We start from the raw sequence: 57,671 nt of genomic DNA, 5'->3' as shown, positions 1-57,671 counted from the left end.
GCGCTCGTAGTTACGGCTGCGCTGATCAATTTGCATATACTGCTCACGGTGCAAATCTTGAATATCACGACTGAGGGCATTGATTTGCTCTTTGGTAGGGCGAGCAAGATAGCCGTAAATTAACCAAAGTAATAAGTGCAATAACATAGTGCCGATGACAAATGGCCATTGCATGGCGATAATTTCACCTTTGCTAATGTCCTTTAATGTCAGTGCCACACTACCAATCACAGCATCGCCGTTGGTGGCAATTTGACGAATCGTATCACCTTGCTGCATAGGCGCATTGCCGACTGGCACCAAGATATCGTCGTTATTGTCTGTGATCAATATCTTCGTCACGTCTTGCTCGCTGGTATAGCGATTGGCAATCACGCTTAGACTGACACGGTCTTTATTCTCTAAAGACAACCTTGCCTCATCAATCAGCTGAGCAACCATCTGCTCGCCTTTTAACGCACGACTGTTGCTCAACTGTTGATCGGTGCTGATAACCAACAATAGAGTCTGCAAACAAAAACTAACCAGAAGAATAATGGCAAACAACCCTTGCCGCGGCGCTAAATACGTCATGATATGTTAAACTTTTTTGGATAAAAGAAATTAAAAAACAAGGCTATTGCTCATTTTTTGGCTATTTTTAAAAAACGGTAATGCAGGCATCTTTTTGTAACGCGTGTCTTTATAACGTATATCTGGGTAAACCATCACTTATAGTCGATTCAATTTAAAAGAAGTACGAGGCAACCGAGTGTAGATGTATATGCGATACTTCAATCGAGGTTAACGCTGTCATACTTTTATAGTGGAAGGACTATAGGATAAACGACCGCACATGAGACTTGTTATGACTAAACACATTATCATAAATACAACTCGCTTATGCTATCTACTATATCACCATAATAAACCTTATAGCGTTAGCAGCTTTATAAATTTGTCATAATAATAACATTCAATTTCAAACGCTTTTCTGTCTGGTACAGCCCTTTTTAGTTAACCATGATACTTTGCATGTCATCTATAGGCGCTGCCAAGGAAAGCTGCTATTATTCCCAATCTTATACGAGCATACAAGGGACAATTAAGCCATGCCAAACAATACATCTTATTCGTTACCAAAAGACAGCAAAGCATGGCAACAAGCCGTTGACTCTATTGCCTCGCTCTTACCTGATGGTACTGATCTACAGGATTTTGACGCGCTACAGTCCCTACCCGTTTTTGCACTAATTGTGGTGCTACCTACTAAAGTATCAACCCTTGATATTCATCAATATGTGCAGTCTTGGGTCGATGAGCAGCCGAACTGGCATCTGGTCACTGTCGCTGAAGATACCGATGCAAGTTTTGTGAATATCACTGTCTCTGATACAGAGCCAACAGACGGAAATGCACAGCGACTGCCCTTTACTCAGGCACAGGTATTCCGCTATCTGCTGGTACCGGTCACCGATACGCTCATGCACCCCGCCAAAAAAACCGCTGCCGCTCACATCATTGATGACCAGCTGACCAGACGCTTGCGTCATGATTTGGCTGAAGCGTATAAGAGTACGAGCAGTGCTGACAGTACGGATAATTTGAATGTCGTTGATTGCCATATCTTATCTGTTGGTCATATGCTACGTACCCACAAGCTTGCCTGCTTCGATATGGACTCCACCTTAATCGAGCAAGAAGTCATCGTTGAGCTGGCCAAAACAGCAGGTATCGGTGAAGAAGTTGCCGCCATCACTGAATCGGCGATGCGCGGTGAGATCGATTTTGACGAATCTTTTGCCAAACGTGTGGCACTATTAAAAGACATTCCAATTGACGTACTGGATGATATTTGTAGCCGCTTAACCTTATCGGTAGGCGCACGCACCACGATCAGTGCGCTCAAAGCATTGGGTTATCACACCGTATTGGTATCAGGCGGATTTACCTATTTTGCTCGCTATATCGCAGAGCAGTTGGGTATTGACGAAGTTCATGCCAACTTTTTAGATATTGACGAAGGCATGGTGACGGGCCACGTGCAATTACCTATCGTCAATGGTGCCAAAAAAGCCGCAATCGTTGAACACACAGCAGAGCGCTTAGGCATTGATATGTCACAAGTGGTCTGTATTGGCGACGGTGCTAATGACTTGCCAATGATGGCCATTGCTGATCTAGGCGTTGCTTATCACGCAAAACCTATCGTCCAAGCACGTGCCGATGCCGCGGTAAATGTGACTGGTCTTGAAGGCACGCTTTATGCACTTGGCTATCCAGCGCTTGCTCCTACTAAATAAGTGCTAAATGCTCGCAATCGTACGAAAAGCTAGGTTGATGTTTTATCATTAATCTGGCTTTTATCTTTCTAGCTTTTATACTTCGTTGCCACTTGGTCATGATGCTATTTTAATAGAACCATTTAAATATTACTGCCTGGGCATTACTTTGGTCTAACTATACTTTAGTCTAACTGTTGTCACTCACCTTCAACGCTCATCTTAAATCAAGGACTGTCCATGACGGCACCCCAATCCCCCAAACCAAGCGAGTCGTCAGCACCGCAACCATTAGATACCAGTGTTACTACGGACAACCCAAAACAGCTATTAGGTGTCTATATCAAAGGAATGGCCATGGGTGCAGCCGATATCGTACCTGGCGTCTCTGGCGGTACTATTGCGCTGATTGCTGGTATTTATGAGCGATTGATTAATGCGCTTGGCAGTATTGGCCCCAAACTTTGGCAGACATTCCGAAAGGAAGGTGGAATCAAAGGTTTGCTTGCTGTGTGGCGACAGGTCGATGCGACATTTTTATTAGTTCTATTATTAGGTATCGCTACCAGTTTTGCTACTTTGGCTGGCATGATTAAGTACTTGCTGGACAATCAACCACTGCTGATTTGGTCGTTCTTTTTTGGATTGGTCGTTGCCACCATATTTATATTATTAACTGAAATCAAACGTTGGAATATAGGACGTATTGCCTTGTTTGGCATCGGTCTCGTTAGTGCAATGGTTATCAGTAGTTTGCCACTACTCACCGGCACACCAAGCTTGCCTTATTTGTTTTTTGCAGGGGCAATCGCGATTTGCGCCATGATATTGCCGGGTATATCAGGTTCCTTTATCCTATTATTATTGGGCGCTTATGACACGGTATTAGAAGCCGTGCATACCCTTAATTTCACGGTTATTTTGACGCTTATGGCTGGTATGGTCACTGGACTTTTACTGTTCACCCACGCACTAAAATGGCTATTGGCTCGCTACTATCAAGCAACGCTAGCATTGCTCACCGGATTTATCGCTGGCTCTTTGATGAAGATATGGCCGTGGAAAGTAGATATCTTAAACACTCTAGATAACGAGGCAATAAACAACGTCATGCCGTGGCACTACCCTACTGGTCCACACTGGCTCAGCACACTGGGGTTAATGCTATTAGGTGCTGTGTTGGTGTCGTTACTATCGTGGTGGGGCAAGCGTAATAACCATCATTAACAACAACGTTTAGTTGTTATTGATTAGTAAAACTATTATTTCCCTCTAAAAATAAGCGCCTACCCTTACGGCGCTTACTCTCCAAATCTGCAATAGAAAACCATCAAAATATACTAAAAAACCAAACGTCATCGGTTGTCGCAAACTCGCCTGTACCCTCTTTAGCTTTGCCTCACAAACTTTCATAATGGTCTTATTGGAATTCACCTTATGAATAGCGAGATGAATGATGTTACTAACTATATTTTCTTTTATCGACATAGCGGCATGGAGCAATGCGGCTTTACTTGGTTACGGCTTATTGGCAGTGATAATAGCGGCGCTCGCCTTCTCGTCTCAGCGCTGGCTGCTCTTATATCTATTTGGCGGTATGGCGTATTGGCTGAGCGTGGAAGTCATTCACAGTATATTATCGAGTCGTCTGATGCTGTCAGAGTTATCAGACTTGCACAGCTATATCATCGCCATGGGCATCAGCTGGTTGCCTTTAGCGGCTTGGGTGTTGTATCGGGCGCTACGTTACGAAGATGTCAGTCAATCGGTTCAGCTGCAGCGTGAATTAGAGGCCGCACGCTATATCGAGCATACGCCCGTCTACGATGATGATTACCAACCGCGCTTTCACTAATGCAGTCAACCCTGTATCAATCATGCTGACGTCATCGAATGTTACAAGATACTTAACGCTCTCTACGTAACTCCTAAAGAATAACAACCCATCCATCGTTTATAATGTAATTATATATTTGTCGCAAAAATTGTTATAAAGTACGTATTATTTTGCGTCTCATTTTTTAGGAGTTCGATTATGTTTACTATTCCTGTTCTAGATATTAAGTCTGATCCTTTAGACGTGTTATTGGCTGTGATCGGTTATCGTTTATCTATGCTAGCTGATAGCGACGATGAAGCTGTCAAAAAGCTATTCGCTGATCGTAATGTTACGATTGAACTTGCTAGCACTGAAGCGGACATCGCTCGTTATTTTGTCTTTGATAATGGTAGCTTTAGCCAGTCTAGTGGTCATGCAAAATCAGCAGACCTCACTATCAACTTCAAAGATTCTATGACTGGTGTTAAGCTTTTGACCAAAGGTAACCTTCCAGCATTTATGACAGCGGTTCAAGAAGGCAATTTAAGCATCGAAGGCGACTATAGCCTCATGATGTGGTTTAATAAGCTTGCAAAGCATATCGTTCCAGCGGTGCCAGAAGAGTGCAAACCTTATCTGGACAAAGCCAAGCCTTACGCTTATAAAGCACAGAACTTTGCAAACCATTGGATTGGTGTTGCCAAGCATAAACTGGGCAAATAGCCAGATACAAATAATTAGACCGTTAAATAGCAAACTGAATAGCAAACTGAACAGCAAATAGTTACTATTGACCTACTTTATTGTATTCAATATAAATACTATTTAATAGCACTCTGATTTTCTAAAAAGGTTACGGTATACTATATCGCAGCCTTTTTTATTATTTTAAGAACACAAAAACATTCAGATATACCCAATACCGTTATAAAAGGATTTATCTCATGGCAGGATTACTTAACATCTCAGAACCCAATGCCGATAGCCACACTGAGACACTCAATCATCAAAACAGTAGCGATGATTTTTTGGCCAGTTTAGCCACCGATGCCAACCAACCAACTCCACATAAGCATAGCCGCGAAGAAATCGCTGCACTGTTTGATTTGCCTTTGATGGATTTGTTGTTGCAAGCACAAACGATACATCGGGCGAATTTTACTGCCAATGAAGTACAAATCAGCACCTTGTTGTCGATTAAAACAGGTAACTGCCCTGAAGATTGCGGTTACTGCTCGCAATCAGGTCATCATCGCGATACCACCAAACTACAAGCAGAAAAACGCATAGAAGTGGACAAAGTCATTGCCGCTGCCAAACGTGCCAAAAACAGTGGCTCGTCACGCTTCTGTATGGGTGCTGCATGGAAGCATCCAAGCGCCAAAGACATGCCTTACGTGGTTGAGCTAATTAAAGAAGTCAAGGCATTGGGGCTTGAGACCTGTATGACGCTTGGTATGTTAGATACCAATCAAGCGACGCAATTAGCGGATGCCGGATTGGACTATTACAATCATAATCTAGATACCTCACGCAGCTATTATGAACAAGTTGTCAGCACGCGCAGCTATGATGAACGTCTGGATACGATAGACAATGTGCGCAACTCAGGCATCAATGTCTGCAGCGGCAATATCGTCGGTATGGGTGAAAGCCGTGATGACCGCATCGATTGGGTACACGAACTGCTAAAAATGCCAAAAGCGCCAGAATCTATTCCAGTCAACTTGCTCGTCCCTATTGCAGGAACTCCTATCGGCGACAAAGTATTGGCCGAAGGTCAATTGTCTGTGCTTGAGTGGATTCGTACCATTGCCGTGTCGCGTATTTGCTGCCCAACTAGCTATGTGCGTCTATCTGCTGGCCGCGAAAGCCTATCTGACTCTGAGCAAGCCTTAGCCTTTATGGCGGGGGCCAACTCGTTCTTTTATGGCGACAAGTTATTGACGACCGGAAACTCTAGTCAATCAGGCGATGACAGACTCATGCGTGAGCTTGGCTTAACCAAGCAATTTGCTGCACCAAGAGCTCCTAAAGTATTGCCTGTATTAGACGCTATGAATGGTCATCAAACACAAGTGGTATTGGCTGACTAATTTGACTGTGTGCAGTTAGTATTCATCAATAATCTGCATTGCACTTGCGTTTGGGCTGTGTCGTAAATTAGCCCTTATAACAAGCATATGAAAATAAGCCTAATATTAAAGAGCTAGTATTAAATGGCTGATAACAAGAGATTAAGTAATGGCAGACTATTTTAACTGGATTAAAGCAGCACATATTATTTCTATGGTTTGCTGGTTTGCGGCGATTTTTTACTTGCCGCGTCTGTTTGTTTATCATGCGATGAGTGATGACACCATTAGCCAAGAGCGCTTTACCATTATGGAGCGTAAGCTGTATCGCGGCATCATGACCCCATCGATGATAGCGACATGGGTATTTGGTCTATGGATGTTGGGGCTGGGCTGGGATGTCTATAAAACTCAAGGTTGGCTACACGTCAAGCTCTTATTAGTGGTATTACTATCCGGCTATCATGGTGCTTGCGGATTATATCGCAAAAAACTGATTGATAATCCACACTATAAATCTCATAAGTTTTGGCGTTGGTTTAATGAAATACCAGTTTTTGCTTTGGTGATTATCGTCATCTTAGTTGTGGTAAAACCTTTCTGAAATTAGCAAAATTACTAATGCCTACAAACCAAAAGCGTCCGCCACTTTATCAGTGACGGACGCTTTTTTTATCACACTATGTGATGTTGATAATACCTAGACGCTAGGGCGCATTATTTGATAGACGTTGCTCAAATCATAAACACGGTAACGAGCAGGTTCTCGGCGGTTTTCGCCAGCATAGCTTAATATTAATGCTTGCTTCGCGCGCTCATCGACCCAACCCACAAATAGCCCACTGTGTTCGACGCCATTATAGCCATGGTTGATATAGTAAAGCCAATCGCCTGCCTCAATCTCACTACTATTGGCATAAGGACCTTGCCCATACGTGCCTTTATGTATGGTATTGCGTGTCACCCCTGCCCGATTAAATACCGCATTTAAATAGTCCCAGCAGCCACCTTGAATGATGGTGCGCTCATTTAGCGCCATCTTGCGAGCAGTACTGACGACCTCACGGGCAGCGGGACTGCTTTGTATCTCCGCATTACTCAGTAACGGTAAGTATTCACTATCGATATTGTCATAATCACCGGATAAAAATGCAGGGAGTACTGTGCGCGCTTGACGAGATACGTCTGGATAGCGATAGGAAGTAGTTGTTGTTAATTGGGCAGATTTTTGAGCGATCAGTGTGCTCATACTATCTGCATGAGCTTGACCTATTAGGCTAACGGTAAATAATAGACTGCATGACGCTGTAATTGATGACATCAATGTAGGCAAACGCAACATGACTGATTCCTTGTCTATAAGATATAAATAGTGACATAAGCAACAATAATAGACGCTTTTCAAGTTTACTTATAAACTATTTAGACATGAATCTGCAAGCACTATTCATTTTGAATAGATGGTAGAAGGTATTAAAATACAGATTGATGGTAGCGTTACAATGCGAATTTAGAAGGGATAAATCAAGATAGCACTAAAAGCTAGGCAGGTAATATATATGCTTTTAGAAAAATTTAATTTGGATAGGATATGAGAGACAGCTACTAATTATCACTCATTTTGATATTAACATGCCGCTTAGATAACGCTTGGCCTTGTAGGATAGCTTTAGCAGCAGTGGCTTCTTGGATACTTTCAAAGCCACTAATATGGTACTTACGTGTGTCACTGCTATCGACAATCTGTAACTGCTCGCCGATCAGCATTATCTTGTCACTATCGATCAAATGGATATGCTCGCGCTTACCCTGATTGTCATGTACCATCTCACCAGCACGCACCCACAGTGTGCCACCACTGATAGCGCCCACCATGGCTTTTTTATGTTTTTGGCGTTGTCGATTAAAAACAAAGCTGCCAATAATTAGCAACGCTAACGCACCGATAGCCAAGCGCTCAGGTAGCACACTCATGGCAAAGGCGACTGCAACTGCCCCGACCAATAAGGCAGAGCCAAACCAAAACATACCGTTATCAGTCGTTTGGGACTGACCTTGTAAGGTGATTTTGGCGCCATCGTCGGTCAGCTTAAGCATGCATTATTACCTGTTGCGAGATATCTGTGTGGCAACAGATAGTCGGCTATTAAAAGCCAACTATCTGTCAGAGGTCGTTGTAGTGTTAAAAAACTAGCACCGCTTATAATAGATCAGAAGCAGACTACCAACCTAAAGCGGTTTGCTGCATTTTGATCAATTCGGCAATGCCTTTTTCGGCAAGAATCAACATGTCATCAGCTTGAGCGCGAGTGAATGGTTTTTCTTCCGCAGTACCTTGTAGCTCGATAAACTCGCCTTTTTGAGTCATTACGACATTCAAATCGGTATCGCAACTAGAGTCTTCTTCGTAATTCAAATCTAGATATGCTTCACCATCTTTCATACCGACAGACACGGCAGCAACCAATCCAATCAATGGATCTGCTTTTAGTTTTTTGGCTTTTTGAACCGTCTCTAATGCGTCAATCAGTGCAATCGCTGCACCAGTTACACTAGCAGTACGAGTACCACCATCAGCTTGCAGTACATCACAGTCAAGATAAATGGTGTTTTCACCCAACTTGCTCAAGTCAATCATCGCACGTAAGCTACGGCCAATTAAACGCTGAATCTCTTGGGTACGACCTGACTGCTTACCGCGTGCCGCTTCACGTTGATTGCGGGTATTGGTCGCGCGTGGCAGCATACCGTATTCAGCTGTAATCCAACCTTTGCCTTTGCCTTTCAACCAGCGTGGTACGCCAGACTCAACACTAGCAGTACATAGTACTTTGGTATCGCCAAAGCTCACTAACACTGACCCTTCGGCATGCTTAGTATAATGGCGCTCAAAGCTGATAGAGCGAAGTTGGTCAAGCTCACGATTGTCATTACGCATAAAAATTCCTAGTACAATGTTTGAAAAGCAGGGTGATAAAAATGGCTATAAAATAAAATGTTGTCGCTACATGGCAGACCAGTCTTCATTAAGCTTATATTTATTCACGAAAATTGACATATACGAATATAACTCGAATACAAATAGCGACTGGGAGCCTTAGTAGACGCAAATATGGAGATATCCTAACGTGACAGCGGCGCAATAGCAAGATTCACCCACGCTATTACGCCGCTGTTTTAGTAAAGTGTGGTGTTGAATTTATTCTAAACCTTCCATCTTACGCAATTCTTTACGTAGGATTTTACCTACGTTTGACTTTGGTAATTCATCAACAAACTGGATGCTACGCGGACGTTTATAGCCGGTCAGTTGTTTTTTGCCAAAATCGAGTAGCTCTTGCTCTGTCACTTCACCTTTTTTGACCACAAATAACTTTGGCTCTTCACCGCGGTTTTCGTTAGGAACACCGATCGCACCGCACTCCACCACTGCTGGATGCTCACTCATAGCCTCTTCGATCTCATTCGGATAGACATTAAAGCCAGAAACCAAAATCATATCTTTTTTGCGATCAACGATTTTAATAAAGCCTTTTTCATCCATGATACCGATATCACCAGTTTTGAGATAACCATTCGCAGTAAAGGTTTCAGCTGTTTCGTCTGGACGGTTTTGATACCCAATCATCACTTGCGGACCTTTGACACAAATCTCGCCACGGTCACCCAAAGCAACTTCTTTTTCATCATCATCAATCAGTATCACATCTGTGCTAGAGGCGGGAATACCAATCTTGCCAGTGAATTCAGCAATGGTCATTGGGTTAAAAGCAACCACTGGTGAGGTTTCAGACAGACCATAACCCTCAACGATAGGCAAGCCTGTGATTTTATGCCACTCTTTTGCCACGCTTGGTAGTACCGACATACCACCGCCGATAGAGGCTTTTAGATTAGAAAAATCTAAATCCGCAAAGCTGTCTTTGTGTACCAAGCCATTGAATAACGTATTTACCGCAGGGATAAATGATGGTTTATATTTGCCCATCTCTTTGATCAGACCATCAAGATCACGTGGGTTCGGGATAAGCAAACCCGCATAGCCTTGGTACATGCCATACATACCACAAACCATAAATGAGAACACATGATAGAGCGGTAACGCCGTCAAGATAACCTCATCGGCATCAGCATCATCGTCAAATGCACTGTTCATCAACGCACTGATCTGTAGCATGTTGGCCACTAAGTTACCATGCGACAGCATTGCCCCTTTAGCCACACCCGTAGTACCACCGGTATATTGCAGCAACGCCACGTCGCCTAAATTCAAATCAGGACGTTTGTACTTACTAGCAGAAACAGCATTCAAGGCATACTTGAAGCTCACACTCTCTGGCAAACTATAAGCAGGAATCATTTTTTTGATATGGCGTGCAACGAGGTTGACCACGGCTCCTTTGATCGTGCCTAACATATCGCCAATCTTACAAACGATGACGTGCTCGACCTGACCTTTATCTTCTGCTTCTTGATACGTTTTTGCGAAATTCTCTACGATAAATAAAGCTTTTGTGCCACTATCATGCAGCTGATGTGATAACTCGCGGCTCGTATATAAAGGGTTGACGTTGACCAACACCATACCTGCGCGGATGATACCCAATGCAACCACTGGATACTGCAGGAGATTGGGCATCATTACCCCAACCTTATCACCCTTAGCCAATCCTAGCGACTGTAAGTAACTGGCAATTTGACGACTAAATAAATCTAATTGCTTAAAGGTAATCGATGCACCCATACAGATATAAGCAGGCTTTTGGCCATAGCGGCTAAAATTACGCTCAAACACCTCCAATAAAGAAGTACTATCATCCGGCATGTCGATAGTAGCCGCAATACCATAGCGCTCATAAGTACCTAACCATGGACTATCACTCGGTATCATCGGCATAGTAGGAAATCCGCTGTCGTTATTATTGGTCGCAGCATTATCGTTTGTGGTCTTTTTATTAGTACTGTCGGTCATAACTTTCCCTAAATGTTGCCGTTAAAAACGTAGAATAATCTAATGGAAACACCATTATTTTTTGTGGTTGATCAATGACAGCAAAAACCTGTGGATAAGAAACGATGATAAGACAGTAGCATTCGTTATTCACAAGACTTGTAAATCAAAGTGCAGTGTTAGACCCATAATAAATGGTTTAACAGCTCAACAAGAATAAATCAACAATCACATATACAAGGTTGATTTTATAAGAAATATAGAGCGAAAATCATATCCTGTTGTCGTTAAATATAACAATACGCTGATGCGCACTATAGCAGTTTTGCCAAAAATTCTCTATCTATACTAAAGCCTACCCTCAACTCAAGCGATGACTATCTAACTAGTCTAACGATGGTTAGGCTAATAGTGGCTAAGCTAATGATAGCTAGGTTTCGCCAAACCGTATCGCATAGCTGATGAATATCTCGATATTGTCGGCGTCATTGTTTTATTTTGACTTTAACATCTATTATTTGATTATTGCTTTTGAAATAAAGACTCGCCCTAACGACATCTTAAAGACAAAATAGACGCAAAAAAATGACAAGATAGCATATACGCAATCTTATCATTTTTAGTAAAGACCTTACCCTGTATTACGATTAGTTATGAGCGTTTAGTCTGTATGAGCACTGAGTCTTTGTAAGCACTCATAACTAGCTTTCGAGTATTGAGTATTGAGTATTGAGTATTGAGTATTGAGTATCAATCAATTAGCCATGGTTCTTTTCTTCAAGCAATCTCAAATCTTTGCGTAGAATTTTACCCACGTTAGATTTTGGCAATTCGTCGATAAACTCAACATGACGAGGACGTTTGTAACCAGTTAGGTTTTCTTTACCATAAGCCAGTACTTCTTCAGCGGTCAGGCTAGGATCGTTGCGCACGACATAAATCTTAGGAGTCTCGCCGCTCTTTTCGTCACTGATACCAATGACACCGCACTCTAGAATTTTAGGGTGACCGGCCATGACTTCTTCGACTTCGTTAGGATAAACGTTGAAACCAGACACCAAAATCATATCTTTTTTGCGGTCAACGATCGTCACGTAGCCATTGTCAGCCATGATACCAATGTCGCCTGTACGGAAGAATCCGTCTGCTGTCATCACTTCGGCAGTGGCATCTTCACGATTCCAATAGCCTTTCATAACCTGTGGGCCACGAACACTAATCTCGCCGCGCTCACCAAGCTCAACTTCATTACCAGCATCATCTAAGATAGCAACATCAGTCGCTGGCATCGGTACACCAATGGTACCTGTGAAGGTTTTACTATTGCTAGGGTTAGAAGTCGCTACCGGTGCTGTTTCAGACAATCCATAACCTTGGATAATGATATTACCCGTTACTTGGCGCCATTTTTCAGCGGTTGGGCTCAGTACTGCCATGCCGCCACCCATCGATTGACGCAGCTTGCTATGATCCATCGCGATAAATTCTTCGTTATTGGCAAGCGCATTGAACAACGTGTTGACCGCTGGGAAGAATGCTGGTGGATTGGCTTTATATGCTTTTAATAAGCTATCAAGATCGCGTGGGTTTGGTACTAGTAGCACTACACAACCGCGATATAAACCAAACATACCGCACACAGTAAATGAGAAAATATGATACATCGGCAATGCCGTCATAATGACAGGCTGCTCACCTCTTTGATCGAAATCATCAAAAGCAGTGCCCAAAAAGGTATTGGACTGAATTAAATTTGCGACTAAGTTTTTGTGCGTTAGCATCGCGCCTTTTGCCACGCCTGTCGTACCACCGGTATATTGTAAAACGGCGATGTCATCGAGCGTGATATTGCTTGGGCGTTTATATTTACTCGCAGCGCTATGACTCAGCACACTTTTGAAGGTGATGCTATTGCTAATGCTATAGGCGGGCACCATTTTTTTCACATGGCGAACGACCGTATTGACCATGAATCCTTTGAGCGTACCCATCAAGTCGCCCATACCTGTAATCACGACTTTGTCGACTAGACTACGGCCGATGTCTTGATAGGTTTTGGCGAAGTTTTCGACCATAATCAGCACTTTGGCGTCTGAATCGGTCAGTTGATGCTCAAGCTCTCTGGTGGTATATAACGGGTTGACGTTAACTAAGGTAAAACCTGCGCGAAGTACCGCAATGACAGAAATTGGTAATTGCAAAATATTGGGCATCATGACCGCAACTTTGTCACCTTTGACCAGTCCTAACGACTGTAGATAGGCAGCCATCTGGCGACTGTATAAATCCACTTCTTTAAAGCTTAATGATGAACCCATGCAAATATAGGCAGTCTTATCACTATTCTCAGCAAAGCTTTTCTCAAAAACATCAATGAGTGAGGTGTCGTCAGCTGGCATTTCAATGTTGTAATCCAGCCCAAGCTCTTCATACGTTTTTAGCCAAACTTTATCGTCACGACGGGTAAAATTTACTTGATTTTCCATAATCTTTTTTCTCCTAGTAATAGTACATTACCGTCAGCGTATACTAATCACAGTGTGATAAACATACGAAATGCCAAGCCTTTGCTGACCATTACGGTGGCAAGCAAGGCTATGGCGTAATCGTACAGTGCTGAGCAAACAATATAGCGGTAAATAGCCCTTTGTTTATTAACATACACACTTTGTACAAACTACTCAATATAAAAGATTGCTGCTTGAGTTCGCAAACAAGCTTGACGGAAAATAAAACCTTTTACATCAAATACTTAATAATAAATACCAATGAGTTTTTAGCATTCTATTGTCGAACTTTTATCTATAGAAATCTTATGGTTTGTTACCCGTTCATTACTTTGTGCTGTCAAGGGCGCTAGCCAGTTCTGTTAAGGTTACAAAATGACGGCGAGTACCATCTTTAGCACTGCTCGGCTGACGGGTAATACTAATTGTCGCTAGCTTTACCTGTTCTGTAAAAGCCATCAAGCAAAAGATGTTAAAGAAACCTAATGAAGCGCGTCACGACCTGTCGTCTATTCTGACTTATACCTTTTTAATTCTGCCAATTTCCTTTACGATAGCACTATCCTATTTGTACGCTTGCACCAATTATCTATACCTATTAAAACTGATAAGTGAATCCTATTTTATGTCTGATGTTATTGATAATACGATTACCCCAATCATTCCCACTGAACCGATGGATACTCGCTCAGTCGCAGAGTTCACTGAGCAAGCCTATCTCAACTATGCCATGTACGTCATCATGGATCGGGCACTGCCCAATATCGCTGATGGTTTAAAACCTGTACAGCGCCGCATCGTCTATGCCATGAGCGAGTTGGGGCTAAAATCTACTGCCAAGGCCAAAAAATCGGCACGTACCGTCGGTGACGTCTTGGGTAAATACCATCCACATGGCGATAGTGCTTGTTATGAAGCTATGGTACTGATGGCGCAGCCGTTCAGCTATCGCTATCCGCTCATCACAGGTCAAGGTAACTGGGGTAGCCCTGATGATCCCAAATCCTTTGCGGCGATGCGTTATACCGAAGCCAAAATGTCTGCTTATGCCAATACGTTGCTAGCAGAACTTGGACAAGGCACAGTCGATTGGCAAGACAACTTTGACGGTACGATGCAAGAGCCAACCACCCTACCTGCCCGCCTGCCCAATATCCTATTGAACGGCACAACAGGTATTGCAGTCGGTATGGCAACGGATATCCCGCCACATAATCTCAATGAAGTAGTACGCGCTGCCATTCGTCTGCTCAAAAATCCTGAACTGTCGGTCAAGCAGCTTACCCAATCAATACCAGCACCTGATCTGCCAACACCTGCTGAAATCATCACCAGTAAAAAAGACTTGCAAGCGATGTACGAGTCTGGACGCGGCAGCTATAAAATGCGTGCGACATTCCATGTTGACCCTAAAGAGAAAAACCTCGTCATCATTGATGCGCTGCCTTACCAAGTTTCAGGCAACAAAATCCAAGAGCAAATCGCCAAGCTCATGACCGATAAGAAACTGCCTTGGATTACCGATATTCACGATGAGTCAGATCACGAAAATGCCTGCCGTATCGTGCTTGAGCTAAAATCAACCCGAGTCGATGTCGCTCGCGTCATGAGCCATCTGTTTGCTAGTACGGAGCTTGAGAGTAATTACCGCGTCAATATGAATATGATTGGCCTAAACGGTAAGCCACAGGTCAAAAACCTAAAAGAAATATTAGAAGAGTGGCTAGTCTGTCGCCGCTCAGTGGTCACGCGCCGCTTGCAATATCGTCTTGATAAAATTGATAAACGCTTGCACATCTTGGCAGGCTTGCTGATTGCTTATCTCAATATTGATGAAGTGATTCGCATCATTCGTGAAGAGGAAGATCCGAAAGCGACGTTAATGCAGGACTATGACCTAACGGACATCCAAGCCAATGCTATCTTGGATATTCGTCTGCGCCAATTGGCGAAGTTAGAAGAGATTGAACTGCGCCGTGAGCAAGATGAACTGGCTGCCGAACGTGCGATTATTCAAGAATATTTAGACAATCCAGACAGTCTGACCAATCTGATGATTGACGAGCTGACAGCCGATATGAAAGAACATGGTAATGAGCGCGTATCACCACTGGCAGAGCGCGAAGAAGCGCAAGCATTAAAAGAGTCAGACCTCGTACCTAGCGAGCCTATCACCGCTATCCTATCAAAAGCGGGCTGGATTCGTGCTGCCAAAGGCCATGATGTCGATGCTGCCGGTATGAGTTACCGCTCAGGTGATAGCTATCAAGCGCACGTGCGCGGTAAATCCAATGAAAGGATTTACGTGCTCGACAGCACTGGACGCAGCTATAGTATTGACGCGCATAATTTAGCGTCTGCGCGTGGTCAAGGTGACCCACTGACCAGTGTGTTAAAGCCACCAGCAGGTGCTAGCTTTGAGCAGCTATTAACGGGTGCTGACGATCAGCGCATCATCCTCGCCAGCTCGGCAGGTTATGGCTTTATCAATACCATTGGCAATCTCGATAGCAATCAAAAAGCGGGTAAAAATGTTATTAACCTAGCAACTGATAGTCGACTGCTCCCTGTTGCACGTATCGATGCGCCAGTAGATGCGACTGCCAATACTGACGGTGAGAATAGCAATACAAGTGTGGCACCTGACCACGTCGCCGTCACGACCAATGCAGGATACCTATTGATATTTGCCCTTGATGATTTGCCGGAACAGGCTCGCGGTAAAGGTAATAAGCTTATCAAGCTAAAGGACGGCGAAGAAGTACTTACTATCACGCCACTTAGTCAGCAAGATAGCCTTGTCATTACCGCAGGCAAACGCCATGTGACACTCAAGCCAAATGATTTGGCTAACTATACAGGTGTGCGTGGTAATCGTGGTGGGCAGTTGCCAAGAGGCTTTCAGAATGTGACGAGTGTTGAGGTTGGATAGTTTGACTATTTAAATTTTGGAAATCCTAGTTCGGAATCTGGCTGATAAAATTAAACAGCTCCTATCAAAAAGCCGTCTATACGCAATGTATAGACGGCTTTTTTGCGCCAATCAGAATAGAGGAGCTATCTAAGGCTTATTGGATTCGGTATCCGCAAAGATCGCTTTCAAAAAACTTGTAATCTGAGTACTTTTCATTAGATAAGGATTAAAGTCAGCACCTGCTGAGAAGCTTTTTAGGGTATATTCTTCGTCTTCTACACTAGATGTCAAATATTTTAATAAAAACCCCTCCCACCTACGTTTCTCTATTTCCTCAATCTCACTGAGGTGCGGTACTAGGTAAGAATACTCATTGATCAGTTTTGCCAATATTTCATTGATAAGAGGTCTTGGACCTTCGATATTTTGAATGAAGTAATTATCATTAACGACAAGCGCCGAGGTTACACCACTTTTTTCATTATTCCTTCGCCACTGCTCAAGCAGACGAGCCAACTCTATTCCATTATTACTGTCACTATTTTTGCCAATATACGTTAGGCTGAGAATAATATGCTCACCCTGTCTTTTTCTATTTTCTGAAGGTGGGCTGGTAGCGATATGCATAAGAAACCTTATTTATAAAAATTTATCTAAATCAAAAAATACTTTATAGACGGCTTTTTTATGCTAGCTAGAATAAGTAAATATTCTAGAAAACAAATACTACTCACTTAAAATTTATCGGCTTCAGCATCTTCAAATATCGCTTTTAAAAAGCTTTCAAACTGAGTACTTTTCATTAGATAAGGATTGAAGTCAAAACCTGCTGAGAAGCTTTTCAAAGCATATTCCTCATCTTCGACACTTTCCGTCAGGTGTTTGGTTACAAACCCATCCCATCGAAGCGCTTCTATCTCTTCCACCTTGACAACATTAGGGAGGATTTTGAAGTGCTCATCAATTATCTTCGCCAGAGCAGCATTAACAGCTGGTCTTGAGCCTTGAATGTTTTGAATAAAGTAACCGTCATTGATCACAAGCGCTGCAACTAACCCACTCTCTTCAAAGTATCTTCGCCACTGCTCAAGAGCACGAGTCAATTCTATACCTGTTTTCATTTCGATGTTTTTACCGATATACGTTAGGCTAATCAGAACATGCTCGCCATGTCTTTTTCTATTTTCTGAAGTTCGACTTGTCGTTATGTGCATAAGAAAATCCATTTATATAATAGTTATATAAATTAATATACACTCTATTATAAGGTGTAATCAATAAAACTATTGGTAATTGACCAGTTTCTTATCGTCTACACCTTAAAATGATACGACAAAAATAGGAATAGCCAAAAAGCCGCCTACACACATATATATAGACGGCTTTTTTAGTATAGCTATAATAAGTGACGGTCCTAAGAGACAAATACTTAAGAAATAAATATATAGGAAATAAATGCAACGAATTTAAAATTTATTAGATTCAGCATCTTCAAATACTGCCTTCAAAAAGCTTTCAATCTGAGTGCTTTTCATTAGATAGGGATTGTAGTCAAAACCTGCTGAGAAGCTTTTTAGAGCATACTCTTCATCTTCAATGCTTGATGTTAAATGTTTGACTAAAAACCCATTCCATTGAAGCGATTCTATTTCCTCTATATTAACGATATTAGGAAAAATGGTAGAGTGCTCATCAAGTATTTTTTCTAAAGCAGTATTGATAGCAGGCCTTGTCCCTTCAAAACTTTGAACGAAATAACCTTCACTAATAACTAAAGCTGAAACTATATTATTTTCTTCAAAATATCTGCGCCAATACTCAAGTGCGCGAGTCAGCTCAATTCCCGAATCTAGGTCGACATTTTTGGCGATATATGTCATATGGATAAGAATATGCTCGCCATGTCTTTTTCTATTTTCTGAAGGTTGGCTTGTCGTTATATGCATAAGAAAATCCATTTATAAAAAATTAATCCAAATTGATAGATACTTTAAAATTAAATACAATCAATAATATTTTTAGCTTCCAATGACTCTTGACAATCTATCATGACTTTTTTCTGTGATGACATGGTTCTGTGATGACATGAGATTTTAGTGAGATAATATACCAGCATCTATCAGAGTACAATTGTACTATAAAACTAGACACAACCAGTGCAATATCATTATTCTAATAACTATAATGTCTAATCTATATTTTCCTATAGCCCTGCCTCTATCCTAACATACGACTGACCCACACTCATGGATTGCGTCAGATGTTGCAAGTATCAGGCCAATCTTCGCCTATTCACTAAGCTAGCACATCTTATAGATAGATGGCTCTTAGCTTACTACCATGAAAAAGCCGCCTACACACTACATAGACGGCTTTTTACGCTGACTAAAGTGCCCAATTGACTAATACCGACCCATCTCAATTGTCGTCTCAGCAGTAATCATATCGCCCTGCCATGACTGTACGTCTACCGTATACAAATGATCTTTACCGCCTGAACAGGGTGGCTTGTATGCGCCGCGGATATCGCCCTGACGGCTACGGTATTCAGCCACCATCTCTACACCGACTGGCACTTCATAAGTGTGACCGAACACGCGTGGCACCTCGACACTGGTTTTACCTTCTGACAATGCGTAGCTGATAATTCCATGCCCGCCCTTTTGCATGCGTTTGTTACTCACGTCGTTGTAGACAAAGACTAAGCTATCAGCTCCATCAGGAATGTTTGAGACCTTCATACTCGGCGTGGCTGGACTTTTGCCACCGTAATCTAGGCATTGTTGGCCTTCAGGTATTTGATCAGCATTCCACGTCTTATCATTGAACGTGACATCCATCGCAAAGGTACTAGTAGACAAAGCGAGTGCACTTAAGGCGACCACTTTTTTTAAGGTGAAAACTTTCATAAGCATTCCTTTAGACAGTTGGTGTATTAGCGCAGACAAGCGATGTCATTCTTTGATCAATCATAAAACTTGTAAAAGGTAATTAATGATAACTTTATAATAGATAATTATTGTTAAGTTGGTTGTATCTTTTAAAGAGTTTTGTTAATCCTTTGAATTAAAAAGAAATAAGATTCAGAATAGTAGACTTATCTCAGCTCACCAAGCAAGATCATCTATGGGTACGTTACCTTATAGCTATGGTCTTCCTTCACGTGGTTATAGTAGTATTTAAACCACTGACCCCTGAATAAAAAACAATAGGATCATCATGTTTGTTGAAGATAAAACTGCCACAGAGATTATGGCTCAGAGCACACCCATACCTATGCCCAAAATCATATTTTTTGATATCGATGATACGCTCAGCCGCAACGGTATTATCGCTGAGCATAACCAAGCGACGTTGAAGCAGCTTGCTGAGACTGATATCAAGCTGGTGATATCAACAGGACGATCCAAAGCAATATTGCCAGATGACATCTTAGCGTTGCTAGAGTCAAATGTGTTGGATGCCATTATTTGTATGAATGGACAATATAGCTTCGACAATAGTGGCCGAATTAGCCATTACCCGCTGTCCGCAGAACAAACGGATAAAATTGCAAACCTGTGCCTAAAGGGTGACTTTATCCATAAATTTGATTCAGCGACTCATATCGCTTGGTCAGGTGAAAACGAGCGTTTGCGTGAGTTCAACGCTATCACGCCCAACTCTATCGTTGCCCCTGATTACTATAAATCAAACACGGTGTATCAATGTTCTGTTTTTTTTAATAGTCAAGAAGACAAAATGCAAGATATTGACTTTGCTCAATACGATTTAAAACTGGTACATTGGCATCATATTGGCGCCGATATATTGCCGATAGAAGCATCCAAAGCACGAGGTATTAAAGATGTGTGTAAATACTATGAAGTGGCTGCAAGCGAGTGCATGGCATTTGGTGATGGTATGAATGATCTAGAGATGTTTGATTTGGTCGGGTTTGCTGTAGCCATGGGAGATGCACAACCAGCGCTGATAGAACGTGCTGACTTTGTCACTGGAACGATTGAAGAATATGGAATACAGATAGTACTTGATCAGTTGAAAACAGCGTCATAAGAATGCTTTCTAGAACCATTAAAAAACCCTTGTCAGTATCTGACAAGGGTTTTTTGATGACGTTCTTTTGTGAAAGGCTTTTAGAATATTTACAACTTATCCGCTATCAAAACATAAATCCAGCTGCCAATTTTATAAAACCCTACAACGATAAGAATAAGCACTACTGCTGCTAGCACGTAAGCCAGCCAATTGGGTACGCCACTAAACCAGCCAATCGTAAATGTCAGACCCATATAGGTCTCAACTGGCCAATTCACCATAGGTGTCGGTGAGCCATAATTAAGCAATGTCATAAAGGCAATGATAACCAGCGTAGCGGTGACGACTCCAACACCTTGACGAATATTCATTTTATCCCTTCTACAAACCTAATCAAACGTTAAGGCATCGGTTAAGGCGTCAGTTAAGGCATTGTCAAGCCACCGTCAACAGCGATGGATTGCCCTGTGATGGCTGCACTCAAGTCAGACGCCATTAGCAGTACGGAATTGGCAAAGTCAGCTACTGAGGTCGCTTGACGTAATGGTGTAGTCGTTGCAATATAATCAAATACCTCTTCTGTGGTCAAGCTGCTCGCATCAGTCGTCTTTAAGAGTCCGCCTGCCAGCAGATTGACACGGATACCATACTGACCCAATTCAGATGCTAAGTTACGTGTCAGCCCGATTAGCGCTGATTTAGCAGTAGTATAGTCGTAATAAGTGACCACCGGATTGTAAATAAGGTTGGTTGAGATATTGATAATCTTACCCATTTTCTGCGCTTTCATCTGAGGTAATACCGCTTGCACTGTGTTGACTGCACCTTTGACGATGCCATCCATCTGCTGAGAGAAGTGCGCCCAATTCACGGTTTCGATACTCGTATAATCCGCACTAGGATTGAACTGGTAACTAGGCAAGGCATTATTGACCAATATATCAATTGCACCGAAATGCTCAATCACTGCCGCTGCCATTGCTTGCATTTGAATTGCGTCAGTCACATCCCCTTGATAAGCAAAAGCTTGCCCACCTGTGGCTCTAATATCAGCCACTACCGCTTCGGCAGCATCTTTACTGTTCAGGTAATTGACACATACATTGGCCCCTGCTGCTGCCATATGTTTGGCAATTTGTGCTCCGAGGCCGCGGCTAGCCCCTGTGACAATAGCAACCTTGTCTTTGAGAAGCATTGGAATCACTGCATCTGCTGAATGGCTCTGAGTCATATTTTACATCCTTATTATTATGGTATGGTTGAATCTATGCACGATAAAAAATAGTAGCAAGACACACTAAGCTCTTAATCATAGCATGATTATATACTGTCATTAGGCTGACCAAATCTAGTACCAAACCCTGTATCAAATCTCTATGATTGACGGAAAATCAGTGCTTCATCACAACGACTCACATCGATTGCCTTAATTGCCCTTTAAATCATTGAAACAAATAGCCATAATAGTGTAACTATCTATATTAAGTAGCATTTATCAATCGGTACTTTTCACTGATTGGCATCATTCTTTGTTTAGGAGAGATATTTTGACACGTTCATCAACCCATTTGTCATCGAGCATGTCGGCTCGTATTGGCCGTATAGTACCAAAAGCACTATTGACCATGGCGGTCGGATTCGTACTTGCCAGCTGTAGCAACTCTGATAATGCTGCGGCTGATGGTAGTGCGACTGCGAACAATGAGACGCTTAATTTATACAACTGGTCAGAATATATGCCGCAAGAAATTCTTGATGGTTTTGAAGAAGAGACTGGTATTTCGGTTAATTACACCACTTTTGATTCTAACGAAGCGATGTATGCCAAGCTGAAACTTCTCGATGATTCTAGCCAATATGATTTAGCAATTCCGTCGACCTATTATGTCGAAAAGATGGCAAAAGAAGGATTATTGCAAGAGTTAGATAAATCTAAATTGAGTAATTTTAAGAATCTAGATACCTCATTCACCAATACCAAAGTAGATCCTGAAAACAAATATTCTATTCCTTATATGTGGGGCAGTACAGGTCTAGCAATCAATGGTGACAGCGTCGACCCTGCAACCGTCAATAGCTGGAATGACTTATGGAATCCCAAATACAAAGGGCAGGTCATGCTTACCAATGACCTACGTGAAGTATTTGGCATGGCGCTACTCACGCTTGGCTTCTCAGGTAATAGCACCAATCCTGATGAAATCGAAGCAGCTTACAACAAACTCACCACCTTGATGCCCAATGTCAAAACCTTTAATTCAGATGCCACTCGCATGCCTTACATTGAAGGTGAGACCTCACTTGGTATGACATGGAATGGTGAGGCGGTCATGGCTAATGATGAAGGTTTGACCAGCTTGGTTTATAAGTATCCAACGGAGGGGGCTATCCTGTGGATGGACAACTTTGTTATTCCCAAAAATGCCAAACAGGTTGATGCTGCACACAAATTTATTGATTACTTACTACGTCCTGAAAATGCCAAAATCGTTAGTGAAGAAATTGGTTATGCCTCACCAAACATAGCAGCACGCGAGTTAATGGACGAAGAGGTACGTAACAATCCAACAATTTACCCTTCAAAAGAAGTACTAGCAAAAGCTGAGTTCCAAGAAGATGTCGGTGATGAAGCGTTGCAAGTGTATCAGCAGTATTGGGATAAACTAAAAACTGGTCGTTAATACCAAAGCAATTAACTACCGCTTTAAAGAAAATAAGCCTCCATAAATAAAAACGCTGACTTTAGGTAGTCAGCGTTTTTTTACTATACGTCCAAACCGCCTTCACCGCCCTGCTCTTTCATTCTGCGCTGCTCACGGCGTTGATAGCCAAGCCCAGATGCCGCATACCATTGTGGCTTGGTCGTTTGTAGCAATTCGCTTAGCTGCTGTAGTTGGGTCTGTAAAGTTTGGGTCAGCCAAAAATATCCTTGCCATTCAAACGCCAGATGCTGGACACTTGGATATTCTGAAACGGCAATACGAGTAATGGGCCTGAACACCTCATCACTCGGACTACGCAATACCGCTGCTATATGCTGCATGGCTTGCGTCAGCTCGCTTTGATAATGTATCAATAAGATATGATTGTCATCATCGATTTCAATGTTTGCTAAACGTGGTGCGGCACTTAGTAGTAAGTCAATGGTGCCGATGATATTACGGTGAGTACGTTGGATAGTCTCCAGCGTTGTCTTGTTAATACCTGACTCACTGGCAGTCGCCGCAATATGTGGGCGAACGGCTAGCAGACGCTTATTAATCTGTTGTAACGCGGTGACCAATGTCTTATTTACAGGTACACCGTTATCAGGAAAGACAACTGAGTTGAGCTTTGTATTCACGCTGACTGGCGTGTCTTCAGTCATATCATCAGTCGCGTCAATATGCTTGCCCACACCAGCATACAAGTTGCTACAAGCATCAAGGTTGCTGCTCAGTAGAAATCGCCACATCAATGTCGATTTCAGTGGCAAGATGAGCGTGACAGCGACAGAAACAGCCGTACCTAACAAAATATTCAACGCACGATAAATCCCATCTTGGCTCATATCACCTTGACCCAAATTCGAGACAATCATTAACATTGTAATACCAGTCAATAATCCAGTATAACCCAGCTTTCTAACGGCTAAATAGCCAATAACACCACTGACTAAACCAATGAGCGTGTAATAAACCCATATCCAAGCAGTCACATTATCGTTAAACCACAGAATACTAAAAGCCGCAACAATACCGAATATGGTACCAAGTATGCGCTCTTTGGCCTTGGTATAAATAGCACCTTGATACTGCAATAAACCCAAAATGATGAATACGGTGATGGTTGTCCATTCACCATGTGGAAAACCAGTAAGGACATTGACTAGCAAGGCTAATATTACAGCCACACCTAAGCGTATGGCATGCAAAATATCCGCATATTGATAACGAACATAAGGCTCAACAAACGGAGCAGACACACGCTGCCAGAGGATTGATTTCACGCAAGGTTACTCTTTTTAGTTGATAGGCAGGATGAATAATGAAAACCATAGTTTCCTAACGAACATGCTAGCAGCCGCGACTCTATTTACAAAGTAATAATCAAAAAAAACGCCTCTTGCCTATCGAAAGACAAAAGACGTTTACGTTCAGAATCTACTAACAACTAACTGCACTTAGATAAAGTCAGTTAAGGTGTGTCCTCATTTCAAAAATGGAGATAAAAATGAGATAAATTGCCGTCAAACGAGAAAAATAGTGTAGATAATATCGAGATATTAACAAGCTATTTGACGCTATTTGGCAAAATTTAGCCATTTTTAGACCAGCTAGATAACTATCGCTTGAATTGAGGACATGCCCTAGACTTCCAAGAAATCCAATATACCTTCAGCAGCCTCACGACCTTCCCAAATAGCAGTCACGACTAGGTCAGAACCGCGTACCATATCGCCACCCGCAAATATTTTAGGATTGTTGGTCTGGAACTTAAAGGTTTGCTTTTCTGCTGCCAATACTCGACCTGAGCTGTCCATTGAGACTTGCTGCGTTTCAAACCAATCAGCAGGGCTAGGACGGAAGCCGAATGCCATAATAACCGCATCACAAGGGATGATTTCTTCTGAATTAGGAATCGGCTCAGGACGTTGACGACCACGGTTGTCTGGTGCCCCTAGATGCGTAGTGACAACCTTTACTCCGTTGACCTTACCGTTCAAGCCGATAATTTCAGTTGGCTGACGGTTAAATAAGAACTCAACGCCTTCTTCGCGAGCATTGACCACTTCACGGCGCGAGCCTGGCATGTTTTCTTCATCACGGCGATACGCACAAACCACTTTTTCAGCACCTTGACGAATACTAGTACGGTTACAGTCCATCGCTGTATCTCCACCGCCTAGCACGACCACTTTTTTGCCTTTGAAATCGATATACTCTTCAGAGTTCTTTTCCCAATCATTACAGCGATTCACATTGGCAATCAGGTAATCTAGCGCATCATATACGCCTTCTAGCTCTTCACCAGCAAAACCGCCACGCATATAAGTATAAGTACCCATACCCATAAACACGGCATCGTACTCGCTTAATAGCTCATCAATGCTGATATCAGTACCGATTTCTGTCTCAAGACGGAACTCCATCCCCATGCCTTCAAAGATGACACGGCGATTGCGCATGACATCTTTTTCCATTTTAAATTCTGGAATACCAAAGGTAAGCAAGCCACCAATTTCAGGACGCTTATCGAACACAACTGGCCGCACACCGTTTCTTACTAAGATATCTGCACAACCCAGACCTGCTGGCCCTGCACCAATGATCGCGACTTTTTTGTCTGTCCAAACCACATCAGACATATCTGGACGCCAGCCAAGGGCAAACGCTGTGTCATTGATGTATTTTTCTACATTACCAATCGTCACAGCCCCAAAGCCATCGTTCAATGTGCAGGCACCTTCACACAGGCGATCCTGTGGACAGACACGTCCACATACTTCAGGCAATGTGTTGGTACGGTGACACAATTCAGCAGCTTGAAATATCTGCCCTTCTGTCGCCAGTTTCAGCCAGTTAGGGATGTAATTATGTACTGGGCATTTCCATTCACAGTACGGGTTTCCGCACTCAAGACAACGATGTGACTGCTGTGCCACAGCCTCATTTTCAAATGGTTTATAGATTTCGACAAATTCTGTCGAACGGGTTGCGATGTCTTTTTTAGTTGGCTCAAGACGTGGTACATCTAAAAACTGAAAACTATTTTCTAAGCGTTTTGCCATGATGCTATCTCTCTATAGTGGCCGGTGACAGCCTTTGATGACTGATTCATTTAACATATAAGACATGAATATCATTGCTGTCACGTACCTGCTTAAAACTTGTGAGTTAAAACGTATCTTAAAATATATCGGCTATCGCACTATTGCGGATCCGCCATTGTCGTTTTAAGAAGGCTCGCAATGTTCGCCGCTTTTGGTTTCACCAAGTAAAACTTACGAACGTAGTGTTCAAAGTCATCTAATATCGTCTGACCCCATGCACTGCCTGTTTTATCTACATGCGTTTCAATCACTTGTTGCAAGTGAATGCGATGTTGCTCAGTTTGCTCACTTGAAATACGGTTAAGATCGATCAGCTCATGGTTGCAGCGATCAAAGAAATCGCCATCCATATCTAGCACATAAGCGAAACCGCCCGTCATACCTGCCCCAAAGTTGAGACCTGTACGTCCAAGAATAGTGACGATACCACCTGTCATATATTCACAGCAATGATCGCCAGTACCTTCGATGACAGCATGCGCGCCAGAGTTACGAACACCAAAGCGCTCGCCAGCTGTACCCGCAGCATACAACTTACCGCCAGTTGCACCATATAGACAGGTGTTACCAATGATGGCTGTGTCTTGCGCTGTAAAGACTGAGTCTTTCGGTGGATAAATGACAATCTCACCGCCTGCCATGCCTTTACCGACATAGTCATTGGCATCACCTTCAAGCTCAATATTTAAACCACCTGCATTCCAAACACCCAAACTCTGCCCTGCAGTACCGGTTAGATGCAATCTTACTGGCATATCACTCATGCCAAGATTACCCCATACCTGTGCAATTTCACCAGAAATACGGGCGCCGATAGAGCGATCACAGTTACCAACATAGTAACTGTAATCACCGCCTATTCCTTGGCGAATATTGAGCAGCATATCGCTAACCATTCTTTCAGCTAATAACCCTTTATCAAATGGCTCATTTCGCTCCACTTGACAGGTTTGTGCTTTGCCAGCGCTTGCTGGATGACTAAACAATAACGGTGTTAAATCAAGATGGCGCTGCTTGTCAGTGTTGCCTTCTAGCACTTCAAGTAAGTCAGTACGCCCGACCAGCTCTTCCATACTACTAACACCAAGTGCCGCTAGCCACTCTCGAGTTTCAGTCGCCACAAACTTAAAGAAGTTAATCAACATCTCAGCTTCGCCAATGAAATGCTCATCGCGTAACTTGGCTTTTTGAGTAGCAACGCCTGTTGGGCAGTTATTCAAATGACAGATACGTAGATATTTACAACCAACCGCAATCATCGGCGTAGTACCAAAGCCGAAGCTTTCTGCACCAAGAATGGCTGCTTTGACCACATCAAGACCTGTCTTTAGACCACCATCAGTTTGCACACGTACTTTATCTCGTAGCCCATTGACCCGTAGCGACTGATGAGTCTCTGCCAGACCTAGCTCCCATGGTGAGCCTGCATGATGGATAGAAGACAGCGGAGAGGCTGCTGTGCCGCCATCATAGCCTGAGATAGTGATTAGGTCAGCATAGGCTTTTGCCACGCCTGTAGCGATAGTACCAACGCCTGGACGTGATACCAGCTTAACCGATACCAAGGCATCAGGATTGACTTGTTTTAAGTCGAAAATCAGCTGTGCCAAATCTTCAATAGAGTAGATATCATGATGCGGCGGCGGTGAAATCAATGTGACACCAGGCACTGAATAACGCAAGCGTGCAATCAGAGCATTGACCTTACCACCAGGTAGCTGACCACCCTCGCCCGGCTTAGCACCCTGAGCGACTTTAATCTGCATAACTTCTGCTGAGCGTAGATACGCAGGTGTTACCCCAAAACGACCAGAGGCAATTTGCTTGATCTTCGAGTTACGTAACGTACCGTAACGTACTGGGTCTTCACCGCCCTCACCAGAGTTTGAACGACCACCGATGGTGTTCATCGCCATGGCAATTGATTCATGTGCTTCAGGTGACAATGCCCCTAGTGACATGCCAGCAGAGTCAAAACGTGTCAAGATTTTGGAGATATCTTCGACATCATTTACATCGATAGAGTTGTCAGTTTTTAACTTTAACAAATCACGTAAAGTGGCGACTGGACGGCTATTGACCAGATCCGCATAGCGGCGGTAGTTTTCATAGTCACCAGTACGTACCGCCGTATGTAGACTATTGATCACGTCTGGGTTAAAGGCATGGTACTCTTTATTAAAGACAAACTTGAGCAAACCACCTTGATCGAGCGGTGCACGACGCTTGAATGCATTGGCTGCTAATTGCGCTTGATCTGCGGCCAAATCAGCAAAGGTAGCGCCTTTAATACGGCTTTGCACACCTTTGAAACACAAGCTAACCACTTCTTCAGAGAGGCCAACTGCTTCAAATAACTGAGCAGCACGATACGAGACAATGGTAGAGATACCCATTTTTGATAAGATTTTTAGCAGTCCTTTATCCAAGCCTTTACGGAAATTAACCCGCGCCTGAATTGGATCACCGAGCAGCTCACCAGTTGCCACCAAGTCATCAATGACATCGTAAGCTAAGTACGGATACACGCAGGTCGCGCCAAAGCCGATTAATACCGCTACTTGATGCGAATCACGAGCTAAGCCCGTCTCAATGATTAAGTTAGCATCGGTACGGATACCTTGACCAATGAGATAATGATGCACTGCACCAGTCACCATAATGGCATTAGCCGGCACTTTATCTACAGCAATATCTTTGTCAGACAACACGATTAAAGTGTTACCGGCACGAATAGTAGTCGCTACTTGCTCACAAATAGCGGTGATGGCTTCTGATAACTCTAGAGTACTATCGTAGTTCAAATCAATACGAGCCATCTTGAACGCTGGATCATCCAAGGTTTCGAGCTGCTGCATTTTACTAGCTGACAATACTGGCGATGATAAGATAATACGATGAGCATCTCGCGCTGATGGCGCAAACACATTGGTCTCAGCACCCAAGCAAGTCTGTAGCGACATGACAATGGATTCACGTAATGGATCAATCGGTGGATTGGTCACCTGCGCGAACTGCTGACGGAAGAAATCACCTACATGACGAATTTGCTGTGACAGCACTGCCATTGGCGTATCATCACCCATCGAACCCACAGGCTCTTGACCGTTTTCGGCATTAGGGCGAATGATTTCGGTGCGCTCTTCATTGGTAATGTGATACATTTTTTGCAATGTTTTTAGCTGATCACCGCGACATGATTGCGCTGCTAGCTCTTCTTCTAGGCGCTCGTCATCACGGATACGGGTCGCTTCTTCACGTAACCACTTACGATATGGATGCGCTTTTTTGAGCAAGGTAGCAATGGCTTTAGTATCTAAAATCTGACCCGTTAGCGTATCAATGACCAACATCTGACCTGGACCAACACGACCTTTTGCCAACACATCCTTAGGATCATAATCCCAAACGCCAACTTCAGAGGCGACAGTGATATAGCCATTCTTAGTCGTTACCCAACGTGATGGGCGTAGGCCGTTTCTGTCAAGCATACAGACAGCATAACGTCCATCTTGAATGACTAGACCAGCAGGGCCATCCCACGCTTCCATGTGCTGCGAATAGAACTCATAAAATGCGCGCAAGTCCATATCCATGCTATCGACGTTCTGCCATGCTGGCGGTACGAGTATCGACATCGCATGGAACAAGTTCATGCCACCTGACATCAGTACTTCAAGCATGTTATCTAAGCTTGATGAGTCAGAACCACTGCTGTTTACCAATGGTGTCAATTCATTCAAGTTAGGCAGCTTGTCTGATTTTAACTTTGGTGTACGAGCTTCAGACCAGTTACGGTTACCCGTGATGGTATTCAACTCACCATTGTGAGCAAGATAACGGAATGGTTGTGCCAATGGCCAGCGTGGCAGCGTATTGGTCGAGAAACGCTGATGAAACACCACAATATGTGACGCCAAACGTGCATCTTGCAAATCTAAGAAGAACGCTGGCAAGTCTGATGGCATCACCAAACCTTTATAAATAATAGTCTGACAGTTCAATGAACAAACATAGAATAGCTCATCATCAATCAACTGCTGTTCTGCTTTTTTACGTGCCACAAACAGCTTACGGTTAAAGTCATCCGCAGCCAAATCATCAGGAGCATTGACGAATACCTGCTTGAAATCCGGTAGCGTCTCACGGCCAATCTCACCCACAATACTAAGGTCAAGCGGCACATCGCGCCAGCCAGCAACCTCTAAACCTTGGGCTGCAATCTCATCACTTAGCACTTGTTGGCTATGCTTGGCTTTGGCCTCATCTAAATTGACGAATACCATACCAACGGCAAAGTTTTCAGTAATGGCTAATTGTTGCTCAGCAGCAATCTTTTCAAAAAAATCAACAGGCGTGGCTAGTAGTAAACCACAGCCATCACCAGTTCTACCATCAGCAGCAACACCGCCACGGTGAGTCATACAGCTTAAACTATGAATAGCTGTTTTTACCAAATCATGACTGGCTTGCCCTTCAATATGAGCAATCAAACCAAAACCACAGTTATCAGAAAAGTCATCTGGTGTAGCCAGGTGAGTTTGCGAGGAGATCATTGACATAGCTGGTCCTTTTGAGTAAACGGGTCGCCTATATATCCAATGCGGCACATAAGCTGATCCCCGTAAGCAGAACGGGCTGATAATTAATATTCGTATATCGGATTCAATAAATGATGCAACGCTCATAGACATCATGCTCTAAGAGTAAGGTAAAACCTTCAACTCTTTTAATTTTAGCAGATGTCTCAATAAATAATTAGCGTCTTAATAGATAGTAAGTAATTGCCCTTGGCACGGGAGAAAGCACTGCCCTGTATACCAATTACTTAGTTACCAATAACGTAATATCGTTATATTGAGTATCGCTCGTTATTAAACACTGTACAGCACTTGAAGCCAATTAGCTGAACAGTTAATAACAATGCATTTGATTAATCTTGAATATCTGACGCTCTGTATTCAAGCGCGTTATCAACCTTAATAAAGGGAGATAATAAGAGAGGTTGCTCCACTTGCGGTCACTTGAATGTGGATAACAAGTAGCAGCGCTTGAGCCAAAATAATTAGTAACCTATTTTATAAATAGTGGGATTTTACTAATTGACTGTTAAATAAGTAGTTTTACGATAACTATACAGAACGTCGCCCACAGTTATATTAGTTAATGATGACTAAAAAATCTAGTCTTTTCTACGGATTCATCAACCATATTTTGTAAGAGAACTTATTACTATTGGTTATAAGACAACTAAAAACTGTATGCAAAACTTAATGTGAAGTAGCTATTACCATGTTTGGCTGAAATAATTGATTTAAGCTTATCCCATCAAAGCCCTTATTCTTGACGTTAATAAAATGCTATATGATGCGCCATAAAAAAACCTACTAATGAAGTCATTAGTAGGTTTTTAAATGATGATGATAATAAAATATTAATTACTTTTGGCTTCTATCAGTGCTTTTATGCTGTCATTACCATTTTTGGGAGTGTTGGCATTAGCAGTTGTGTTACTAGAATTTGCGCTATTAGCCGTACTCGGTGTCTTAGCTGCTGGTACTACTGGTGACTTTGGCGTAGCAGTTGGTGGTTTCGGTGTTGGCACTACTGGAGGTTTTGGAGGAGTGGTGTCAGCACCTGATGCAGGCTTTTTGTTATCCTGCTCAGCTTTGCTAGTAGAACCATCATCTTTCGTCGTCGTAACCGATGATGACTGCTCTTCGTTCACCACAGTACGCTGCTCATTAACAGATAAGGTGTCAGAGGTATCCGCTGACTGACGAATGCTTTCATTGCCATTTGTATTGCTTTCTGCGGTCTCAGCAACTGGTTTTTTCTGACGCGCCGGTACTTCACGCTTAGTCGGTTCTAAATCAATAGAGCGAGTACGTTTGGTGCTCAAATCTTTCATTGGATCAGCACGCGTGTAGTTATCGATAATACCAACATATCGATTGATTTCTTCTGGTAACACACGCACATCAGCAGGTAATCTAAAGTCGATAAGCTTGGCCGCTCCAACTGCTTCTTGTGGGCTGCTCATCAGTCCATAAGTCAGCATATAGCGCACTTGCTTTCCATCATCGAGATAACGGAAATAAGCGAATTTATTACGGTCTTTGCGACCTTCTAAATAACTAATAATCACATCATTTTCAGCGACATTCATCACCTGCACAGTCCATTTACCCTTGTTGGCTAGTAAATACCCCTTATCTTTGAACTCATCGGGATAATTACGCAAGTCTTGAATCGCTGCATCAAAACTGAGTGGCTGTACATCCGTATCTAGCTCATGCAACGATTCAATTTTTAAAGGTTGCTCTAGCTCAGTACTCAGTGTTTCCGGTGCGGATATCGGCGCATTTTCAATTTTGGCACCCATCGCTGGCGTTTGACTAAACATCCAAATCAGAGCCGTTAGCACGCCTAACAGCAAAGTTACTACCAGCCAGATCAATGCTTGACGTCGATAAGATTGGCTAGCGCTATGCGGCGTCAGTCTTGATGCTGCCATGGGAATATCCTTGGTAAAAATAAAATTGACTGCATTAAATAGATGCACAGGTAATTAGTATTACTGTGAATCAGCTCTTATAAGCGCTTAATTTTAGCATGCACTTATGAAAGCTGATTTTTTGCTACACTATACGCTCTGTTGCGATAACACTTCTGTCAGAAGCTGGGCATCAAAATCATCGGTCAATACAGCCTTACCCAGTGATTTTAACAAAATAAGGCGAATTTGTCCTTGTTTCACTTTTTTATCATGCCCCATCAGATTTAAAGCAGTCTGTGTATCAATAGGTGGTGCGGTAGTGGGTAAATTTGCCAATGTTAGAATATGTTTAATACGAGCGACTTCCTCGACCGTTAACCAGCCAATTTTTTGTGACAGCTCGGCAGCTTGTAACATACCCGCAGCAACAGCCTCACCATGCAACCAATTACCATATCCTTGATGCGTTTCAATCACATGACCAAAGGTATGACCAAAGTTCAACAGCGCACGCACACCGGACTCTCTCTCATCTTGTGCAACCACATCCGCTTTATACTGACAACAACGCTTGACCGCTTCGCCAAGTATAGCCAAATCTAATGCCATCATTGCAGGTAAATTTTCCTCAAGCCAAGTCAAAAATGCCTCATCCATAATGAGCGCATATTTGATGACCTCAGCCAACCCTGCTGATAGCTCACGAGCAGGCAAAGTTTTGAGCGTACTCATGTCAGCCAGTACCATTTGTGGCTGCCAAAAAGCGCCAATCATATTCTTACCCTGAGGATGATTGATACCCGTCTTACCACCCACACTTGAGTCTACTTGCGACAGAAGCGTTGTTGGGATTTGAATGAAATTCACTCCACGCATAAAGCTTGCTGCAGCAAAACCTGTCATATCACCAATGACGCCACCACCTAACGCAATAAGCGTAACGTCTCGATTGAAATGCTCCGCCATCAATGCATCATAAATTTGGTTGATACTGGCTTGATTTTTATATTGCTCACCATCTGGCAGTACACAGACTCTAACCGTAAACTGCTCTATCAACGCTTCTTCTAACGCACTTAGATACAAAGGCGCCACCGCCTCATTGGTGACAATCAGTACTTGGCGGCCACTAATATATGGCGCTACCTGTTTTGCCATGCTGCTATTATCTATCGCAGTGTTTTCAGTAATGACAATTGGATAGTCATGACTTTGCGTATGAACGGTCAAACCATCATGAAACAGTGGCATTGCCAACACTCCTTAAGCATTGTGAATGAGATGAAAGTCGCTAAATGTGAGTAATCATAATTTAGGTGCTATTGGTCTCTTATGACTTATGATTCATTTTCGTTATGTTCTGGCGTTATCGTCGCAGAGTTATTAAACGATGCTAATTGCTGTAAGAGCTGACTGACCATATGACGAGGATAAGTATGTCCGGTTGGCATAATAATATGGGCGACTTGACGATATAGTGGATCGCGTTTGCTATATAAGTCTTGCAGTATTTTTCTAGGATTAGGCTGCTGTAGTAATGGGCGTGATTTATCTTTAGCAGTACGGGCCATCTGCACATCGACGGGCGCATTTAAATAAACCACAATACCGCGTTGCTGTAAAAACGCTCTATTTTCAGCACACATAACGGCACCGCCGCCAGTCGCTAATACGATTTGGTTTTTTTGGGTCAGCTCATCGATAGCTCGTGTCTCACGCTCACGAAAGCCCGCTTCACCTTCTTTAGCAAATATCCAAGCAATATCAGCGCCTGTTTGCGATTCAACATACCAATCACTATCTACAAAGATGCGACCTAACTGCTTAGCAAGCAATTTACCGATAGTCGTCTTACCTGCTCCCATCGGTCCTACTAAAAACACCGATGGCAATTCCTCAACCATAATACTTACTCAGTTAAATTAGCTATCATACAACGTCATCGATATTCTGGCTAGTAATGAGGCTTTATTATTACCAGTAAAACTTGGCTAATAATAAAAATAGGGCAAGAAAAAAGCAAGCTCTTAGGCTTGCTTTTTTCTTTTGTGAGATAACAAAGTATTAATTTTGCTTTACACACATAATATCATCATTAGTCTAAACGACTAACGCCATCATTAATCAGTTTAGTCGTGATGAAAATCAATAACTCTTCTTTTTCGTTACTACGGGTATCTTTGCGGAATAAACGACCAACATAAGGCAAGTCACCTAAGAATGGGACTTTTTCCACACCGTCAGCGATACGGTTTTTGAAAACACCACCAAGTACCACTGTTTGACCATCTTCTACGATGATATTGGTAGAGATAGAATCTTCAGAAATGGCCACAGCACCATTATAAACCGTTGGTGAGCCATTTTTGATGTTTAAGTTTAGACTAATTTTGCCATCAGGTGTGATGTTCGGTGTCGCCTCTAAACTAAGTGCAGCTTCTATAAAGCTAGTTGTGGTCGCACCACTTGCTGATGCTTCTTGATAGGCAATTTGCGTACCAGAAGAGATTTTGGCCGTTTGCTTGTCTGCGGTCAAAATCTTAGGTGTAGAAATAACTTCACCACGATTATCCGCTTGCATGGCTGATAGCTCAAGATCAAGCGTATAACCTGACAAACCAAGGAGACCAAATGCAATACTACCAGCAGGGTTGGAAACTCCAAGATCCACGTTTAGGTTATCAGGGCGAGTGATATCGTATGTTACCCCGCCAGTATCACTATCTGTATCAAAATCTCTGAGGTCCCATAAGGTTTGATCGCTACCACCAACCAATAAGCTGCTGTTATTAGCGGCACCATCAGACAAGATACCCCAACTTACCCCAATTTCTTTGCTAAAGCTATCCGAAGCACTGACAATACGCGCTTCAATCATGACTTGACGGACTGGAACGTCAATCTTTGCAATCAGTTTATGAATATTTTCAATGCTGTCAGCCACATCTTTGATAATCAAAGTATTTGTACGGCTATCTACCGTTACTGTACCACGATTAGACAATAGACTATTACTATCACTAGAGTTTCCAGTATTGCTACCACCCGATGAGCCACTACCTTGAGAGATCAGCGTCAAAACGTCTTGCGCTTTAGCATAGCTTAGACGGATATACTCAGTACGCAGTGGCGAATATGACTCAACCGCTTGCTGTGCTTCAAGCTCTTTCGCTTCTTGCTCAGCCAGTTCAGTGGCAGGTGCTACCAAAATGACATTGCCATTTTCACGCTTACCTAAATTTTTACTTTTTAAGATGATATCAAGCGCTTGATCCCACGGTACGTTGATAAGACGCAAAGTGATATTGCCAGAGACTGAATCATTAGCTACAATGTTCATTTCAGTAAATTGAGCTAGGATATCTAAGACACTGCGAATCTCAACGTCTTGGAATTCCATAGACAAAGGCTCACCACTATATACTCGCTCTTCAAGCGTCGGCTCACGTAATAATGCTGGCTTATTGATGCTAATATTTAATTGGTTGCCCGACTGATAGGCTTGATACTCATAATCTTCAGTCATATTGATAGTAATGACACCATTTTGACCTTGGTTTTTGGTATCAATACTATTAACAAGACCGCTATTAATATTCAGACGGCGTAATAAGTTTCTGGGTACTGTACTACCAGTTAGGTTTACTACCAATTTATTGCCTTGGCGTTGTACGTCAACTGGAATGGCCTCATTAGTCAGGGCGATACTGACGTTACCACCACCATCTTTTCCTGCTGCAAAATTAACCGCACTCAAACCATCATAGCTATATTGTGTTCTTACTTGCGAAGCAGCAAGTTGTGGGCTTAATAACGGATTAACTCTGACAACCATCGTATCGGCTGGTACTTGATTTTTAGCCACAGTCTTATTAGTTGTATCAACAGCGGTATATGCGCTACTAGTCTCTACAATCGGTGTCGTTGTGATTGTATTATTAAGTACGTCTTGGACAGGGTCATTAGTCCTCACTGAACGACTAGGATCAGTAATGGTCAATACTAAATCATTACCGTCAATCGTTGTCGTATAAGTACCTGTCTGTTTTAAACCAACAATAAGACGCGTGGTACTGTCACTACTTAAGGTAGTAACATCATTTACCATACCGATATTATATTCGCTAAAGCGGCTTGCAAGTCCATTTTGCACTTGTTCAAAATCTAGTACCAAGCGGCTAGGATCATCAAGCTGATAGGCTGCAGGCAATACTGGCACACCTGCAAAGCCTAAACGTATTTGCGTCACTGCTGGAGCAGTTTGTACCACAGAGACATTATTAATGCGCTGTGCAGCATGGGCACTGTTACTCACTGCTACCATGCTGATTGCCAATGCTGAAATGGCAAAAGCAGAAGTTACGCGGTTGCTCATCATCATTACCTTGTTATTGCGTACTGTCATTATTTATTCCTCAAAAATCTGCCGACTTAGCTTATAGGGGAAACCAGCGACTGGGGTTTTTCAACAAACCCTGCGCGGCTGTCTGGCACAATTTCAATCAAGTTAATCTGAGTCGGCGTGATTTCAACAATACGGCCGTCATTTACTCCAAGATAATCACCTACTTTAACGCTCGCGACTGAACCATCAGGGCGTTGTATTAACGCATATCGCTGACCTTCAGGTGAAACAACGACGCCGCGAAAAACCAGTTGTGACAATTCATATTGCTCAAGTGGCTCTTTTACTCTGGTAATGTCAGGACGAACACCATCGATAGAAGTGCTAGGACCTTGTGTATTGACCAGACTAGGTGGCAAAAATGGGCTGCGCTGTGCATTGGCGCTATAGACAAAGTCTTCTACAAGCTCAGCTTTGGGCGGTGGATCGATGGGCTTTGCAGGCTTATTACGGATGTCCGTCATTGCCTGCTCTGCCATACCAATACGATCAGCACATCCTGTCATTGATAAAACAGTAACGCTTAAAGCCAGTAGCATAGGCAGTTTTTGAATAGTCATTAGTTGCCTCCTGCATTATCAGTAGCGACCGTATCAACAGCCTCAGGATCAGGATCAGCTTCTTTCGAGCGATACGTCTTTGTGTTCAGTACCAAATTAAGTTCTGGTAAGACATCTAAGGTTGGCTGCGGGTTACTGACTTCAAAATCATGCATAGTGATGATTCGTGGTAGAGCAGCAAGACCACTGATAAAGCTACCAAACTGATGAAACTCACCTAAAGCTGCAATACGAATAGGCTGCTCAATAAAGAATTCATTTTCAATTTCAGGCTCTACAGAAATATCTTGGAAACGTATGTTGCTGCCAACGCCTGTCATATTGATACCCTCTACCAACTCTGACACACGAGTATCTTTTGGTAACTGATCCAATAAAGTATTGAATTCTGTTTCCATTTGAACAACTTGTGCTTTATATTCTTCTAAGTGACGCGCACGTGATTCTTTTTCACGGTAGCTCTCAAGCAACGTATTTTGCTGGCTTTCAGCAGCGGTTATCTCATCAATTTTACTACTAATCGGTAGCGACCATGATAATGCTGCTATAAGTATAATAATAAGCCCGATTACGGTAACTTTTACTGGTAGCGGCCAGCTGCCATAATTGTCAGAATCTAACGATTCAAAACTGCGGCGAAATTCCTGTAAATCAAATTGTTTCTTTGATTTCGAAGCAGTTTTTTTGGTTTTGATTAGGCTTTTTTTACGGCTAAGCTTCATAACTCACCTCCAGGCCCAGTACTAGCATCATCAGGTGCGGCTGTCTCCGACTGAACTTTAGTCGTTACCACAAACTGAACATAGCTATCTTCAGGATAAACAGGACGTGACTGCCCACCACTAGTGACTGTATTATTAAGCACTGGTGCGGACTCATAAGCGCTGATATTCTGTTGAATATTACTCACTGCTGAATCACCCATCCACTTACTATTATCAAGATTTAGAATCAACCTTGATACGATATAAGGGTTATCAGCACGACCTGTTAAAGTGAGTGTGTCGCCTTCACGTTTTAGATTATTTAAGTAGAGCGCAGGCGGCATAGCTTTAGCAAGATCGTCCCATAGACGTACAGGTACAGGACGTCGACCTTGCAAGTCCTGAATGACCTGCATACGTGAAATGATGTCTTCACGGCGCTGCTCTAAGCTATCAATTTCAACCAATGCTGTATCCAAAAGAACGTTTTCTTGTTCTATCAAGGCATTCGCATCACGCTGCTCAGCAAGTGCATTGTTAAAGTAGCTCCATGAAGCAAATGCAGCCAGGAGGCTAAGCAAAATCACCGCAACTACCAACGTTATAAATTCTTTGTTGCGACGTTCGCGTTCTTCTTGTCGCCAGGGTAAGAGGTTAATACGAGCCATTAGTCGAAGCTCCTTAACGCAAGACCGCACGCGGCCATTAAGCTTGGTGCATCAATTGTTAATTGCTCATTATCAATATTTGGTGCAATAGTCATATTGGCAAAAGGATTAGCAATACTAACCGTCACCCCCAGTTTTTGTTGTGCCATACCTGCAAGACCAGCGATAGAGCTGCTGCCACCAGCCAACACTACATGATCAATACTACTATATTGACTTGAGGAGAAATAAAACTGTAATGAACGAGTGATTTGCTGAATGGTATTTTCCATAAAAGGCGTCAGCACATCGAGGTAGTAATCGTCAGGTAATGTACGCTCACGTTTACTAATCGCTGCCTCTTCAGCAGATAGTCCATAACGATTTTGTATCGCTTCTGTCAACTGAACACCACCAAACAACTGCTCACGACTGTATATGAATTCACCATTTTTAGCGACATATAGAGTCGTTTGATTATGCCCAATGTCAACCAGTGCAACCAGTTCTGGGTTACTTGGTAAGTTATCTACCATAAGCCCAAAAGCACGTTCAATGGCGTGAGACTCGATGTCCATAACCTTAGTTTTCAAACCACCAAAGGTTAATGCGTCAACTCGTTGGTCAACATTTTCCGAGCGAGATGCGGCAAGTAATACTTGTACCATCTCATCACTGGCCAAAGAAGGACCTAAAACTTCAAAGTCCAAGTTAACATCTTCTAACGGATAAGGCACGTATTGATCAGCATCTAAACGTATTTGAGCTTCACGCTCAACATCGCTCAATGCGGTATCCATATCAATGATTTTGGTAATCACGGCTGACCCTGAAACCGCCGTAGCAGCATCAGCACCAGTGACATGGCAACGTCTGGCTAAGCTAGTAATAATATTACCAACCGCTTCCGTATCTAAGAGAAGTTTATCGACGACTACACCTTCCGGCAGTCTCTCAATGCCATAAGATTTTAGATGAAACATGCCTTGTTGGCGCTGTATGTCAACCAACTTCACTGAAGTGGCACAGATATCCACACCAATCAAATGTTGACTTTTGGAAGTAAATAGCCTCACAAACTCTATACCTTATATTAAGTGTACAATCTGATAGTTATTTGTAATAATTGAATACAATACTTTACTTAATAGATAGATTCAAGCATTTAAATAAGTTATTCAGTCTAACTTACACATTTATTATGACCTGCCTATTTTGTTCAAGGTATAATACATTATCTGTTGCAAATTTTAATTGATAAGTCTTCTTATGATCAAAAAAAATGCTACCGCCCGACTCATTCATTTTTTGGTAGGGCTTTTTGTCGCCTGTTTAGCATTAGCAGTTATCTTAGCCCTTGCTGTGCCTATCGGTTTTTACGGTATGGCGATGTATTTATCGCCAACGTTGCCTAGCACTCAAGAGATTAAGACGGCGAAGTTAGAAATGCCACTACAAATATATAGTAGTGATGACAAACTAATTGGTCAGTATGGCAATCGCTTATCACTACCGATTACTTTTGAAGATATTCCTGAAGACCTTACTCATGCCTTTCTAGCAGCAGAAGATGCCTCTTTTTTTCAACATAGTGGTATTAGCATCAAAGGTTTAGGCCGTGCTGTGACTGAAGCGGTTACCGACGATAATAGTCAAACAGGTGGCTCTACCATCACAATGCAAGTCGCCAAAAACTACTTTTTAAGTTCAGAACGTACTTTAAATCGTAAGTTAACTGAATTGTTCTTAGCACGTAAGATTGAAGACGAGCTCAGCAAAAACGATATTTTGACGCTTTATGTCAACAAAATCTATTTAGGTGAAGGTGCCTACGGTGTCCGTGCCGCTGCTAAAAAATATTATAGTAAATCACTAGAAAATCTCACTATTGCTGAGACGGCAATGTTAGCTGGTCTGCCAAAAGCACCTTCTAAATACAACCCTGTGGCCAATCCTGAACGTGCATTAACTCGCCGTAACTGGATTATCGGGCGTATGCATGAGTTAGGCTATATTACTAAAGTACAGCGTGATGAAGCGATTGCCTCTCCTATTGGTATTAACCTTTATAAAGAGAAGCTGGACGTCAATATGCCCTATTTGGCAGAAATGACGCGCTCTACTTTAGTTCAACGCTACGGCAAACAAGTCATGCAAAGTGGTTGGCGTGTACGTCTTACGGTTGATAGCAAAGCACAAACAGATGCGGAAGCGGCAGTCCTCAAAGGTCTCGTTGCTTATGATCATCGTCATGGGTGGCGAGGTGCTGAAGCCAATGATGAACCGCTAGAAAACTTCCGTCGATATAGCAGCATGTCCCCCGCCAAAGTAACCAAGGTAAACTCTCGTAGTTTTGAGGCGCTAATGCCTTCAGGTGAAACGGTAACCGTTAATTGGTCAGGCATGCGCTGGGCAAGTAAATATATCTCTGCTAATCGTATTGGCTACGCTCCTAGTAATGCTAGCCAAATAGTCAGTAAGAACGATATTATTCGCCTAATTCCAACCAGTAATAACAATTGGCAGTTGGCACAAGTACCTAAAATACAAAGTAGCCTCGTTTCATTGAATCCAGCGACTGGTGCCGTTAATGCCTTAGTGGGTGGCTTCGATTTCAATCACAGCAAGTTTAACCGAGCGTTACAAGGCTGGCGTCAACCAGGCTCAACGATTAAGCCACTTGTCTATACAGCGGCTCTAGAAAAAGGCTATCGTCCCGATAGCATTGTGTCAGATAGTCCTATTCAAGTCGGTGAATGGAAGCCTAAAAATTCTGATCAACGCTTCTTGGGTGATATCACTCTACGCCGCGGCCTTTATTTGTCTCGTAACCTAGTATCTATTCGTCTATTGCAAGCCATTGGTATTGCTGATACCCGTAACCTATTAGATCAGTTCGGCCTCGATAAAGAAAAGCTTCCAACCACTTTATCGTTAGCACTGGGTGCAGGACAAGCAACACCCTTACAGATGGCGACTGCCTATGCAACTTTTGCCAATGGTGGCCATCGCGTACAACCCTATTTCATTGAACAAATTTATAATTATAGTAATAACCTATTATTTCAGGCGAACCCACAACAAGCATGTGCCAAATGCTTCAATAAAGATCTCGAAAAGCGTAATAAAGAGTCAATCGAAAATTATAATCAATCGATTGAAGACGAAAGCAAAGCTGTTAACAGCGAAGTGATTGTTATAGAACAAGATGTAGAAGATACTGAACAAAATGATAAAGCTATCGACTTAAGTGTCTATGATGCTAGCCCACAAGCGGATCGTTTAAAAGCACCTGCAGTTCAGTATGCATTGGCCAAACAAGCGCCTCGAATATTGAAACCAAGAGTTGCTTTTGATATGGCAGATATTTTACGTGACGTTGTTCAGCGTGGTACAGCAGTACGTGCAAAAGCACTAGGACGCGATGATATTGGCGGAAAAACAGGTACTACTAACGACGCTAAAGATGCTTGGTTTGCAGGCTTCCACCCTACCAATGCAACAGTCGTATGGATGGGTTTTGATCAACCAACGACTATGGGTCGTCACGAATATGGTGGTGTAGCAGCATTACCTGTTTGGATGGATTTTATGAGAGCCCAGCTTAAGGATACACCTCGTCAGTGGGTGCCTAATGATAAAGGTTTTACATCTACCAGACAAAAGAAAAAAACGGCAAGAACCAGTAAAGCTGACGACAATACATCTGAGAAACCAGTTTCTACGCAAACACAACAGCGGACGCAATTGTCACCTGAACCTGCTGCAGAATCAAATAACTCACAGACCTCAAGAACCGAAAGTCGCCGTAATACCGAAAGTCGCCGTAATAATGATGTGGTACCGCAAAACCCATTATCAGTAACGCCAGTTGAAACGCTTCCACCGATGCCAGAGTAAACTATCTAAAATACTAACTGATGTTGAATATAAAAAAGCCTGTTTAGACAATTCTAAACAGGCTTTTTTATGTCTGGAAATTATAGCAATGACCTCCTACTTCACGAAGCTTATCAGTCGGCTTTTCTATCAACACCAAACTTACACCACCCTACTGGTAGATTTGCTAAAACTCAACCATTCCAGCACGAAGCTGTTCAATCAGCTCTAAAAACTGCTGACGCCATTCGCGTATCGTCGATTCATCTGGTAACCATTGGTTTGATAAAGTAACCACATTAACGATGAGATCCGACGACTGCTTCGTGTCATTGCTTAATTTTTCATCAACGACTGTATCTGGTGGTACCGCATAAAGACAGCGCTGATAAGCACGCTCTATATTGGCCAAAAATCCTTGCTGCTGTAGCTGCTGGAGACGCTGAACCTCAGGAGATACTTGCGTACTTTCACTCAAGGCTTGTTCGATATCTGATAGTGTTGGTGCTGACATATTCAAATTATAGAAATAACCAAGCTCTTGAGTAAATGCAAGAAAAGCACCGTATAGATGGAAAATAGCAGTCTCACAATGTGCTTGATACAACTGCTTATCGTTGGTACTTCCTGCTGATTGGCAAGATAGACGGCAAAAATAAAGTTTTTGATTGGTTCGATCTGCCTGATATTTGGCAACACGTGTTTTACCTGCCATTTTCTACTTATCCTTATATTAATAAATATGACCAGTGAAAAGAGCCACCACTTATGACATGACTTTTTGAGTGTACTACTAACTGGAACAATCTTGCTAGAAAGTATATCAGCTAAAAAATAGCGGCGCTATATTAAGACTTATTAGCTTACCAGATATAGCCTTAGACGAATTATTCTCATTACTTTACTTATCTATAAACGTAAAAAAGCCAGCATCTAAGGCTGGCTTTTCTATCAAACTAACAATGAATCAAAAATGTCTAATACTATTAGTTATCTTGGTTCAGCTCTTGTGCAAAGGCTTCATCAAAGCTAGCAAAGTCTTTACTATCAGTGCTAGCAGTCATATCAAACGCTGCATTAAGATCTTTATCTTGTAGCTTTTGGTCTGCTTTTTCTTTACGTGCTTTATGATAAGCAAGACCAGTACCTGCAGGAATCAAGCGACCAACAACCACGTTTTCTTTCAGGCCGCGTAACTCATCCACTTTACCAGTAACGGCAGCCGCAGTTAGTACACGTGTCGTTTCCTGGAATGACGCAGCTGAGATAAAGCTTTCTGTTGCCAGACTTGCTTTAGTGATACCTAGCAATTGACGCTCAAACTGTACTGGGAATTTATCTTCCGCTTCCAGTTTTTCATTCAATGCTTTGATATCAGCATACTCTGCTTGATCACCTTTGAAGTGACTTGAATCGCCGCCGTCGGTGATTTCAACTTTACGCAACATCTGACGAATAATAACTTCGATGTGCTTGTCGTTGATTTTTACACCTTGCAGACGATAAACGTCCTGTACTTCGTTAACGATGTAATCAGCAAGCGCAGTTTGTCCTTTCAGACGTAAGATATCGTGTGGGTTTTGTGGACCATCAGCGATAACTTCACCACGTGCTACTGTCTCGTTTTCAAAGACGTTGATTTGACGCCATTTCGGGATTAGCTCTTCATGAATCTCACCATCTTCATTGGTGATGATGAAGCGATTCTTACCTTTGGTCTCTTTACCAAAGCTTACGACACCTGTCATTTCTGCCATGATGGCGTGATCTTTTGGACGACGTGCTTCGAATAAATCGGCAACACGTGGCAGACCACCGGTAATATCTTTAGTTCCTGATGACGCTTGTGGCACACGACCTAGGATCGAACCAGCTGCTACTTTTTCACCATCGCTAACGCGAATGATAGTTTCAGCAGGTAGGAAGTAAACCACTTCTTTACCTTCATCAGTATTCAAGATAATAGCAGGACGTAAGTCTTTTGCTGAGCTTGAACGGTCACGAGTCGCCAGAATCTCAAATGAGCTCATACCAGTCGCATCATCAACTTTCACTGTAGCAGTCATACCATCAGTGATATCACTGAAGCGTGCTGTACCAGCAAATTCTGTGATGATTGGATGCGTGTGCGGATCCCATTTAGCGATGGTCTGACCGCCTTCAACCTGATCTTCGTGTTTCACAAGAACGCTAGAACCATAAGGTACTTTATAACGTTCACGCTCACGGCCAAGATCATCGGTCAATGCAATTTCAGCTGAACGCGATACGATAACCAAATGGCCATCTGTATGCTGAACGGTTTTCATGTTTTCGAAATGCGCTTGACCAGCATTACGTACAGAGATGCTATTGTCCACAGATGCAGAGCTTGCAGCCCCACCCACGTGGAATGTACGCATGGTTAACTGAGTACCAGGCTCACCGATAGACTGTGCAGCCATAACACCAACTGACTCGCCGATGTTCACTTTATGGCCACGAGCCAAATCACGGCCATAGCACTGTGAACAAACACCGTGCTCAACATTACAAGTAATAACTGAACGTACCCAGATATCATCGATAGCGTTTTCGTCAAGCACATTGACCCAATGCTCATCGATCAACGTACCTGCTGGAATCAATACTTTATCAGCATCATCGTTATAGTTGACATCACGTGCAGTGACACGACCAAGTACTAACTCACCCAACTTCTCAATGATTTCGCCACCTTGAATATGTGGTTTCATGAGCAAGCCTTGCTCAGTACCACAGTCATCAGTGGTGATAACCAAATCTTGTGCCACATCAACCAAACGACGAGTCAGATAACCTGAGTTAGCCGTTTTCAATGCCGTATCCGCTAGACCTTTACGTGCACCGTGAGTTGAGATGAAGTACTGTAGTACAGTCAAACCTTCACGGAAGTTAGCTTTAATCGGTGTCTCAATAATTGAGCCATCCGGCTTAGCCATCAGACCACGCATACCAGCCAACTGACGAATCTGTGCCGCACTACCACGAGCACCAGAGTCTGACATGATAAAGATAGAGTTGAATGACTTCTGCTCTTCTTCTTCACCTTTGGCATTCAAGATCTTATCTGTTGCCAAGTTATCCATCATCGCCTTAGCGACTTTGTCATTGGTACGTGACCAGATATCAACCACTTTGTTATAACGCTCACCAGCAGTCACAAAACCTTGCTCGAATTGATCTTCGATTTCGCGAACTTCGCCTTCTGCTACTTCGATGATTTGCTTCTTCAATGGTGGGATGACCATGTCATCAATACCAATAGACACGCCAGACAATGTCGCTTGAGCAAAACCAAGATACATCAATTGGTCAGCAAACATAACACTTTCTTTGACGCCTACTTTACGGTAGCAAGAGTTAATCAAACGAGAGATGTTTTTCTTCGTCATTTCTTGGTTACATTCATCAAACGTCATACCTTTAGGCATGATGTTCCAGATAAGTAAACGACCAGCAACCGTATCTTTGATACTGATTTCTTTGGTTTGGTTACCCTCTTCATCAATATGCGTCTCAGTGACACGCACTTTGATTTTAGCGTTTACATGTAGATCGTTTGAACCAATCGCACGCAATGCTTCATTGACGGTAGCAAAAACCATGCTCTCGCCTTTGGCATTAATAGACGAGCGACTGATATAGTACAAGCCCAATACAACATCCTGTGATGGTACGATGATTGGATCACCGTTCGCAGGTGACAAGATGTTATTGGTAGACATCATTAGCGCACGTGATTCTAACTGTGCTTCTAACGTCAATGGCACGTGAACGGCCATTTGGTCACCATCGAAATCGGCGTTGAAAGCGGTACAAACTAATGGATGCAATTGAATTGCTTTACCTTCGATTAGTACTGGCTCAAATGCCTGTAGACCCAAACGGTGAAGTGTTGGTGCACGGTTAAGAAGTACTGGATGCTCACGGATAACCATGGCTAGCATATCCCACACTTGTGGCTCTTCACGCTCTACCATCTTTTTGGCAGCTTTAATCGTTGTTGCCAAACCATGAGACAATAGCTTGTTATAAGTAAATGGCTTGAATAGTTCAAGTGCCATTTTCTTCGGTAGACCACACTGATGTAGACGTAGTGTCGGACCTACAACGATAACTGAACGACCAGAGTAATCGACACGCTTACCAAGTAAGTTTTGACGGAAACGACCTTGCTTACCTTTGATCATATCTGCCAAAGATTTCAATGGACGCTTGTTACTACCAGTAATTGCACGACCGCGACGACCGTTATCTAACAATGCATCAACTGACTCTTGCAACATACGTTTTTCGTTACGTACGATGATATCAGGTGCACTAAGCTCAAGTAGACGCTTTAGACGGTTGTTACGGTTAATCACGCGGCGATACAAATCGTTTAGATCTGACGTCGCAAAACGGCCACCTTCTAGCGGTACTAGTGGACGCAAATCTGGTGGTAGTACTGGTAAGATGTTCATTACCATCCACTCAGGCTTGTTATTAGAATCACGGAATGCTTCTAATAGCTTAAGACGCTTAGACATCTTTTTAAGCTTAGTTTCAGAACCTGTCTGCGGAATCGCTTCACGTAGCTCATCAATTTCGATATCTAAATCGATATCTTTTAATAAGTCTTGAACCGCTTCAGCACCCATTTTAGCAGTGAATTCATCACCAAACTCTTCAAGAGCTTTGAAGTAATCTTCATCATCAAGCAACTGATATCTTTCTAAGCTGGTTAGACCAGGCTCAGTCACGATGTAGCTTTCAAAATATAGAACACGTTCGATATCACGTAGCGTCATGTCTAACAATAGACCGATGCGGCTTGGTAATGATTTTAAGAACCAAATATGTGCAACTGGGCTAGCCAAGTCGATGTGGCCCATACGGTCACGACGAACTTTAGCAGTCGTAACTTCTACGCCACATTTTTCACAGATAACGCCTTGGAACTTACGGCGCTTATATTTACCACACAAGCACTCAAAATCTTTTACTGGGCCAAAAATTTTGGCACAAAAAAGACCATCACGTTCAGGCTTGAACGTACGATAGTTAATAGTTTCAGGCTTTTTCACTTCGCCATGTGACCATGACTTGATGACGTCAGGTGAGGCTAAAGTAATTTGAATGCTATCAAACTCTTGGTTACCGTTGCCGGTAGGGCTTTGCATGATATCGAGTAAATCTTTCAAGTTGCTTCTCCGTTATCTTTATAATCATCTGATAGCGCATTTTTGACGCAAATAAGATGAATGAAGGCAATGAATAGGGTTGAGACAAATCACTAAAAGCAGCAGCTATGCGCGTACTGCTTTTAGATTGACCACTAAGGATAATAATTAACTGAAGCTATGTTAAAGGTAGCTTCAGCCAGCCGTGCTTAATGGGTTTGCTTTAACTCAATATTAATACCCAATGATTTGATTTCTTTGGTCAGTACGTTGAACGATTCAGGCATACCTGGATCCATATACTGCTCACCATCAACGATGTTTTTATACATACGTGTACGGCCTTCAACGTCATCCGACTTCACAGTCAGCATTTCCTGCAACGTGTAAGTCGCGCCATAAGCTTCTAGTGCCCAGACTTCCATCTCACCGAAGCGCTGACCACCAAACTGAGCTTTACCGCCCAATGGCTGCTGCGTGACTAGTGAGTAAGAACCAGTAGAACGTGCATGCATTTTGTCATCAACCAAATGGTTAAGTTTGAGCATGTACATATAACCAACGGTCACTTTACGGTCAAACTTCTGACCAGTACGACCATCATACAATGTCTGCTGACCATCACGGTCCATACCAGCAAGCTCTAGCAAGTCTTTGACTTGGCTCTCTCTTGCACCATCAAACACTGCTGTACCCATTGGTACACCGCCGCGTAAGTTGTCTGATAGCGCCATGATGTCGTCATCACTCAAGCTATCAAGGTCAACTTGCTCGCCGCCTACTTGGTTATAGATTTTGTCCAAGAAACCACGTAGCTCTTTGATCGCCGCTTGAGATTTGAGCATACCATCGATTTTCTCGCCCAAACCTTTAGCTGCCATACCCAAATGCGTCTCTAGAACCTGACCGATGTTCATACGAGATGGTACACCAAGTGGGTTCAATACGATGTCAACGGTATTACCATGTTCATCATAAGGCATATCTTCGACTGGCATGATGCGTGATACGACACCTTTGTTACCATGACGACCAGCCATTTTATCACCAGGCTGAATACGACGCTTAACCGCTAGATAAACTTTAACGATTTTTTGAACACCATGTTGTAAGTCATCGCCTGCCGTTAATTTGCGTTTTTTCTCAGCAAATTTAACATCGATGTCTTTTTGCTTATCAACTAAGTACTCAGCGATTTGCGTTAGACGCTCAGAGATTTCTTCTTCAACTGGCTGAATGTCAAGCAAGGTCTCAAGGCTCATATCTTTCATATCAGCCAAGGCCATAACTGTACCGGCTTTTAGACCCGAACCACCACTGACTTTTTGGCCATCTAATAGATTACCAATACGACCACGTGCTGCTTCTTCAAAGATACGTAGCTCTTCTTTTAAATCTTTGCGATAGCTATCAAGCTGTGATTTTTCAATCGCTTTTGCACGTGCATCTTTCTCGACACCATCACGAGTAAAGACTTGTACGTCGATAACCGTACCTTTGCTTGATGTAGGAACACGTAGAGACGTGTCTTTTACATCAGCTGCTTTTTCACCAAAGATAGCCCGGAGTAATTTCTCTTCTGGCGTTAGTTGCGTTTCACCTTTTGGTGTCACTTTACCAACTAGGATATCACCAGCGTCAACTTCAGCACCGATATAGACGATACCTGCTTCGTCAAGACTTGATAGTGCTGCTTCACCAACGTTTGGAATATCAGCAGTAATCTCTTCTGTACCTAGCTTGGTATCACGCGCCACACAGGTCAATTCTTGAATATGAATGGTGGTAAAACGATCTTCTTTAACCACTTTCTCAGATAGCAAGATTGAATCTTCGAAGTTGTAACCATTCCACGGCATAAATGCGATGCGAATGTTCTGACCTAGTGCAAGCTCACCAAGATCCGTTGACGGACCATCAGCCAAGATATCACCCAAAGCAATCTCATCGCCTTGGTTAACGATGATACGTTGGTTGATACAAGTGTTTTGGTTAGAGCGCGTGTATTTAACTAAGTTATAAATATCGATACCCGCTTCACCAGCAGTCATCTCGTCTTCGTTTACACGAACAACGATACGTGATGCATCAACATCTTCGATCACACCGCCACGTTTAGCGATCACACAAACACCAGAATCACGAGCAACATAGCGCTCCATACCAGTACCTACTAACGGCTTATCAGCACGTAGCGTAGGAACAGCCTGACGCTGCATGTTCGAGCCCATCAAGGCACGGTTAGCATCATCATGCTCTAGGAACGGAATCAAACCTGCTGCGACCGATACTACCTGACTTGGCGACACATCCATATGCGTCACTTTTTCTGGCGGCATACGGACGAATTCACCATAGCTACGGACACTGACCATTTCGTCACTTAGTGCACCATCTTCAGTCAATGGTGAGTCAGCCTGTGCAATGACAGTACCGACTTCTTCAATGGCTGATAGATACTCAATGATATCTGTTACTTTACCGTCAACCACACGGCGATATGGCGTTTCTAAGAAGCCAAAGCTGTTGGTTTTAGCAAATGTTGCCAATGAGTTGATAAGACCAATGTTTGGACCTTCAGGAGTCTCAATCGGGCATACACGGCCATAATGGGTATCATGTACGTCACGCACTTCAAAGCCTGCACGTTCACGAGTCAGACCACCGGGTCCTAGTGCTGATACACGGCGTTTATGGGTAACTTCAGACAACGGGTTGTTCTGATCCATAAACTGTGACAACTGGCTTGAACCAAAGAATTCTTTAACCGCAGCAGCAACAGGCTTAGAGTTAATCAAATCTTGTGGTGACAAGTTATCAGATTCCGCTGAGCTCAAACGCTCTTTAACTGCACGCTCTACACGTACTAGACCAACACGGAACTGGTTTTCTGCCATTTCGCCTACAGAACGAATACGACGGTTACCTAAGTGATCGATATCATCGACTTCACCGCGGCCGTTACGAATTTCAATCAATTCTTTTAATACGTTGACGATGTCAGCATTGGTCAATACGCTGCGTTCGCGTTGAATATCTGGATCATCTGTATTATCAAAATCTAACCCTAGACGACGGTTGAACTTCATGCGGCCAACGTTTGACAAGTCATAACGATCTGCATTGAAGAACATGCTTTCGAATAGTTTTTCAGCAGTTTCGACCGTTGGTGGCTCACCTGGACGCATCACTTTATAAATCTCAATCAGCGCTTCTTCACGGCTTGATGTGCTATCAGCACGTAGCGTATCAGCAATGTAACTACCCTGATCGATATCATTGGTGAATAGAATGCTGAATTCTTTGATAGATTCACTGGCTTCAAACGCACTCAATTTAACCAATAATTCATGGTCAATTAAGGTGTTAGCACGAGCGATAACTTCATCATTAACCACGATATCTTCGGCTAAGATACGCTCATATAAATATTCATCAGGCACAGCAATTTTCGTCATACCAGCTTCTTCAAGCTGACGGATACGACGTGCATTGATACGTTTGCCCTGCTCTACGATAACGTCACCTTCAGGCGACACAATATCAAACTGAGCCATCTCACCGCGCAAGCGATCAGCAACCAGATCAATCTCAAACGTCTCTTCGCCTTTATATACAGCTACTTTATCAAAGAAAAGATCTAAGATTTCAGAAGTGGTCAGACCTAGTGCACGTAGAATGATTGAAGCAAGTAGCTTACGACGACGGTCAATACGAGCAAATACTAAATCTTTTGCATCAAATTCAAAATCTAACCACGAACCACGGTAAGGAATGATACGTGCGTTATAAAGCACTTTACCACTTGAATGCGACTTACCTTTATCATGGTCAAAGAATACACCAGGTGAACGATGTAGCTGTGATACGATAACACGCTCTGTACCATTGATAATAAAGGTACCGTTAGCAGTCATTAATGGCATTTCGCCCATATAGACGCTTTGCTCACGGATATCTTTGATTGCAGCTTTGCTGTCTTTGTCTTTGCTGTCTTTATCTTTGATGATCAAACGGATTTTGACACGCATCGGCGCAGCAAATGTAGAACCACGTAAGATACACTCACGCTCATCAAATTCAGGCGTGCCTAAATAGTACTCAACAAATTGTAGCTCTGCGTTACCAGAGTGACTCTCAATTGGGAAAATAGAGGAATACGCAGCTTGCAAACCAGTATTCTCACGAGCTTTCGGCTTTTTGTGCTCTTGCAAAAATTGCTCATAAGAATCTACTTGAATAGACAATAAGTAGGGAATGTCCATCACAGTGGGCAATTCAGCAAAACTTTTGCGAATACGCTTTTTTTCAGTATAAGAATATGCCATCGAGAGTCCTTACAGTAAACGTGGAAACAAATTAAAATCGAAGCCAAGATGCATAGATATTATGTATCTTGGCGACGTAAACGATAATATAAAACGGGTGTTGGTGTTCAGTTCATGTCTTTTGGTCAATTACTACTTTACTAGTCAATGCTTGGTTAGCACACTTCATTCAATCTTAGAATTGGTGTCTAGGTCAGTCTATATGCCTACTCAAACTGACAATTTCAATATCATATGGTCTACAATACATTGCCCTTATGGCTCAATTTACAAATATACTTACAATATCTTGTACTGCGGTTTAAAATTCATCATCAAAACTGTTATCGTCGCTGATATATACCGTCTACGCGCCTACATACTGACAGTAAAATCATGCTAAATGGATAACCTAAGATCAATAGCTTTTCAGAGATAACAATAATCGGGGTAACTATAACTTTCAGAATCAGTATAAACTATAGTGTTAATAGGAAAGCATGCAGACACAAAAAAATGCCAAACATCTACGGACGTTTAGCTCATATCAACTGATTTTAATAACTGGCATGTGTGCTTGCATGTATATCGTCTGTCCTTTTGATGGGTATCCACCGTGTTGTTGCATACGTATGTTGGCAGACACAAAAGGTCAAGCTACGAATTATAGTAAAAAAAAGCTGGCAATGCAAGGCATTACCAGCTTTTTTTCGTACAGCTGCTAAACTTATTTTAGTTCAACAGTTGCGCCAGCTTCTTCAAGTTTCTTTTTCAACTCTTCAGCTTCAGCTTTGTTAACGCCTTCTTTGATTGGTGCTGGAGCGCTTTCAACCAAATCTTTCGCTTCTTTCAGGCCAAGACCAGTAGCTTCACGTACGGCTTTAATTACGCCAACTTTCTTCTCGCCAAAGCTGGCAAGAACTACGTCAAACTCGTCTTTTTCTTCAGCAGCAGCAGCAGCAGGGCCAGCAGCAGCAGGTGCAGCAGCAACAGCAGCTGTTACGCCGAATTTTTCTTCCATAGCGCTGATTAATTCAACGATATCCATTACTGACATTTCAGCGATTGCGTTTAACACATCATCTTTAGATAGTGCCATGAGAACTCTCCGTTATCTGATAAAAATTAATTGATTTTAATATCGCTTGGATTGCTTGCCAAATTTTCAAATAGTGTTGGCAATAAAGTGCAATCAACGATGTCAAAGTTACGTTAAAACAAGCAATTAAGCAGCTTCTTTTGCGTCTTTGATTGCTGCGACAGTGCGAACGAACTTGCCAGGAACTGCGTTCATAGTCTGGACAAGCTTGGTCACTGGTGCATTCATAGTAGCCATCAAGATAGAGAGTGCTTCGTCGCGAGTTGGTAGCTTCGATACGCGCTCTAGCTCTTCTGGACCATAAACAACACCACCAACTGATACCAATTTGGTCTCTAAAGCTTTGTTTTCTTTGCTGAAGTCGAAAACGACTCTAGCAGCAGAACCCAAGTCTTCCATAGAGAAAGCCAAAAGTAGTGGACCAGTCATACGGTCTGACATGCTCTCAAACTTAGTGCCTTCAAAAGCGCGTCTTGCTAGTGTATTCTTTACCACTTTCAAAACAACGCCTTTTTCACGGGCTTGTTCGCGTAGCTTAGTAAGCTTTGCAACACCAATACCATGATATTCGGCAGCTACTGCTGAGTAAGCATTAGCAGCAACTTCAGACACTTCAGCCACAACTTGTTGTTTTTGCTCTAGCGTTAATGCCATAAGTTGACTCCTTTAATCTTATCAATCTGCTCAGTATTTTAATTCTTAAAAACCGAAATTCTCAATTATTAAACGACTAAATTAGACTGACTTGATACGACACGTTACTTCTAAACTCTATAGCAATAGATATTATTAGTAACGACTGATTACGGCACCGTTATCAGAATGACATCAAGTGATAGATTGAACTATCGGCTCTTATCAACAACTGGGTGGATCACCGTCTGCGTAGGACAACTGAGATTTTCATCTGTAGTCGATTAAAAAAAGCAGCTTGTTATCATATTTAGCCATTCGAAAATTGCTATCTATGATGCTAGACCACTCTCTACCTACGGTCTTAGACAGCGTAGCATATGCTACGCTGACCTAATGTTTTAGAATTCGTTTGTACTCATTTTTCAAAATACTTGAAGAGCGAATACTTAATTATTTAGCAGTACGATAAGGAACAGCATCAATAGAGATACCTGGACCCATAGTGCTAGACAAGGTGATTTTTTTAATGAAAGTACCTTTAGAAGTAGCAGGCTTAGCACGTTTTAGATCTGTGATTAATGCTTCAGCATTTTGAATAACTTGCTCAGCAGTGAAACCAACTTGACCAATAGTAGTATGAATAATACCTGCTTTGTCTACACGATACTGTGCTTGACCAGCTTTAGCATTTTTCACAGCTTCAGCAACGTTTGGCGTTACTGTACCGACTTTAGGGTTGGGCATTAAACCACGTGGACCTAAGATAGTACCTAATTGACCAACAACACGCATTGCATCAGGAGCAGCAATAACGATATCAAAGTCCATGTTACCGGCTTTGATTGATTCTGCTAGGTCTTCAAAACCAACGATGTCTGCACCAGCTTCTTTAGCGGCTTCAGCAGCAGCACCTTGAGCGAATACAGCAACGCGTTTGGTTTTACCAGTACCAGCAGGTAGGTTGGTAGCGCCACGAACTACTTGATCAGATTTACGTGGGTCAACGCCCAAGTTTACTGCGATATCAATAGACTCTTTGAATTTTAGCGCAGGCAAATCATTTAAGATTTGAACGGCTTCTTCCATAGTGTATTGCTTTTCGTTATCAACACGGCTTTGAATTTCTTTTTGACGTTTGGTTAGCTTGCTCATTTACACACCCTCCACGGTAATACCCATTGAACGTGCAGTACCAGCGATGGTACGAACAGCAGCGTCAAGGTCAGCTGCAGTTAGATCTTTATCTTTGGTCTTAACGATTTCTTCTAACTGTGCACGGTCAACTTTACCGACTTTAGCAGTGTTAGGTGTACCTGAACCTTTAGCAACACCAGCAGCCTTACGTAGTAAGTATGAAGCTGGTGGTGACTTCATGATGAAGGTAAAAGACTTATCGCTATATACAGTGATCTCAGTAGGAATCGGTAGACCCGGCTCTTGATTTGAGGTCGCAGCGTTAAATTCTTTACAGAACGCCATGATGTTCACGCCTTTTTGACCCAATGCTGGACCAATCGGTGGTGAAGGATTTGCTTTGCCTGCAGGCACTTGCAGTTTGATGTAACCATCAATCTTCTTAGCCATGATACTCTCCTAAATGGGTAATAACGCTAAATCAATATGCTATGTAAGCTTATTGACTAAAAGCTCCCCGGTTGATGAATTTGTGTGGGCTTAGTCTAGCTTTTCAACTTTACTAAACTCAAGCTCAACCTGAGTCGGTCGATTAAATACGTTTACTGTCAAATGTAGTTTAGACTTTTCGTAATCGACTTTTTCCACCATACCTTTAAAGTCAGTGAACGGACCGTCGATAACCAATAACTCTTCGCCCGGCTCAAATAGCGTTTTAGGACGTGGATCGGTTTCAGTCTGATTCAAACGATTCAAGATACGATCTGCTTCTACTTGCGTAATCGGCGCTGGTGTTTCAGGCGTACCGCCGATGAAACCCATAATACGTGGACACTCTTTAACGATGTGCCAAGTATTGTCATTCATTTCCATTTGGATCAAAACGTATCCTGGAAAGAATTTACGCTCACTCTTACGCTTTTTGCCGTCTTTCATTTCGACGACTTCTTCAGTAGGAACTAATACGTCACCGAATGATTCAGCGAAGTCACTACGATTGATACGATCAGTTAATGAACGCTGTACTTGCTTTTCATATCCTGAAAACGCTTGGACAATATACCAACGCATATCACGCTCCTAATCGTTATAAGTAAAATTTTGAGTTACAATATTTAAGTTAGAGCGAGTCGTAATACACGATAGTGTGCTCAACTTCAAATATTTAACCGATAAATATGCCAACGAACCAATTGAAAAAATTATCTAACAGCCAAACAAAAAGCCCAGCAATACCAATCACGACAATAACTTGCCATGTGTATTGAAAGGTTTCGTCTTTACCTGGCCATGTTACTCGGCGTAGCTCAACAGCGGCATCTCTTAATAATATTTTAAAAGCGCGGCCTTGATGCGTTAATGCCAAGCATACTAATGCAAATACAATAAGAGCGACAATGATACTAATACGTACCCAGACATCATTGGCAGGTTGCCAATAGCCGGGTAAATACTGGTTGACCAAAGTCGCGCTAATTAAAACTGCTGCAGCAAGTAGCCACAAGATCAAATCTTTGATTGAGCCAGTCTTAGCAACTTCAACAGCAGAAGTATTGACCGCTGAGATGTGCTTATCTTTAGACAGCATTCCACCAGCAACCGCCTTGGCATCAGATAACTTAGTCTCGAGGTTATCTTGATTATTGCTCATAAAGAACTCGCTTCGGAGATGGTGGGGTACAACAAAGATGTGATAAGAAGATGGCAGGCGATGTAGGACTCGAACCTACAACCCTCGGTTTTGGAGACCGATGCTCTACCAATTGAGCCAATCGCCTATGGGTGTAAAGGACAGCATTATACAATATTGAGCATAAAATGCAAGCCTTTAGCGGTAAAATTGTTATTTTTACCTAGTTTTCTCTTATTCAGCACACCTACTCCATTAACTGACCGTTTAATTAGGCTGATAATGTGAGTAGCTGATAAGAAGCTGCGTTAATATATCAAGCTATACTACAGATTACAATAGTCTAGATTAGAAATAAATTAACTCTATAGTTGATAGTCTTTATTTAGAATTTTAATCCTATAATGAGTATGTCTATATATAGCTAAACCCATAACTTTTCTTGAGTTATAAACCCCCATAAAAAAAGCCGTTCTCAATAAAGAGAACGGCTTTTGACTAACGCGTTAAATACTAGAGTCAGTATTAAACGTTTACGTTAGCAACAACACCAGCGCCTACAGTACGGCCGCCTTCACGAATAGCGAAGCGAAGACCTTTGTCCATAGCGA

Annotated in this window: 42 protein-coding genes, 1 tRNA gene and 1 pseudogene (1 of these 44 running past the window's edge); 10 read left to right on the top strand and 34 right to left on the bottom strand. The window is 42.6% G+C overall.

Annotation, left to right across the window (positions count from 1 at the left end; all coding sequences use genetic code 11):
* Window positions 1-573: the 5' portion of a hypothetical protein gene (locus tag IPZ60_RS12800; protein WP_194198131.1), read on the bottom strand. The gene continues 903 nt to the left of window position 1, outside the view; only the first 573 of its 1,476 coding nucleotides appear in the window; its start codon is at window positions 571-573; the stop codon falls past the left edge of the window.
* Between the two features lie 518 nt (window positions 574-1,091).
* Between IPZ60_RS12800 and serB the strand changes: the two genes are divergently transcribed.
* The 6 genes from serB (at window position 1,092) to hemJ (ending at window position 6,759) form a co-directional block, all read left to right on the top strand.
* Window positions 1,092-2,282: a phosphoserine phosphatase SerB gene (gene serB, locus IPZ60_RS12795; protein ID WP_194198130.1), complete on the top strand. Its 1,191-nt coding sequence runs from the start codon at window positions 1,092-1,094 to the stop codon at window positions 2,280-2,282.
* Between the two features lie 219 nt (window positions 2,283-2,501).
* Window positions 2,502-3,488 carry a DUF368 domain-containing protein gene (locus tag IPZ60_RS12790; RefSeq protein WP_194198129.1) on the top strand — a complete coding sequence of 329 codons (987 nt, stop codon included), beginning with the start codon at window positions 2,502-2,504 and terminating at the stop codon, window positions 3,486-3,488.
* Between the two features lie 226 nt (window positions 3,489-3,714).
* Window positions 3,715-4,116 carry an AciT family ciprofloxacin tolerance protein gene (gene aciT, locus IPZ60_RS12785; RefSeq protein ID WP_227669362.1) on the top strand — a complete coding sequence of 134 codons (402 nt, stop codon included), beginning with the start codon at window positions 3,715-3,717 and terminating at the stop codon, window positions 4,114-4,116.
* Between the two features lie 180 nt (window positions 4,117-4,296).
* Window positions 4,297-4,803, top strand: a complete 507-nt coding sequence (locus IPZ60_RS12780; RefSeq protein WP_194198128.1) for an SCP2 sterol-binding domain-containing protein — start codon at window positions 4,297-4,299, stop codon at window positions 4,801-4,803.
* A gap of 221 nt (window positions 4,804-5,024) precedes the next feature.
* Window positions 5,025-6,176, top strand: a complete 1,152-nt coding sequence (gene bioB, locus IPZ60_RS12775; protein WP_194198127.1) for a biotin synthase BioB — start codon at window positions 5,025-5,027, stop codon at window positions 6,174-6,176.
* A 148-nt stretch (window positions 6,177-6,324) separates the two neighbouring features.
* Entirely contained in the window at window positions 6,325-6,759 is a 435-nt protein-coding gene (hemJ, locus tag IPZ60_RS12770) for a protoporphyrinogen oxidase HemJ (RefSeq protein ID WP_194198126.1), read from the top strand.
* A gap of 96 nt (window positions 6,760-6,855) precedes the next feature.
* On the opposite strand, the gene IPZ60_RS12765 is transcribed toward hemJ, so the two are convergent.
* From IPZ60_RS12765 to IPZ60_RS12745, 5 genes are all read right to left on the bottom strand, one after another.
* Window positions 6,856-7,497, bottom strand: coding sequence for a hypothetical protein (locus IPZ60_RS12765; protein ID WP_194198125.1), 642 nt, complete (start codon window positions 7,495-7,497; stop codon window positions 6,856-6,858).
* A 263-nt stretch (window positions 7,498-7,760) separates the two neighbouring features.
* Complete coding sequence (locus IPZ60_RS12760; RefSeq protein WP_194198124.1) at window positions 7,761-8,252, bottom strand: hypothetical protein; 492 nt, start codon at window positions 8,250-8,252, stop codon at window positions 7,761-7,763.
* 124 nt (window positions 8,253-8,376) lie between these two features.
* Window positions 8,377-9,093 carry a ribonuclease PH gene (rph, locus tag IPZ60_RS12755; RefSeq protein ID WP_110924083.1) on the bottom strand — a complete coding sequence of 239 codons (717 nt, stop codon included), beginning with the start codon at window positions 9,091-9,093 and terminating at the stop codon, window positions 8,377-8,379.
* A gap of 261 nt (window positions 9,094-9,354) precedes the next feature.
* Entirely contained in the window at window positions 9,355-11,127 is a 1,773-nt protein-coding gene (locus IPZ60_RS12750) for an AMP-binding protein (RefSeq protein WP_194198123.1), read from the bottom strand.
* Between the two features lie 737 nt (window positions 11,128-11,864).
* A complete protein-coding gene (locus tag IPZ60_RS12745; protein WP_194198122.1) occupies window positions 11,865-13,592 on the bottom strand; it encodes an AMP-binding protein in 1,728 nt (575 codons plus the stop codon).
* 646 nt (window positions 13,593-14,238) lie between these two features.
* Between IPZ60_RS12745 and parC the strand changes: the two genes are divergently transcribed.
* Window positions 14,239-16,545: a DNA topoisomerase IV subunit A gene (gene parC / locus IPZ60_RS12740; RefSeq protein ID WP_194198121.1), complete on the top strand. Its 2,307-nt coding sequence runs from the start codon at window positions 14,239-14,241 to the stop codon at window positions 16,543-16,545.
* Between the two features lie 129 nt (window positions 16,546-16,674).
* Here the strand turns inward: parC and IPZ60_RS12735 are convergent, their stop codons facing one another.
* From IPZ60_RS12735 to IPZ60_RS12720, 4 genes are all read right to left on the bottom strand, one after another.
* Entirely contained in the window at window positions 16,675-17,154 is a 480-nt protein-coding gene (locus IPZ60_RS12735; RefSeq protein ID WP_194198120.1) for a BLUF domain-containing protein, read from the bottom strand.
* A 107-nt stretch (window positions 17,155-17,261) separates the two neighbouring features.
* Window positions 17,262-17,741 carry a BLUF domain-containing protein gene (locus IPZ60_RS12730; RefSeq protein WP_194198119.1) on the bottom strand — a complete coding sequence of 160 codons (480 nt, stop codon included), beginning with the start codon at window positions 17,739-17,741 and terminating at the stop codon, window positions 17,262-17,264.
* A 252-nt stretch (window positions 17,742-17,993) separates the two neighbouring features.
* Window positions 17,994-18,473 (bottom strand): BLUF domain-containing protein, encoded by a 480-nt coding sequence (locus tag IPZ60_RS12725; RefSeq protein ID WP_194198118.1) that lies wholly within the window; start codon window positions 18,471-18,473, stop codon window positions 17,994-17,996.
* Window positions 18,474-18,929: 456 nt separating this feature from the next.
* Window positions 18,930-19,436, bottom strand: a complete 507-nt coding sequence (locus IPZ60_RS12720; protein WP_194198117.1) for a hypothetical protein — start codon at window positions 19,434-19,436, stop codon at window positions 18,930-18,932.
* 310 nt (window positions 19,437-19,746) lie between these two features.
* Here IPZ60_RS12720 and IPZ60_RS12715 point away from each other — a divergent pair, with 310 nt between their 5' ends.
* Complete coding sequence (locus tag IPZ60_RS12715) at window positions 19,747-20,583, top strand: HAD family hydrolase (RefSeq protein WP_194198116.1); 837 nt, start codon at window positions 19,747-19,749, stop codon at window positions 20,581-20,583.
* Between the two features lie 89 nt (window positions 20,584-20,672).
* Here the strand turns inward: IPZ60_RS12715 and IPZ60_RS12710 are convergent, their stop codons facing one another.
* Complete coding sequence (locus tag IPZ60_RS12710) at window positions 20,673-20,936, bottom strand: hypothetical protein (RefSeq protein ID WP_194198115.1); 264 nt, start codon at window positions 20,934-20,936, stop codon at window positions 20,673-20,675.
* Window positions 20,937-20,989: 53 nt separating this feature from the next.
* Window positions 20,990-21,796, bottom strand: a complete 807-nt coding sequence (locus IPZ60_RS12705; RefSeq protein ID WP_227669361.1) for a 3-oxoacyl-ACP reductase — start codon at window positions 21,794-21,796, stop codon at window positions 20,990-20,992.
* 316 nt (window positions 21,797-22,112) lie between these two features.
* Here IPZ60_RS12705 and IPZ60_RS12700 point away from each other — a divergent pair, with 316 nt between their 5' ends.
* Window positions 22,113-23,246, top strand: coding sequence for a PotD/PotF family extracellular solute-binding protein (locus IPZ60_RS12700; protein WP_265087466.1), 1,134 nt, complete (start codon window positions 22,113-22,115; stop codon window positions 23,244-23,246).
* A gap of 83 nt (window positions 23,247-23,329) precedes the next feature.
* Here IPZ60_RS12700 and IPZ60_RS12695 read toward each other — a convergent pair whose 3' ends face one another.
* From IPZ60_RS12695 to IPZ60_RS12645, 11 genes are all read right to left on the bottom strand, one after another.
* On the bottom strand, window positions 23,330-24,553 hold the full coding sequence (locus tag IPZ60_RS12695) for an FUSC family protein (protein WP_194198114.1): 1,224 nt from the start codon (window positions 24,551-24,553) through the stop codon (window positions 23,330-23,332).
* A gap of 360 nt (window positions 24,554-24,913) precedes the next feature.
* Window positions 24,914-26,335 carry a glutamate synthase subunit beta gene (locus IPZ60_RS12690; protein WP_194198113.1) on the bottom strand — a complete coding sequence of 474 codons (1,422 nt, stop codon included), beginning with the start codon at window positions 26,333-26,335 and terminating at the stop codon, window positions 24,914-24,916.
* A gap of 140 nt (window positions 26,336-26,475) precedes the next feature.
* Window positions 26,476-30,939 (bottom strand): glutamate synthase large subunit, encoded by a 4,464-nt coding sequence (gene gltB, locus IPZ60_RS12685; RefSeq protein WP_194198112.1) that lies wholly within the window; start codon window positions 30,937-30,939, stop codon window positions 26,476-26,478.
* 872 nt (window positions 30,940-31,811) lie between these two features.
* Window positions 31,812-32,894: a hypothetical protein gene (locus tag IPZ60_RS12680; protein ID WP_194198111.1), complete on the bottom strand. Its 1,083-nt coding sequence runs from the start codon at window positions 32,892-32,894 to the stop codon at window positions 31,812-31,814.
* Between the two features lie 129 nt (window positions 32,895-33,023).
* A complete protein-coding gene (gene aroB, locus IPZ60_RS12675; RefSeq protein WP_194198110.1) occupies window positions 33,024-34,127 on the bottom strand; it encodes a 3-dehydroquinate synthase in 1,104 nt (367 codons plus the stop codon).
* A gap of 86 nt (window positions 34,128-34,213) precedes the next feature.
* Complete coding sequence (gene aroK / locus IPZ60_RS12670) at window positions 34,214-34,780, bottom strand: shikimate kinase AroK (RefSeq protein WP_194198109.1); 567 nt, start codon at window positions 34,778-34,780, stop codon at window positions 34,214-34,216.
* Window positions 34,781-34,971: 191 nt separating this feature from the next.
* Window positions 34,972-37,281 carry a type IV pilus secretin PilQ gene (gene pilQ / locus IPZ60_RS12665; RefSeq protein ID WP_194198108.1) on the bottom strand — a complete coding sequence of 770 codons (2,310 nt, stop codon included), beginning with the start codon at window positions 37,279-37,281 and terminating at the stop codon, window positions 34,972-34,974.
* 26 nt (window positions 37,282-37,307) lie between these two features.
* Window positions 37,308-37,841: a pilus assembly protein PilP gene (locus IPZ60_RS12660; RefSeq protein ID WP_194198107.1), complete on the bottom strand. Its 534-nt coding sequence runs from the start codon at window positions 37,839-37,841 to the stop codon at window positions 37,308-37,310.
* Window positions 37,841-38,563 (bottom strand): type 4a pilus biogenesis protein PilO, encoded by a 723-nt coding sequence (locus tag IPZ60_RS12655; RefSeq protein WP_194198106.1) that lies wholly within the window; start codon window positions 38,561-38,563, stop codon window positions 37,841-37,843. Before IPZ60_RS12655 ends, IPZ60_RS12660 begins: the two co-directional genes overlap by 1 nt.
* Window positions 38,560-39,213, bottom strand: coding sequence for a PilN domain-containing protein (locus tag IPZ60_RS12650; protein ID WP_194198105.1), 654 nt, complete (start codon window positions 39,211-39,213; stop codon window positions 38,560-38,562). Before IPZ60_RS12650 ends, IPZ60_RS12655 begins: the two co-directional genes overlap by 4 nt.
* The gene (locus IPZ60_RS12645) at window positions 39,213-40,268 is read right to left on the bottom strand and encodes a pilus assembly protein PilM (RefSeq protein WP_194198104.1); all 1,056 of its coding nucleotides are present in this window, start codon (window positions 40,266-40,268) and stop codon (window positions 39,213-39,215) included. Before IPZ60_RS12645 ends, IPZ60_RS12650 begins: the two co-directional genes overlap by 1 nt.
* A gap of 193 nt (window positions 40,269-40,461) precedes the next feature.
* Between IPZ60_RS12645 and IPZ60_RS12640 the strand changes: the two genes are divergently transcribed.
* Window positions 40,462-43,092, top strand: coding sequence for a penicillin-binding protein 1A (locus IPZ60_RS12640; protein WP_194198103.1), 2,631 nt, complete (start codon window positions 40,462-40,464; stop codon window positions 43,090-43,092).
* A gap of 166 nt (window positions 43,093-43,258) precedes the next feature.
* Here the strand turns inward: IPZ60_RS12640 and IPZ60_RS12635 are convergent, their stop codons facing one another.
* The 11 genes and pseudogenes from IPZ60_RS12635 to IPZ60_RS12585 form a co-directional block, all read right to left on the bottom strand.
* On the bottom strand, window positions 43,259-43,786 hold the full coding sequence (locus IPZ60_RS12635) for a DUF6586 family protein (RefSeq protein WP_194198102.1): 528 nt from the start codon (window positions 43,784-43,786) through the stop codon (window positions 43,259-43,261).
* A gap of 271 nt (window positions 43,787-44,057) precedes the next feature.
* Entirely contained in the window at window positions 44,058-48,275 is a 4,218-nt protein-coding gene (gene rpoC / locus IPZ60_RS12630) for a DNA-directed RNA polymerase subunit beta' (RefSeq protein ID WP_194198101.1), read from the bottom strand.
* A gap of 188 nt (window positions 48,276-48,463) precedes the next feature.
* Entirely contained in the window at window positions 48,464-52,582 is a 4,119-nt protein-coding gene (gene rpoB, locus IPZ60_RS12625) for a DNA-directed RNA polymerase subunit beta (RefSeq protein WP_194198100.1), read from the bottom strand.
* Between the two features lie 706 nt (window positions 52,583-53,288).
* A complete protein-coding gene (rplL, locus tag IPZ60_RS12620; RefSeq protein WP_011514491.1) occupies window positions 53,289-53,660 on the bottom strand; it encodes a 50S ribosomal protein L7/L12 in 372 nt (123 codons plus the stop codon).
* Window positions 53,661-53,786: 126 nt separating this feature from the next.
* Window positions 53,787-54,314: a 50S ribosomal protein L10 gene (gene rplJ, locus IPZ60_RS12615; protein WP_110924113.1), complete on the bottom strand. Its 528-nt coding sequence runs from the start codon at window positions 54,312-54,314 to the stop codon at window positions 53,787-53,789.
* Between the two features lie 432 nt (window positions 54,315-54,746).
* Complete coding sequence (rplA, locus tag IPZ60_RS12610; RefSeq protein ID WP_194198099.1) at window positions 54,747-55,448, bottom strand: 50S ribosomal protein L1; 702 nt, start codon at window positions 55,446-55,448, stop codon at window positions 54,747-54,749.
* Window positions 55,449-55,880 carry a 50S ribosomal protein L11 gene (rplK, locus tag IPZ60_RS12605; protein ID WP_110924115.1) on the bottom strand — a complete coding sequence of 144 codons (432 nt, stop codon included), beginning with the start codon at window positions 55,878-55,880 and terminating at the stop codon, window positions 55,449-55,451. It abuts the gene before it with no gap.
* Between the two features lie 90 nt (window positions 55,881-55,970).
* Complete coding sequence (nusG, locus tag IPZ60_RS12600) at window positions 55,971-56,501, bottom strand: transcription termination/antitermination protein NusG (RefSeq protein ID WP_110924116.1); 531 nt, start codon at window positions 56,499-56,501, stop codon at window positions 55,971-55,973.
* 94 nt (window positions 56,502-56,595) lie between these two features.
* A complete protein-coding gene (gene secE, locus IPZ60_RS12595; protein ID WP_194198098.1) occupies window positions 56,596-57,081 on the bottom strand; it encodes a preprotein translocase subunit SecE in 486 nt (161 codons plus the stop codon).
* Window positions 57,082-57,132: 51 nt separating this feature from the next.
* Window positions 57,133-57,208, bottom strand: a tRNA-Trp gene (locus IPZ60_RS12590).
* 377 nt (window positions 57,209-57,585) lie between these two features.
* Window positions 57,586-57,671: pseudogene (locus IPZ60_RS12585) on the bottom strand (elongation factor Tu); the annotation flags it as partial.

Origin of the sequence: Psychrobacter sp. NG25, assembly GCF_015234355.1 — a bacterium.
GTDB lineage: Bacteria > Pseudomonadota > Gammaproteobacteria > Pseudomonadales > Moraxellaceae > Psychrobacter.
The sequence above is the reverse complement of the archived record's forward strand: the minus strand, read 5'-3'. Positions and strand labels throughout refer to the sequence as shown.

What these genes read in the sequence shown, in the direction of transcription:
- IPZ60_RS12635 (WP_194198102.1), bottom strand. Translation starts at nt 43,786, where the DNA reads ATGGCAGGTAAAACACGTGTTGCCAAATATCAGGCAGATCGAACCAAT.
- secE (WP_194198098.1), bottom strand. Translation starts at nt 57,081, where the DNA reads ATGAGCAATAATCAAGATAACCTCGAGACTAAGTTATCTGATGCCAAG.
- IPZ60_RS12655 (WP_194198106.1), bottom strand. Translation starts at nt 38,563, where the DNA reads ATGAAGCTTAGCCGTAAAAAAAGCCTAATCAAAACCAAAAAAACTGCT.
- IPZ60_RS12710 (WP_194198115.1), bottom strand. Translation starts at nt 20,936, where the DNA reads ATGAATATTCGTCAAGGTGTTGGAGTCGTCACCGCTACGCTGGTTATC.
- bioB (WP_194198127.1), top strand. Translation starts at nt 5,025, where the DNA reads ATGGCAGGATTACTTAACATCTCAGAACCCAATGCCGATAGCCACACT.
- rplJ (WP_110924113.1), bottom strand. Translation starts at nt 54,314, where the DNA reads ATGGCATTAACGCTAGAGCAAAAACAACAAGTTGTGGCTGAAGTGTCT.
- IPZ60_RS12750 (WP_194198123.1), bottom strand. Translation starts at nt 11,127, where the DNA reads ATGACCGACAGTACTAATAAAAAGACCACAAACGATAATGCTGCGACC.
- IPZ60_RS12715 (WP_194198116.1), top strand. Translation starts at nt 19,747, where the DNA reads ATGTTTGTTGAAGATAAAACTGCCACAGAGATTATGGCTCAGAGCACA.
- IPZ60_RS12735 (WP_194198120.1), bottom strand. Translation starts at nt 17,154, where the DNA reads ATGCATATCGCTACCAGCCCACCTTCAGAAAATAGAAAAAGACAGGGT.
- IPZ60_RS12660 (WP_194198107.1), bottom strand. Translation starts at nt 37,841, where the DNA reads ATGACTATTCAAAAACTGCCTATGCTACTGGCTTTAAGCGTTACTGTT.
- IPZ60_RS12725 (WP_194198118.1), bottom strand. Translation starts at nt 18,473, where the DNA reads ATGCATATAACGACAAGCCAACCTTCAGAAAATAGAAAAAGACATGGC.
- IPZ60_RS12680 (WP_194198111.1), bottom strand. Translation starts at nt 32,894, where the DNA reads ATGGCAGCATCAAGACTGACGCCGCATAGCGCTAGCCAATCTTATCGA.
- serB (WP_194198130.1), top strand. Translation starts at nt 1,092, where the DNA reads ATGCCAAACAATACATCTTATTCGTTACCAAAAGACAGCAAAGCATGG.
- hemJ (WP_194198126.1), top strand. Translation starts at nt 6,325, where the DNA reads ATGGCAGACTATTTTAACTGGATTAAAGCAGCACATATTATTTCTATG.
- IPZ60_RS12640 (WP_194198103.1), top strand. Translation starts at nt 40,462, where the DNA reads ATGATCAAAAAAAATGCTACCGCCCGACTCATTCATTTTTTGGTAGGG.
- IPZ60_RS12790 (WP_194198129.1), top strand. Translation starts at nt 2,502, where the DNA reads ATGACGGCACCCCAATCCCCCAAACCAAGCGAGTCGTCAGCACCGCAA.
- nusG (WP_110924116.1), bottom strand. Translation starts at nt 56,501, where the DNA reads ATGCGTTGGTATATTGTCCAAGCGTTTTCAGGATATGAAAAGCAAGTA.
- aroK (WP_194198109.1), bottom strand. Translation starts at nt 34,780, where the DNA reads ATGGTTGAGGAATTGCCATCGGTGTTTTTAGTAGGACCGATGGGAGCA.
- IPZ60_RS12720 (WP_194198117.1), bottom strand. Translation starts at nt 19,436, where the DNA reads ATGAAAGTTTTCACCTTAAAAAAAGTGGTCGCCTTAAGTGCACTCGCT.
- IPZ60_RS12760 (WP_194198124.1), bottom strand. Translation starts at nt 8,252, where the DNA reads ATGCTTAAGCTGACCGACGATGGCGCCAAAATCACCTTACAAGGTCAG.
- gltB (WP_194198112.1), bottom strand. Translation starts at nt 30,939, where the DNA reads ATGTCAATGATCTCCTCGCAAACTCACCTGGCTACACCAGATGACTTT.
- parC (WP_194198121.1), top strand. Translation starts at nt 14,239, where the DNA reads ATGTCTGATGTTATTGATAATACGATTACCCCAATCATTCCCACTGAA.
- IPZ60_RS12765 (WP_194198125.1), bottom strand. Translation starts at nt 7,497, where the DNA reads ATGTTGCGTTTGCCTACATTGATGTCATCAATTACAGCGTCATGCAGT.
- IPZ60_RS12730 (WP_194198119.1), bottom strand. Translation starts at nt 17,741, where the DNA reads ATGCACATAACGACAAGTCGAACTTCAGAAAATAGAAAAAGACATGGC.
- rplK (WP_110924115.1), bottom strand. Translation starts at nt 55,880, where the DNA reads ATGGCTAAGAAGATTGATGGTTACATCAAACTGCAAGTGCCTGCAGGC.
- aciT (WP_227669362.1), top strand. Translation starts at nt 3,715, where the DNA reads ATGATGTTACTAACTATATTTTCTTTTATCGACATAGCGGCATGGAGC.
- pilQ (WP_194198108.1), bottom strand. Translation starts at nt 37,281, where the DNA reads ATGACAGTACGCAATAACAAGGTAATGATGATGAGCAACCGCGTAACT.
- aroB (WP_194198110.1), bottom strand. Translation starts at nt 34,127, where the DNA reads ATGCCACTGTTTCATGATGGTTTGACCGTTCATACGCAAAGTCATGAC.
- IPZ60_RS12650 (WP_194198105.1), bottom strand. Translation starts at nt 39,213, where the DNA reads ATGGCTCGTATTAACCTCTTACCCTGGCGACAAGAAGAACGCGAACGT.
- rplL (WP_011514491.1), bottom strand. Translation starts at nt 53,660, where the DNA reads ATGGCACTATCTAAAGATGATGTGTTAAACGCAATCGCTGAAATGTCA.
- IPZ60_RS12745 (WP_194198122.1), bottom strand. Translation starts at nt 13,592, where the DNA reads ATGGAAAATCAAGTAAATTTTACCCGTCGTGACGATAAAGTTTGGCTA.
- IPZ60_RS12690 (WP_194198113.1), bottom strand. Translation starts at nt 26,335, where the DNA reads ATGGCAAAACGCTTAGAAAATAGTTTTCAGTTTTTAGATGTACCACGT.
- rplA (WP_194198099.1), bottom strand. Translation starts at nt 55,448, where the DNA reads ATGAGCAAGCTAACCAAACGTCAAAAAGAAATTCAAAGCCGTGTTGAT.
- rph (WP_110924083.1), bottom strand. Translation starts at nt 9,093, where the DNA reads ATGCGTAATGACAATCGTGAGCTTGACCAACTTCGCTCTATCAGCTTT.
- IPZ60_RS12780 (WP_194198128.1), top strand. Translation starts at nt 4,297, where the DNA reads ATGTTTACTATTCCTGTTCTAGATATTAAGTCTGATCCTTTAGACGTG.
- rpoB (WP_194198100.1), bottom strand. Translation starts at nt 52,582, where the DNA reads ATGGCATATTCTTATACTGAAAAAAAGCGTATTCGCAAAAGTTTTGCT.
- IPZ60_RS12705 (WP_227669361.1), bottom strand. Translation starts at nt 21,796, where the DNA reads ATGACTCAGAGCCATTCAGCAGATGCAGTGATTCCAATGCTTCTCAAA.